The following is a 57,671-nucleotide window of genomic DNA, read 5'->3' on the forward strand; positions in this document are numbered from 1 at the left end:
GTTCGACTCCTCTCGGGCGCGCTTTTATTAACGGGAAGTGGCTCAGCTTGGTAGAGCACCTGGTTTGGGACCAGGGGGTCGCAGGTTCAAATCCTGTCTTCCCGATATTCCTAAAAAACATGGGGCCTTAGCTCAGCTGGGAGAGCGCCTGCCTTGCACGCAGGAGGTCAGCGGTTCGATCCCGCTAGGCTCCACTTATATTAATATCATTTATGGCGGTGTAGCTCAGCTGGCTAGAGCGTACGGTTCATACCCGTGAGGTCGGGGGTTCGATCCCCTCCGCCGCTACCATAAAGGACCTTTAGCTCAGCTGGTTAGAGCAGACGGCTCATAACCGTCCGGTCGTAGGTTCGAGTCCTACAAGGTCCACCATTAGACGTATATATCTCGGAGGTATACCCAAGTTCGGCTGAAGGGATCGGTCTTGAAAACCGACAGGCGGCGAGAGTCGCGCGGGGGTTCGAATCCCTCTACCTCCTCCATTTTTTCTAAAGTAAATATTTTATCATCGCGGGGTGGAGCAGCACGGTAGCTCGTCGGGCTCATAACCCGAAGGTCGCAGGTTCAAATCCTGTCCCCGCAACCAAATGGTCCCGTGGTGTAGTGGTTAACATGCCTGCCTGTCACGCAGGAGATCGCCGGTTCGACCCCGGTCGGGACCGCCATTTTTACATAAAGGCTCGGTAGCTCAGTCGGTAGAGCAGAGGACTGAAAATCCTCGTGTCGGCGGTTCGATTCCGTCCCGAGCCACCATTTTGAAGTCGCAAGCCGACTTAGCTCAATTGGTAGAGCAACTGACTTGTAATCAGTAGGTTGGGGGTTCAAGTCCTCTAGTCGGCACCACTTTCAAAATGAGCCATTAGCTCAGTTGGTAGAGCATCTGACTTTTAATCAGAGGGTCGAAGGTTCGAGTCCTTCATGGCTCACCATTTACAATTTAATGCGGGTGTAGTTTAGTGGTAAAACAAGAGCCTTCCAAGCTCTGGTCGAGAGTTCGATTCTCTTCACCCGCTTTTCAATTATGGGCCTATAGCTCAGCTGGTTAGAGCGCACGCCTGATAAGCGTGAGGTCGATGGTTCGAGTCCATTTAGGCCCACCATAATTGTTCCGCAGTAGCTCAGTGGTAGAGCTATCGGCTGTTAACCGATCGGTCGTAGGTTCGAGTCCTACCTGCGGAGCCATATTTATAGAGAAGTACCCAAGTGGCTCAAGGGGCTCCCCTGCTAAGGGAGTAGATCGCGAACGCGGTGCGAGGGTTCGAATCCCTTCTTCTCTGCCAGAACTGGCCCGTTGGTCAAGTGGTTAAGACACCGCCCTTTCACGGCGGTAACACGGGTTCGAATCCCGTACGGGTCATACTAAAAGAGATAGCATAATCTGCTATCTCTTTTTTGTTGTATAAAAATGGACTTTGGATAGTCTGCTTTTTTATGCAATAGAAGAAATATGAAGTATTCGCTGTTGCAGTTGGGTACATAGAGAGCCGTAAATACAATCATGTTAATTATTTGGACCTGTATGAATATGAAGGAATTAACTTCAACTTGAACTTTTACCCCAGCTGTATGGCTGTAGCCTCCTACACTTGGAGAAACCGATGAAAAATGCATCTGGGAGCTACTGTGGAAAATAAATAATATATAGAAGAAGTTGCTTTCTCTCAATAGCTGTGATCTACTGAAGACAGTTTTTTTATGTTGTCAGTATTGTCGAGTTTTGCCGGTAAGTCGATATATTGCAAAAATCGCTGATATAATTTGAGTTACGATCGATAAATTTTAATAATCGCTGATATATTTGGAGTTACGGTCGATATATTCTAAAAATCGCTGGTATAATTTCACTTATCGACAAAAACCACAAGAAAATCCCTTTCACAATCTAAAGAAAACGCCTCCATTGAAATGGATTCCACACCTATTCCAATAACTTTACACTCTATGTGAAAAAGTTCACAAATAGGTCATAATTTGTGAAGTAATTCACAATAATACGTGCTACAATATGAATGTAAAGAAGTTAAACAACATTAAATTAGTATTTTAATTAATTACTTAAACAATCATAAAAAAATATATGTGAACAATAGAGAGGGGAAATTACCATGAAAAAAGGTATCAATCGTGTAGTATTAGTAGGAACAGGAGCTGTAGGTTGTAGTTACGCTTACTCAATGATCAACCAAGGTGTAGCTGAAGAATTCGTATTAGTAGATGTTAATGAAGCAAAAGCAGAAGGGGAAGCAATGGACTTAAGCCATGCGGTACCATTCTCTCCATCACCAACAAAAGTTTGGAGCGGTAGCTATGCAGATTGTAAAGATGCAGATTTAGTTGTTATCACTGCTGGGTTACCACAAAAGCCAGGTGAAACTCGTTTAGACTTAGTTGAGAAAAATACAAAGATCTTTAAACAAATCGTTCGAGGCATTATGGATAGCGGATTCGATGGAATCTTCTTAATCGCAACTAACCCAGTTGATATTTTAACTTACGTAACTTGGAAAGAATCTGGTTTACCGAAAGAGCGCGTAATCGGTTCTGGTACTACTTTAGACTCTGCTCGTTTCCGTTACATGTTAGGTGACTACTTAGATGTAGATCCACGTAACGTTCATGCTTACATCGTTGGTGAACACGGTGACACTGAACTTCCAGTATGGAGCCACGCTACTATCGGTGTACAAAAATTAGAAACAATCTTAGCTAACAACGAACAGTACAAACAAGAAGACTTAGACAAAATCTTCGAAAACGTACGTGATGCAGCTTACCATATCATCGAGCGTAAAGGTGCAACTTACTACGGAATCGGTATGTCACTACTTCGTGTAACTAAAGCAATCTTAAACAACGAGAACAGCGTATTAACTGTATCTGCATACCTTGAAGGTCAATACGGCGAGAAAGATGCTTACGTAGGTGTTCCAGCTGTAATTAACCGCGAAGGTGTACGTGAAATCGTAGAACTTGAGCTAAATGAAGATGAAAAAGCGAAGTTCGCTCATTCTGTAAAAGTATTAAAAGAAACAATGGCACCAGTACTATAATAATTGCTAAATAGTTCAGAGGTGGGAAACTGCTTCTTACCTCTGAACTTATATAATTTAATATAAATTCCTTTTCCGGTTTCCCTTGTATATCCCCAATATACCCCTTTTGCTGGATAAGGGTCGTTTATAGAAAAAGAGCACTCTATTTTACGTAGAGTGCTCTTTATTATTCCGCTATTTGCCGGGCAGTAAAACCTCAATTGATTAAAGTTTCACTTTATTATTTTTTAGGCATTAATCCTAATTTCTTTAAAATATCTGCCAGTGTACCGCTTTTTGATTTTTCAGCAGCTGTTTGTGATTTAGATACATCCGAACCTTTTTTTCAAGAAGTTCTTTTCGACGAAACGAATATCTTTATCACCTGCAAGGTTTTCGTCATGTTTTGCATAATAATATTGACCAAGTAGCTTTCAGTATCTAATTTTGTTATTAGACAGCTTGAAATGAGTTACTCGGTGTTTCGGAATCACTGAAATAAGCAAATAAACCACCGAATGTAAGTGATAAGCTGAGCGTTGCCGTGCCAATTTCCATTTCTAATTTTTGTTTTACTGGCATAAGAACCTACTTTAATTTAATTTTTTATCACATTTTCATTTTGGATATAAATAGGGTAAACACATTATTTTAGTATGCTTTATTGAGAACAAAAATGTCTACTTATGAATTTCGCATTTCAATAAAATTGTTGTAAAAATGTTGAGAAACATTTTTTATGACAGATTATTTTTCTATGATTTCAAGTAGGAAATAACGTGAAAAAGAGGAAAAAGCTAATAAAATAGAGGTTGAGAAATAAATATGAAGATGAAAGATTAGTGGGAAATAAAGCGTTTTCAATGAATATTCGTCAAAATTCGATATTTTACACGGAAATGTGAAGGAAAACTAACATTTTTAAGAAAAAAACGAATGTTTTTTATAAATTAACAAGGATATTGCAGTTTTTCACAGAAATAGTTAAAGTATAAAAAATTCTGTCATCTAAGTGAGGTGAGCATATTGAGTGTAATAAATTGTGAAGAAGTGAAACGAGATGAGTTTCATACAGAAAAGTACTATGAAAGTTATAACATCTTTGGCGCACATGTTGTGACGGAAGATGAGATTCAAGGGGTACGATTTACAGTGTGGGCTCCTCATGCGAAAGCAATGAGTGTTGTTGGAGATTTTAATGAGTGGGATTATGAGCAACATAAAATGCTACAAGTGACAGAAGAAGGCATTTGGTCCTTGTTTATACCGCATATTGAAGAAGGAGAAATATATAAATATGCGATTGAAACGTTGGCTGGTGACGTCATTTTAAAGGCAGATCCGTATGCTGTATATGCAGAAGTAAGACCGAATACGGCATCTGTAGTTTTTGATATAAAGGGATATGAATGGAATGATAAAAACTGGACTCGTAAGAAAAAGAAAAAATCGATTTATAAAGAAGCGATGACAGTTTATGAATTGCATTTTGGTTCTTGGAAAAAGAAAGAAGATGGAACATTGTATTCTTACAGGGAAATGGTAGAAGAACTCATTCCATATGTGGTGGAACATCAATTTACACATATTGAAATTATGCCGCTTGTTGAGCATCCATATGATCGTTCTTGGGGATATCAAGGGACGGGATATTATGCCGCGACGAGTAGATTCGGCACGCCACATGATTTGATGCATTTTGTCGACGAATGTCATAAATATGGAATCGGTGTCATTTTAGATTGGGTGCCGGGGCACTTTTGTAAAGATGCTCACGGTTTATATTTGTTTGATGGGACACCGACTTATGAATATAAAGATAAAGATGTGCAAGAAAATCCAGTATGGGGAACTGTCAATTTTGATTTAGGAAAGAGAGAAGTACGTAATTTCTTAATTTCAAATGCGTTATTTTGGATGAGATATTTCCACATTGATGGTTTCAGGGTGGATGCCGTTGCAAACATGCTGTACTGGAATAAAGAAGGACAGGAGCAAAGTAATGAGCACGCTGTTTCATTTTTACGAGAGTTAAATGAAGCGGTGTTTGCAGAAGATGAAGATTTTCTTATGACAGCAGAAGATTCAACAGCTTGGCCACTTGTAACAGCCCCAACGTATGAAGGTGGACTTGGATTCAATTACAAATGGAACATGGGCTGGATGAATGACGTGCTGAAATATATGGAGTGTGCGCCTGAATATAGGAAACACATTCATGAGAAAATGACGTTTTCTTTGCTATATGCGTACTCTGAAAACTTCATATTACCGCTTTCTCATGATGAAGTCGTTCATGGGAAAAAGTCGTTATTAAATAAAATGCCAGGTGATTACTGGGATAAGTTTGCTCAGCTTCGTTTATTATATGGATATTTCTTTACTCACCCAGGAAAGAAATTACTTTTCATGGGAGGGGAATTCGGACAGTTTGATGAGTGGAAAGACCTTGAAGATTTAGATTGGAATTTACATGATTTTGAAATGCATCGTTATATGCATGATTACTTTAAAGAACTCATAGCATTGTATAAGCGCTCAAAACCACTTTGGCAGCTTGATCATTCGCCTGAAGGTTTTCAGTGGATTGATGCTAATAATAACGAGCAAAGTATTTTCTCGTTTATCCGCCAAGGGGATAAACAAGAGGATGCGTTAGTTATCGTATGTAATTTTACGAAAGCTACATATGAAAACTATAAAGTAGGTGTACCAGATTTCGAGTATTATAACGAGATTTTAAACAGTGATGCACAGCAATATGGCGGTTCGGGGCAAGTGAATAAGAAACGTCTTAAGACGATTCTAGAACCGTACCATAATCAAGCAGCACATGTAGAGATTACAATTCCACCATTTGGCGTATCCATATTACGACCAGTGAAGACGAGAAAGGGGAGCAAAAAACAAGATGGCTCAAAAACAAAAGTGCGTAGCAATGTTACTAGCAGGGGGAAAAGGTAGTCGATTAAGTGCATTAACAAAAAATTTAGCCAAGCCAGCTGTTCCATTTGGTGGTAAATATCGCATTATTGATTTTACGCTAAGTAACTGCGCAAATTCTGGTATTGAAACGGTTGGGATTTTAACGCAATATCAACCACTAGAACTTCATAATTATATCGGAATCGGCAATGCATGGGATTTAGACCGAGTAAGCGGTGGAGTCACAGTATTACCTCCTTATGCGGAGTCTTCAGGTGTGAAGTGGTACACAGGTACGGCAAGTGCCATTTATCAAAACTTAAACTATTTAAGTCAATATGAACCAGAGTATGTTCTTATTTTATCAGGCGACCATATTTATAAAATGGATTACAGTAAGATGCTAGATTACCATATTGAGAAAGAATCGGACGTATCCATTTCTGTTATTGAAGTACCTTGGGATGAAGCGAGTCGCTTTGGCATTATGAATACAAATGAAGAAATGGAGATTGTTGAGTTTGAAGAGAAACCACAATTTCCAAGAAGTAATCTTGCATCAATGGGAATCTATATTTTTAATTGGTCAATTTTGAAAGAGTATTTAGAGATGGATGCAAGAAACCCTGAATCTAGTAACGATTTCGGAAAAGACGTACTTCCGCTTTTATTGGATGAAGGGAAGAAGTTAATGGCGTATCCGTTTGAAGGATATTGGAAAGATGTTGGAACGGTGAAGAGCTTATGGGAAGCGAATATGGATTTGCTTCGCGATGAAACATCACTGAATTTAAACGATCGTAATTGGCGTATTTACTCTGTCAATCCAAACGAACCGCCTCAATATATTGCTGAAAAGGCGAAAGTAGAAGAATCGCTTATTAACGAAGGATGCGTCATTGAAGGGGACGTGAAGCATTCTGTGTTATTCCAAGGAGTGACGGTGGAAGAAGGAAGTATGGTGATTGATTCTGTCGTTATGCCAGGGGCTAAGATTGGTAAAAATGTTGTGATTGAAAGAGCGATTGTTGGATCAGAAATGGTTATCGAAGATGGAACAATCATTCGTCCAGAAAAGAATGTTGACGATGTAGTATTAATTGCTGAAGGGAAATAGAAAAGGGGGATGAAATGAATGGGAGAAAAAATGTTAGGAATTATTAATGCAACGGGAAGTTTTCCTTCCTTAAAGAAAGTAACAGGGCATCGTTCACTAGCGGCGTTACCGTTTGGGGGCCGTTATCGACTCATTGATTTCATGCTTTCAAATATGGTGAATTCTAGTATTCATAGTGTGGCAGTTTTTACAAGCCATAAAAATCGTTCGTTAATGGACCATGTTGGTTCAGGAAAACAGTGGGATTTAGATAGAAAACGAGACGGACTATTTTTATTCCCGCCAAACTGCCAATGTGACCAAGATGAATTTGGGTCTTTTGCACACTTTAGAAGACATATTGATTATTTTCTAAGAAGCAGAGAAGAGTACGTTGTTATTACGAATAGCCATCTCGTAACAGCATTAAATTTTCAAGCGGTGTTAGAGCGACATATACATACGGCAGCTGATATTACAGAAGTTTGCCATGAAGGGGTTTCGCTTCAAACATACGTGTTAAAGAAACAATTATTGTTAGACTTATTTGAGTCATATAAAGGTGTGGAACAATACAGTTTATTTGATGTAGTGAGAGAAAAGCGCGGGAAATCATTACACATTGCTACATATGAACATACTGGATATGTAGCAATTATTGACTCGATTGAAAGTTACTATAAACATAGCTTAGAAATTTTGCAACCTGCTATTTGGAAGCAATTATTTAAGAAAGAAGCACCGATCTTTACGAAAGTAAAAGATGAGCCACCAACTCGTTATTTAAAGGGTGCAGTCGTGAAAAATACAATGATTGCAAATGGCAGTATTATTGAAGGGGAAGTCGAAAATAGTGTTGTTTCCCGTTCGGTTAAAATTGGAAAAGGTTCAATTATTCGTAACAGTATTATTATGCAAAAGAGCCAAATTGGAGATAACTGTATAATAGACGGTGTTATTATTGATAAAGACGTGAAAATTGGCGACGGTGTCGTATTAAAAGGAAGCGCCGATGAGCCGTATGTTGTAGAAAAAGGAAGCGTACAAAACAGTACGATTAATAGTTATTCCTAAAGAATCAGTGGGGGCTTTTTCCTCCACTGATTAAAGTTTTAATTTAAATGAAAACTCGAAGGGAGGAAGCTGCAAGAGGAGTAATAAAAACTTTTCGCGCAGTGGGACAACAAGTGAATATTTTATTTGCAGTATCAGAATGTGTACCGTTTGTGAAATCGGGAGGATTAGCTGATGTAGCGGGTGCGCTCCCAAAAGAGCTAAAAAAATTAGGAGTGGACGTTCGTATTATACTTCCGAATTATAGTCTCATTCCGCAAAAGTTAAGAGATGGATGTACGTTACATAAAGTAATTAACGTCCCTCTTGGGTGGAGAAATCAATATTGTGGAATTTTAAAAGGTGAGCAAGACGGAATTACGTATTACTTAATAGATAATGAATATTATTTTAAGAGAGATTCTCTGTATGGTCATTACGATGACGGAGAGCGTTTTTCTTATTTCTCAAAAGCAGTGTTAGAGTGTATTCCGCACCTTGATTTTGAAGTGGATGTTCTTCATAGCCATGATTGGCATACGGCTATGGTTAATTTCTTACTTCGTGAAAAGTATCAAGATAACCCGTTATATAAGCGTATTAAAACGGTATATACGATTCATAACTTGCAGTTCCAAGGTGTATTTCCTCCTGAAGTGATGTACGACTTGTTAGAGCTTGGTGATGAATATTTTCATAGTGAGCAGCTAGAGTTTTATGGAAACGTAAACTTTATGAAAGGCGGTATTATTGCTTCGGATCAAATTACAGCGGTGAGCCCGACGTATAAAGAAGAAATTCAATATGAATTTTTCGGTGAGAAGTTAGATGGATTACTGCGAAAATATAATGATAAGCTTAGCGGCATTGTAAATGGTATTGATACGAGCGTATATAATCCAGAAACGGATTCGTATATTAAGGCCCAGTATGATGCAGAGTCATTATATGAAAAGAGTGAAAATAAACGCGCCTTGCAGCGTTATTTTGGTTTGCCAGAAAAAGAGGATACACCAATTATTTCAATGGTAACGAGATTAACGAAGCAAAAAGGTCTTGATTTAGTACGTACTGTATTCCGCGAAATAATGGAAGAAGATATACAATGTATTATTTTAGGTTCAGGTGATTCGGAATATGAGCAATTCTTTGAGTGGATGGCATATGAGTATCCGGAGAAGGTAAAAGTTTATATCGGATTTAATGAAGAATTAGCTCACCAAGTGTATGCGGGAAGCGATTTGTTTTTAATGCCATCGCTGTTTGAACCGTGTGGACTTGGACAACTTATCGCATTAGCATACGGTACGATTCCAATTGTAAGAGAAACAGGTGGGTTAAACGATACGGTACATTCTTATGATGAAGAAACTGGAGAAGGAAATGGTTTCAGTTTCACGAATTTTAATGCACATGACATGCTGCATACGATTCATCGTGCAATTGAATTCTATCATGATAAACCAGTGTGGGAGCAGCTTGTAAAACAAGCGATGACTGAAGATTATAGCTGGGAGCAATCGGCTCTTGCTTATAAGGAATTGTATAAAAGTCTCATGGAATAACATGTAGGTGGTGAAAAAATGTTTACTCATGTTGAAAGTTTTAAATTAACTTTTCTAGAAAAGTTAGAGACGATGTATGGTAAAAGTTTTAAAGATTCTACAACTCGTGATCAATATAATACGCTCGGCCATATGGTACGTGAGTATATGAATAGTCAATGGATTGCAACGAACGAGAGTTATCGATCCGGAGAGCAAAAGCAAATGTATTACTTGTCTATTGAGTTTTTGCTTGGACGTTTGCTTGGAAGTAACATCTTGAATTTAGGTATTCGAGATGTATGCGAGCAGGGGTTATCTGAACTAGGGATTTCGTTACAAGAGTTAGAAGAAGTGGAAGCAGATGCAGGCCTTGGTAATGGTGGGCTTGGACGCTTAGCAGCCTGTTTTCTCGATTCACTCGCATCTTTAAACTTACCAGGACACGGCTGTGGAATTCGTTATAAACATGGTTTGTTTGATCAGAAAATTGTTGATGGTTATCAAGTTGAATTTCCAGAACAGTGGCTTCTTCATGAAAACGTATGGGAAGTAAGAAGGTATGATCAAGCTGTAGAAGTAAGTTATTTCGGCAGTGTTGAACCGCTAGAAATTGACGGGCGTTTAGAGTTTAGGCATACAAATGCAGAAGTCATTATGGCCGTGCCATATGATGTGCCGGTAGTTGGCTATGAGACGAGTACTGTAAATACACTTAGACTTTGGAATGCTGAACCAGTTCCTTTCCCGCAAAACTGCAAAGATATTTTGAAATATAAGCGTGAAACAGAGGCTGTATCGGAGTTTTTATATCCAGATGATACGCATGATGAGGGAAAAATACTTCGTTTAAAACAACAGTATTTCCTCGTATCAGCAAGTTTGCAAAATATCGTTCGAATGCATAGAGAAAGATATGGTGACCTTCGTCAACTACATGAAAAAATTGCGATCCACATTAACGATACACATCCGGTTTTAGCAATTCCGGAACTGATGCGTATTTTACTAGACGAAGAAAAGTTAGCATGGGAAGAAGCTTGGCACATAACGACGCAGACGATTTCTTATACGAATCATACGACGTTATCAGAAGCGCTCGAAAAGTGGCCAATTCACATTTTTAAACCGTTATTACCGAGAATTTATATGATTATTGAAGAGATTAATGAACGTTTCTGTCATGAACTGTGGGAACAGTATCCGTATGAGTGGGATCGTATTGAAGCAATGGCGATTATTGCACATGACCTTGTGAAAATGGCTCATTTAGCGATTGTCGGTAGCCATAGCGTAAACGGTGTAGCAAAAATTCATACGGAAATATTAAAGCAGCGGGAAATGCGATTGTTTTATGAATTTTATCCAGATAAGTTTAATAATAAGACGAATGGAATTGCTCATAGGCGCTGGCTTATGAAAGCAAATCCACAGTTAACAAATCTCATTTCAGAGGCGATTGGAACGGAGTGGAAGAAAGAACCGATTAAGCTTCAAGAGCTACAATTAGTTCAATATGATGCAAGTTTCCAAGAGAAATTTGCAGAGGTAAAACAAGAGCGTAAAGAGATTTTAGCGGAACGTATTCATAATACAATGGGGATTACCATTGATCCAAATTCTATTTTTGATGTGCAAGTGAAAAGATTACATGCTTATAAACGACAATTATTAAATGTTCTTCATATTTTATATTTGTATAACCGTTTGAAAGAGGATGCTAGTTTTACATTTTATCCGCGTACTTTTATTTTTGGAGCGAAAGCATCACCTGGCTATTATTACGCGAAAAAAATTATTAAATTAATAAATGAACTCGCAAGAAAAGTAAATAATGACCCGTATGTCAGTCAATATATGAAAGTTATCTTTCTAGAAAACTATCGAGTTTCTTTAGCTGAAGATATATTCCCAGCAGCGGATGTAAGTGAACAAATTTCAACGGCGAGTAAAGAAGCATCGGGAACAGGTAATATGAAATTTATGATGAATGGTGCGATTACACTCGGAACGCTAGACGGTGCTAACGTTGAAATAAAAGACCGGGTCGGTGAGGATAACTGTTTTATTTTCGGTTTAACAGCCGAAGAGGTTCTTCATTACTATCAAAATGGTGGGTATCGTGCAAGTGATTATTATCACCACAATAGGCACATTAAAAAAGTAGTTGATCAATTAACAAATGGTTTCTTTGCACAATCGGGAGCTGAATTTGAAGCGATTTACGATTCTCTCGTTATTCAAAACGATGAATATTTCGTTCTGCGAGATTTTGGTCCGTATGCTGAAAGACAAGAAGCTGTTGGTAGAGCTTATGAGAACCGAACGAAGTGGCTAGAAATGTCTATTTTAAATATTGCACAGTCTGGTCATTTTGCGAGCGATCGAACGATTTTGCAGTACAGTAATGAAATTTGGGGTATCGGTAATGCAGTTAAACAGTTTTAAAGAGGTTGCTATATTGGGAGATATATTATCGATTTACCAACAAAAATGGATATTAATAAATAAAACGAGCTTAATAAAATTAAGCTCGTTTTATTTATTTTGCTTAAGAAAGAAATGGAACAGTGGTATATATGATACCTGCCCCATCATACTCTCCTGTTGCAAAGTATGAAAATGTAAAGAAACCTGTAACCGTAAAAATTACAATAAGAAAAAGTGCGAAGATAAATTTTAACATGTAAGGTCCCCTCATCCAAAAATAACTTCATACATTATTATAGTATACGAATATTTTATTTCCAATTGTTTACTGGTTAAAAATGAGAAGTCAGACATGTTTTGTATGTTGTAATGGAATGATTATTTGTAATGGATTTTGTGTTTTTTGTAAATGTCATGTTGTGATGGACGTGTGCATACTCCCAATCATGATCATTAAAATTTATGTTTCGGGGAGGGAGAAGTGGGACGACATCGAACAAGTTGACGAAACGAAAGCTACTAGCTACTTGTAGTTTATAATAATTTCGAAAAGCGATATCTCCTACTTTTGGAGAAGCGAATGTATAAAGTCCATACTGTGCGAAGGCAGTATTTATACGTGCATCTAATATGTGTAATGTGGCAAGCGCGCCACCTAGACTATGCCCAGTAGCTAGCAGTTTTTTATGTGCTGGCAATGATACGAGCATATCCATAATAGAATCACGACAAGACTCATAAATAGAGAGAAAACCGTTATGGACATTTCCGCCATTTAAAGCATAAGGATAAGGTTTTTGATTGACGAGAGAATCAATAATCCAATCTGGATCTGTTTGAGTGCCTCTGAAGGCAACAATAATTGTATCCTCAGATTCTAATATAAATCCGAACCATTCTGTTGTTTGAATGGCCTTTCCTTGAAACCCTTGTACATATTGAAAACCATCTGGTATTTCGAAAATGCCATTTTGTTTATATTGTTCATACGTTAACTCACAACAAGAAGCTAACAGTATGGCAGTGTCTTTATCAAAGGATAAAGGAGTACGCATTAAGGAAGCCCTCCTTAAGAAAAAGTATAGTTCAATATATGCAGTGAGGAACTTGATTCATTCTTTTGGAGGTGGGGAATAGCTTGTATCGCTTATCTAAATCAGTGGAGGAAATTATAACGTCAAAATAAAACAGTGCCTGATAAGGGCACTGTTTACTCTTTTTCATCTCAAGGAATCGACTTTTTTAGTTATTCTTAATGAACTGACGCATGCGTTAGTTGCATAAGTAAGAGGTTTGAAAAAATAGTCTGTATATATTTGAACGATGAATAACTTACCTATTTTCTTGTGTTTGTTTACACTATATACAGAAAAATTTGAAAAACAAAACGTATTATTTATCTGTTTGTTTTTGCTTCTTTTTCAAATACTCCGTACGCAATTTTTCAAGTTGTTGCTTTTTATCAAATTTGGCAGGTTTCTGTTTTTCATGGAACTTTGCCACAGCTACCTGACTTTTGGAATCCAATTGATATTTTCCCACTTTGTTCACCTACTTTTCTTGTCTCTAAAGAGAATCTATTCAACAAATATAATATACCTTATTTTCCTGAAGTAAACCTTATTACTTTATTTTAACTGCTTTTTCTCGTTTGTAGACGTAAATTAAAACACCCTTTCACTTTAATTACTGCAAGCAAGGGTGTTTTAATTTTATTATTTTATTAGTTGATGGCCATGCCTACATAAGGGCACAGTTTACTCTTTCCCATCTAATAAACGACCAAGTCCACCTAATACACTACCTTCGCCAGTACTTTGCGCTGCTGGGCTTGTAAGGCGTGCTGCTAAGCGGCTAAGTGTTAAGGACTGAATCCAAACTGTTCCAGGACCTTCTAATGTTGCGAAGAATAAACCCTCACCGCCAAATAGAGCTGTTTTTACTTTACCAACGAACTCGACATCATAGTTAATGTCTTTTGTCATAGCAACGAGACAACCTGTATCAATGCGAAGTTTCTCACCAGGTTTTAATTCACGTTTATATACAGTTCCACCTGCGTGCATGAAAGCAAGGCCGTCACCTTCAAGTTTCTGCATGATGAAACCTTCACCACCGAAGAAACCAGTTCCTATTTTTTTCGTAAATTCAATTCCGATGGAAACACCTTTTGCGGCACAAAGAAAGGCATCTTTTTGACAAACTACTTTTCCTTGATACTCTGTTAAATCTACAGGAATAATTTTACCAGGATAAGGAGCAGCAAATGAGACGTGGCGCTTGCCGTGACCTGTATTTGTAAATACAGTCATAAACATACTTTCGCCTGTAACGAGACGTTTACCAGCGCCCATTAATTTTCCGAATAAACCTCCAGATGGGCCAGAACCATCACCGAAGATTGTTTCCATTTCTATGTAATCTTCCATCATCATCATTGCGCCAGCTTCTGCGATCACGCTCTCTTCTGGATCTAACTCAATTTCAACAAACTGCATATCATCGCCATATAACTTATACTCGATTTCGTGTGCTCTCATTTTTTTCACCTCGTATGTAATAGATACTTATATTGTACAGAATTTAATAGGATTAGAATACTTTAGTTTTGTTAATTTTCAAATAAAGTGGAACCAGCCAAAACTGATTATCAGCTCCCGCCAATCAAGCTGTCCACAAATGGCGGGATAATATATTAATATAGAAATTCAACATTATATTAAAATTATAAAAAAATGGTGGAATGAAAGTGTTCTCATTTGACGTTTTGGATATAGCGTGATATAGTGAAATCACTATTGAGCTACATAATGTGGTACGGAAATAAAGCACGTTGAATTAAAGGCTGTAAGCTTGTTATACATTCATGTCCTTTATATCCACCTTTTCATGTGGATTCATAGTTTCATTTTTATTTAGGAGGTACATGACATGCAAACAGGTAAAGTTAAATGGTTCAACAGCGAAAAAGGTTTCGGTTTCATCGAAGTTGAAGGTGGAGACGATGTATTCGTTCACTTCTCAGCTATCCAAGGTGACGGATTCAAAACTTTAGAAGAAGGTCAAGAAGTTTCTTTCGAAATCGTTGAAGGTAACCGTGGACCACAAGCTGCTAACGTTACAAAAAACTAATTAGCTAGCGATAAAAAGCATTCCGATTTTCGGAATGCTTTTTTTTATTCTTTGGAGCTCGACTCATTTGAAGATAATTCACCTTTGAAGGTACGTTCTTCAAAATCATCAAGCATTTGTTCATATTCTTCATGCTCTTCTGTAGCGAAAACTTGTGGGTTTTTCCCGTACATATCCGTACCGATAAAGTTTTCAAAATCCTCCACGTAGCCTACGTTTTCTTCACTATTTACGTACATGCCATTATAGTTTTTTGAATCTTGTCTTTCTAAATCGGACGGCGTTTCAGACGTTCCGTAATTTGCGACATCTTGCCACGCATCTTCCGCATCGTATTCAACAGAATGATCCTCATCATGCTTGTGGAAAGAAGGAGACAATACTTCTTCTTCAACTGGTCGTGTATCCATATTTAACTTATTTGTCGCGTGCTGAACGCATGTTGTAGCAGTCGGCATTGCTTCCAATCTTTCAAATGGGATTTCTTCATCAGACACTTCGCAAATGCCGTACGTACCCGCTTCTATTTTTTGCAAGGCATGTTTCGTGTCCTCAAGCTGTTTATGCCAAAGTTCAATAAGCCCGAAGTCTTTTTCCCGTTCATATAGCTCTGTAGCCATATCAGCTGGATGGTTATCATAGCTAGACAGTTCTCCTACTGAGTCACGTTCAGAAGCACGATCTGTATTTTCATGAGTTTGTATCGTTTGCTCTAGTTCTTGTTTTTGTTTTTCTAAAATGGATTTAAATTGACCTACTTGTTGTGGAGTTAACATAGTCGTCCACCTTCCTACAATTCAGTTTCTTTACATAGTATGAGCGTTGAGAGTAGGAATTATGAGATGAATTTTAGATATGAAAAAGGAGCCGCATAAGCAGCTCCTTTTATAGAAAGTATCCAAGTAATAATCCGATTCCCATTAGGAAACCGAAGATTGTATTTGTTTTTGCTGTTGCAATCATCGCAGGTACCATTTCCATCGGAATGCTTTTGCCGATAAAGCCTTTCGTCGCTTTAAATGCTTTCGGCGCACTTAAAAATACGATAAGCATCCATGGTGATACGATGCCCACGATAATTAAAGCAATTGTCCAAATGTAGGAAACGATGAACATCGAAGCAAGTACACCAACCGCTCGCTCGCGTCCAACGAGAATTGCTAACGTTTTACGACCGTTTTCTTTATCGCCATCCAAGTCACGAATATTATTGGCTAGTAAAATGGCACCAATTAAAATGGAGCTTGGAATAGATAGTAAAATGACTTCTGATGTTACAGTTCCAGTTTGAATAAAGAATGAAATCCCGATAATAATGACACCCATAAATAATCCGGCTGTCAACTCTCCAAATGGTGTATATGCAATTGGAAGTGGGCCACCTGTATAAAGGTAAGCAACGGCCATACAAACAAGACCGATTGCAGCAAGCCACCAGCTAGAATTTATACAAATATAAACACCTAATAGTATTGCGATGCCGAAAAATCCAAATGCTAAGTTAAGCACTGTTTTTGGCTGAATGCCATCGCGAACGATAGCGCCGCCGATACCAACTGAACCTTCGTGATCGAGTCCTCTTTTATAATCAAAGTATTCATTAAACATGTTTGTTGCTGCTTGAATGAGAAGACAAGCAAGAAGCATCATAAGGAAAAGAGGAAGATGTATTTGATTTATACCTCCGACCTGCATCGAATATGCTGTTCCGATGAAAACAGGCACGAAGGCTGCTGTTAATGTATGGGGACGTAGTAAACTCCACCAGATGCGCCAGCCTGTTTGCTTACTTGGCTTTGGCGCCGTAGGAGAGGAATTCGTTTCGACGTTCATTTCCATGTTGAATCCTCCTTTGGTCACATATTGTACACAACTAAGTGTAGAAAAAGCATCATTTAGTGTCAACGTTTATTTTCTAGGAAGAGAAGGTGGATTTCTCAGAAATGCTAAACGTTGACAGGCCTTTCGTTTGAGGTGTATCTTAAAATCAAGCGTAATTATGACTATTTTTCGCCCATAGGGGGGAGACAATTGTGATTCAAACGAAACAAAAAGGCTTGCAAGAAGTTCTTATTGCAGCCATCAAGCGTGCAACTAACGAAAAAACATTAGTTAGTTTTGTAAAACAAATAGACTGGGTGGATCCGCTTCTGTTCTATGCAGCAGGAAAAAGGATTTCATTCGAAAATAGATGTTATTTTGCAGATCCGGCTCAGCGTGTAATATTTGCAGGAATTGGCTCTGTTTTCACTATAGCAAATTCTTCTCATAAGCGCTTTCAAACCGCTCGCGACGAGTGGGAGAAAGTAAGAGAGAATGCATTTGTCCAAAGAGATGAATATGAATTTGGAACGGGTCCGCTTTTATTTGGTGGTTTTTCCTTTGATCCAGAAAAAGAGAAAACGGACCTATGGAAAGAGTTTAAAGATACGACATTTTCACTACCAGCATTTTTATTAACTGTAAAAAATGAAAAAGCATGGTTAACGATGAATACATTTGTTTCAGCAGCAGATTGTGCAGAAACTCTTTATAACGAAATGATTTCTTTAGAAGAGAAAATTTTGGGAGAGAGTAAATGTGCGCTAAACGAATCGAAATTGACTGTTATTTCTAAAGTGGAAGTGGATCCGAAAGGCTGGATGAAAGCAATTGAAAAAGTACAAGATGAGATGAAGCAGGGGAACGTGCAGAAGGTTGTATTGGCGAGGGAACTAAAAGTAGAGGTGAATCATTCGATTGATTCTGCTCTTGTTTTAGAAGCACTTCGTATTGGTCAACCGGATTGTTACGTATTTTCTTTTGATTATAAAGGAGCATGCTTCTTAGGAGCGACGCCTGAGAGATTAATTCGCAAAGAAGATGAGAAATTTACATCGATGTGTCTCGCGGGTTCAATCGGTCATGGTCATTCTATAGAAGAAAGTAAGCGAAATAGTAATGCGCTTCTTCATGATGAAAAGAATTTAGCTGAACATGGGTATGTTGTTAACATGATCCGCTCGGTACTAAATGAACATTGCAAATACGTTAATATTCCGGAAAGCCCAGGTTTATTAACAACGAAAAACCTAATTCACTTATATACGCCTGTAGAAGCAAAAGGCGATGCGAGTCTTTTAACAATGGTAGAAGAATTACATCCAACACCAGCTCTTGGCGGGACCCCTCGTTTGGAAGCGATGAAACTGATTCGTGATGTTGAATTGTTAGACAGAGGGTTGTATGGTGCACCGATTGGCTGGATAGATGATGAAGGAAATGGTGAATTTGCGGTTGCGCTGCGCTGCGGATTATTAAACGGCGAGAAAGCATCCTTATTTGCCGGTTGTGGTATTGTAATTGATTCAGTCCCACAGCTTGAATATGAAGAAACCAGTTTGAAGTTTAGACCGATGCTTGGTGCTTTGGAGGAATTAATGAAATGAACAATCATATAGAAGCATTATCATATTATTTAGGCGCGTTCGTGGATGAACTGACGCGTCTAGATGTATGTGATGTTGTCATTAGTCCAGGCTCACGGTCAACGCCGATTGCTTTACTAATGGAACAACACGAAGGAATGAACACATATTTACATGTGGATGAAAGATCAGCAGGATTTTTCGCGCTCGGTATTGCGAAAGCAAAAAAACGCCCAGTAGCATTATTATGTACGTCAGGAACAGCAGCAGCGAACTATTATCCAGCTGTATGTGAAGCTTTTCATTCAAGGGTCCCACTTATCGTCTTAACAGCGGATAGACCGCATGAATTAAGAGATGTGGGTGCACCACAAGCAATGAATCAATTTAATTTATACGGTACTTTTGTGAAACAATTTACAGAGATGGCACTGCCAGAAGCAAGTGAAGCGATGTATCATTACGCTCGTATGACGACGCAGCGTATAGTAGCAAATGCTTGTTTAGCGCCGCAGGGTCCTGTTCATCTTAATTTTCCAGTTCGCGAGCCACTTATCCCTGATTTCTCACTAGAAAGCTTATGGGATAAAGGACGTAGTGAATATACAGGAGTAGTTCAGCAAGGAAACGCGGTGATGCCGAGTGAATATGTAGATTCTCTTGTAGGGCGCCTTTCACATATGGAAAAGGGGCTTATTATTTGTGGAGATGATAGTCATGCAGAAATCGCAATGTTTGCAACGCAACTAGCTGAAAAAACTGGCTATCCTATATTAGCAGACCCACTTTCTAATATTCGTAGCGGACACCACGATAAAACGATGGTAATTGACTGTTATGATACATTTTTACGAAATGAAAAGTTAAAAGAAACATGGAAACCGGACGTTTTAATTCGCTTTGGTGGTATGCCTGTTTCTAAATCATTAACGCAGTTCATAAAAAAACAAACAAAAGCAGTTCATATCGTCGTCGATGAATCAGGACAATGGAGAGATCCAGCTCTTGTTGCGACAGAAGTTGTGCAAGCAAGTGACATTGAATTCTGCAAGGCATTAATAGAAAAAATGCCAGTTATGAAAAAGAATGATTGGTCCCTAATGTGGCAACATATAAACGAAAAAACGAAGGAAACGCTTCGTGAAATGGAAACATATGAAACTGCATTTGAAGGAAAGGTTATTACAGATATTGTGCGCGTATTACCAGAAGACGCAACGCTATTTGCGAGCAATAGTATGCCAATTCGTGATACAGACTCATTCTTCTTCACATCGGATAAAAACATCCATGTGATGGCAAACCGTGGTGTAAATGGTATTGATGGAATCATTTCGACAGCTCTAGGAGCAAGCGTTATTTGCGATCCACTTGTATTAGTGATTGGTGATTTATCATTTTATCACGATTTAAACGGGCTGTTAGCAGCGAAATTACATGAATTAAACATAACAATTGTCGTTGTAAATAATGATGGTGGGGGTATTTTCTCATTCTTACCACAGTATGAGAAAAAGGAACATTTTGAATCATTATTTGGAACACCAATTGGACTTGATTATGAGCATGTTGTCAAAATGTACGGCGGTTCATTTAGCCGTGTAAATGGTTGGGAGCAATTCCGAGAAGAAGTTCGAAAAGGAACGACGACAGAAGGTTTACACGTTGTGGAAATTTGTACGAATCGTGATGAGAACTTAACATTGCACCGTACATTATGGGCAAAAACGATGGACGTAATTACTACATCTTTACAAGGTGAATCAAAATGAAAGTAACGCTGCAAGGTGTATCGTATGAATATGAAGTAGTCGGAAGCGGGGAACCACTTCTACTTCTTCATGGTTTTACGGGAAGCATGGAAACGTGGCGTTCTTTTATCTCTTCATGGAGTGAGCAGTTTCAAGTTATTGTAGTGGATCTTGTTGGACACGGAAAGACTGAGAGTCCTGAAAATGTTGTGCATTATGACATCCGAAATGTGGCATTGCAGATGAAAGAACTATTAGATTACCTTCATATTGAAAAAGCACATATACTTGGCTATTCAATGGGCGGTAGATTAGCGATTACGATGGCATGTCTATATCCAAATTATGTACATTCTCTTTTATTAGAAAATTGTACAGCTGGGCTCGAAAACGAAGCAGATAGAAAAGAACGTCGTGAAAAAGATGATCGACTTGCCGATAAAATTGAGCGAGAAGGCATAGAAAGTTTTGTATCCATGTGGGAAAATATTCCGCTTTTTGAAACGCAAAAACGTTTAGCACAAAACGTACAAGAAGAGGTGCGAAAAGAACGGCTTGCTAACAACCCAAAAGGGCTCGCAAATAGCTTGCGCGGCATGGGAACTGGGGCTCAGCCTTCATGGTGGGATGAGCTGAAAAACTTAAAAATACCTGTTCTTTTAATGAACGGAGAGCATGATGAAAAGTTCTTTCGCATATTAAAAAACATCGAAAAATGCGTGTCTGATGCGAAATTTGTCAAAATTCATGGTGCTGGCCATGCAATTCATGTGGAACAACCGGAAAAGTTTGATACAATAGTAAAGGGATTTCTAAAAACTATGCAGTGATACTTTTTTCAGCAAGAAGGAAGCCACGCTTATAGGTGAAATCAGAAATATACAAGGAGGTAGTTGTAATGGCTATTGAATGGGTAAAAGAAGGCAATTACGAAGATATTATTTATTCAACATACAATGGTATCGCAAAGATTTCGATTAACCGTCCTGAAGTACATAACGCATTCCGCCCAAAAACGGTAATGGAGTTAATCGACGCTTTTGCACAAGCTCGTGATGATGCAAATGTTGGCGTTATCATTTTAACAGGTGAAGGTGGACGTGCATTCTGTTCTGGCGGCGACCAAAAAGTTCGCGGTCATGGCGGATATGTAGGTGATGACCAAATCCCACGTCTAAACGTATTAGACTTACAACGTCTAATTCGCGCAATTCCTAAACCAGTTATCGCAATGGTAGCAGGTTATGCAATCGGTGGAGGACACGTACTTCATATCGTATGTGACTTAACAATCGCTGCAGACAACGCTGTATTCGGACAAACAGGTCCTAAAGTAGGAAGCTTTGACGGTGGATACGGAGCTGGTTACTTAGCTCGTATGGTAGGCCACAAGAAAGCTCGCGAAATTTGGTACCTATGCCGTCAATATAGTGCTGGGGAAGCACTTGATATGGGCTTAGTAAACACTGTAGTACCATTAGAAGAGCTTGAAGCAGAAACAGTACAATGGGCACAAGAAATTTTAGCAAACAGCCCAATGGCACTTCGTTTCCTAAAAGCTGCATTCAACGCAGACACAGACGGTCTAGCTGGTATTCAACAACTAGCTGGAGATGCAACGTTATTGTACTACACAACTGACGAAGCAAAAGAAGGTCGCGACGCATTCAAAGAAAAACGCAGTCCGGACTTCGGTCAATTCCCTCGTTTCCCGTGATGAAACCAAAAGCGGAAGCGGCTTGCTTAGAACAAGAGGGCATTGGAACTTCTGACGTAGAGGCGCTTTTTGCCTCGTAGGAAGAAGTGAAGCCACTGAACATTCTAGCCGCTGTAGCTGGATGTTTTAAAAGCGGAGCCGACTGTTTAGCCCCGTTGGCTAAGGTTCTTTCGCACAGAAAGTGTTTTTTACTTTCTCGTGCGGAAGGTTCTTAGACGGAAGGGGCTAGGAGGCACAGCTGGATAAGGTCAAACCGGAAACAAAACAACTAAGAGACTTGATATTATATCAAGTCTCTTTCTTTCATGAAAGGAGAATGAATGATGGAGACGATGCCAAATTGGTTAATGCACCGTGCATTTTTAACACCAGATCGCACTGCAATTGAAATAGAGGAAGAGAAAGTTACTTTTATGGAGCTGCATGAAAAAGTAGTATCTGTTTGTGAACACCTCACGCATGTTGGAGTGGAGCGAGGGCAAAAGGTGGCTGTTCTGATGAAAAATGGTATGGAGATGATTACAGTTATTCACGCCCTATCTTATGTAGGTGCAGTAGCTGTGCTTTTAAATACGCGTCTTTCAAGAGAAGAGCTACTTTGGCAAATGGATGATGCTGAAGTTGTTTGTTTAGTAACGGATCAAGATTTTGATGCTAAAGATGTTCCTGTTTATTCATTAGCCGAAGTGATGAATGGACCAAAAGAGGAAGCCTCTATACAAGAAGAGTTTTCTTTAGAAGAAGCGATGACAATTATTTATACGTCTGGGACGACAGGCAAACCGAAAGGCGTTATTTTAACGTACGGCAATCATTGGGCAAGCGCAGTCGGTTCGTCGCTTAATTTAGGACTTCGTGATGATGATTGTTGGTTAGCCTGCATGCCGATGTTCCATGTTGGCGGGCTATCTCTTTTAATGAAAAACATTATGTATGGCATGCGTATTTTACTTGTTCCGAAATATGATGCTGATTTTATTCATAAAGCACTTCAAACGAGAGGAGTAACAATTATTTCTGTCGTTTCTAAAATGTTAACTGATTTATTAGAGCGACTTGGGGCAGAGACATATCCATCTTCTTTACGATGCATGTTACTTGGCGGAGGACCAGCGCCAAAAACACTATTAGAAGCATGTGTAGAAAAAGGAATTCCTGTATATCAAACGTACGGTATGACAGAAACATCTTCGCAAATTTGTACGTTATCCGCAGATTACATGTTAACGAAAGTAGGATCAGCTGGAAAACCACTATTTCAGTGCCAACTTCGTATTGAAAAAGATGGCGTAGTAGTGCCACCATTTGCGGAAGGTGAGATTGTAGTAAAAGGACCGAACGTAACAGGCGGTTACTTTAACCGTGAAGATGCGACGCGAGAGACTATTCAAAACGGATGGCTTCATACTGGCGACCTCGGTTATTTAGACGAAGAAGGGTTTTTATACGTATTAGATCGCCGCAGTGATTTAATTATTTCTGGCGGAGAGAATATATACCCAGCTCAAATTGAAGAAGTGTTACTCTCCCATCCGGCAGTAGCGGAAGCTGGCGTTGTCGGTATGTCTGACGACAAATGGGGACAAGTACCAGCTGCTTTTGTTGTGAAAAGCGGGGCGGTAACAGAAGAAGAAATTCTTCATTTTTGCGAGGAGAAGTTAGCGAAATATAAAGTGCCGAAGAAAGCATGTTTCTTAAAGGAATTACCACGTAACGCTTCGAAAAAATTGTTAAGACGAGAGTTAAGACAATTAGTGGAGGAGATGTAGGTGGAAATAAAAAAAGCGACACTGTATATAACGGAAATGCCACTCGTAATCCCGTTTGCTGCAAGCTACGGGACTTACGAAAAGCGTGAGAGTATCGTTATTGAATTAGAGGATACGGACGGGTACATCGGATTTGGGGAAGTCGTTGCATTCTCTGAACCGTGGTATACGGAAGAAACGGTGAAGACAGCGCTGCATGTACTGCAAGACTTTTTAATACCTGATTTATTAAAGGCTGAAATTTCTCATCCGAATGAGGTGCCGGGTCTATTTCAACATATAAAAAGAAACCGAATGGCAAAAGCCGGAATAGAGGGGGCTGTTTGGGATTTATATGCGAAGCGTCAAAAGAAATCGCTAGCGACAGTACTTGGCGGAACTAGTCATGAAATTGAAGTCGGCGTTGTAATTGGCCTTAATACGATTCCAGTTATGTTAAAACAAATCGAGAAGTACACGGAAGAAGGATACGAGCGTTTTAAAGTGAAAATAAAGCCAGAGCATGATTACGAATTATTGAAAGAGATTCGTAAAGAGTTCCCAGGTATCCCGTTAATGGCTGATGCAAACTCAGCATATACATTAGGGGATACGGAGAGGCTGAAACGACTAGATGAATTCCAATTAATGATGATTGAACAACCGTTAGCGGATTACGATTTTCTTGATCACGCGGAATTGCAAAAGAAAATTGAAACGCCGATTTGTTTAGATGAAAGTATTCATAGTTTAGAAGATGCACGCGTTGCGATTACGCTTGGCAGCTGCCAAATTGTGAACATTAAACCAGGGCGAGTGGGCGGATTAACAGAATCAATCCAAATCCATAATTATTGTATGGAACATAACGTACCCGTTTGGTGCGGTGGTATGGTAGAGATGGGGATTTCACGAGCGCAAAATGTTGCTCTTGCGTCATTGCCTAACTTTACGATTCCAGGAGATATATCTGCTTCTAGTAGACATTGGGAGCAGGATATTATTTGGCCGGAAGTGATGCTTGAGGGCGGGAAAGTGATGGTGCCGCAAAGCGTTGATGCTGAGTATGAAGTAGATCGCGGAAGATTGGAAGAAATTACGAAGCAGCGGATTGTGTTTGAGCGGTAAATGGAAGTTTCATTAGGATGCCCGCAAATAGCGAGAGGATTTTGTCGTTCATTGTCGGTAAGTCGATATATTTCAATAATTGCTGATATAATTTGAGTTACGGTCGATATAATTGGAAAATCGCTGATATAATTTTATTTACCAAGGTTACTCTAACGAGTAGCCTTTTTGTATTGTACAAATTGGATAGACTAGTTTACAATCGAGCGTATAAAAATGGAATGAAAAAGGGGGAGTAAAATGAAGCGCATTTCAATTTTAATAGCGGATGACGAGGCAGAAATTGCTGATTTAATTGAGATACATTTAGAAAAAGAAGGGTACCATGTTGTGAAGGCAGCGGATGGGGAAGAGGCGGTTCATATTATTGAAACGCAGCGAATCGATTTAGTGGTTTTAGATATTATGATGCCAAAAATGGATGGGTATGAAGTGACGCGTCAAATTCGGGCGAAGCACCATATGCCAATCATTTTCTTAAGTGCGAAAACGTCTGATTTTGATAAGGTGACAGGTCTTGTGCTAGGCGCAGATGATTATATGACGAAACCTTTTACACCGATTGAATTAGTTGCACGTGTAAATGCACAATTACGCCGATTTCTTACGTTAAATCAGCCGAAAGTAGCGGAGAATAAATCTGCTTTAGAGGTAGGCGGAGTCGTGATTGATCCTGAGCGAAGAACGGTAAATGTGTACGGAGAACAAGTTGAATTAACACCGAAAGAGTTCGATATTTTATATTTATTAGCGAGTCACCCGAAGAAAGTGTACAATGTGGAAAATATTTTTCAGCAAGTATGGGCAGATGATTATTATGAAGGCGGAAATACAGTTATGGTACATATTCGTACGTTGCGGAAAAAACTTGGGGAAGATAAAAGAAAGGATAAATTAATAAAAACAGTGTGGGGAGTAGGTTATACTTTTAATGGCTAATATGATGAAAAGTTTTCGATTTAAAATGATTGCCTTATTTGCGTTAAGTATGGTGCTTGCAGCAACTGTAACTTATATAATTTATAAAGGATTGCAGCTGTATTATAAAACGATGGTTCGCTACGAAGAGCCTTTAGCACAATTTAGGTCAATGGTAAGGGAATTTGGAGACATTAACTTCTTTTTAATTTTCTTTATTCCGTTATCTATTATCTTTTTCTTCTTTTTGACAAAACCGTATTTAAAATACTTTGATGAAATTTCTAATGGGATTCATCATCTTGCGAACGGTAACTTTACGAATAAAGTTCAAGTTTCATCAAATGATGAGTTTGGAAATATCGCGCGTGAAATAAATGTTGCAAGTGAAAAGTTAAAAGAAGCTGTTGAAAGAGGAGATTTTGCTGAAAGTAGTAAAGATCAGCTCGTTGTGAATTTAGCTCATGATTTAAGAACACCATTAACATCCGTGTTAGGATATTTAGATTTAATTCTTAAAGATGAAAATTTAACAAAAGAACAAATTAAACATTTCTCCACAATTGCATATACAAAATCGCAAAGACTGGAAAGTTTAATTGATGAGCTATTTGAAATTACACGTATGAATTATGGCATGCTAAAACTAGATAAAAAGCCGATTGATATAAGTGAGTTGCTTATACAGTTAGAGGAGGAATTGTATCCGTTATTAGAAAAACATCATTTAGAAGCTAGATTGAATGTGGATCCTCATTTACCGATGCACGGTGATGGAAAATTGTTAGCTAGAGTATTTGAAAACTTGTTAACAAATGCCGTTCGTTACGGGTATGATGGACAATTTGTTGATATGAATGGGTATGTTGATAATGGAGAAGTTGTCGTACAAATTATGAATTACGGAGATAGCATCCCGGAAGAAGATTTACCGTATCTTTTTGATATGTTTTATACAGGTGATAAAGCAAGAACTGAGAACCGTGGCGGGACAGGCCTTGGACTATTCATTGCGAAAAATATTGTCGAGCAACATAACGGTACGATTTCTGCTGAGAGTAATGTAGTTAGAACAATGTTTGAAGTGCGATTGCCAAAAGACGAGAACGTAACAATTTAATAAAAATTTAAACTTTACCCCACTTTTTATTTTAATAGTTTTTTCTATTCTATACGTAAGTTACGTTAAGGAGGAACTAGAAATGAAAAAGTGGGTATTTATTTCTTTTTTTATAGCATGCACAGTATGTGTAGGCGTTTATATATCACCGTTATTTCAAAAGGAAATCGATGTTAAAATTGTCGGGAAAGATGAGCTAGTAAAGGCGGCAAACACTGAGAGGAAAGAGATTACGAAGGAACAAATTTATAAGGGTGATTTATTATTAGTTAACAGGGATTATCCAGTTAAAAAAGATAGCATTAGGTCTGATATTATAAATGTAAATCATAATAGTGAATTAGTGAGAGGCTATGTAATATTTGATAGGAATCTTCGTTTATCAAAGGATGTTGTGAAAAAGTTTTTGAACGTTGTCGATGCGGCTGGAAAAGAAAGTGTTAACCATTTTTTGATTAGTAGTGGTTATAGAGATTTCCAAGAGCAAAAACAGCTATATGAAAAAATGGGATCTGATTATGCACTTCCAGCAGGATACAGTGAACATAATTTAGGATTATCACTGGACATTGGGTCTACTCAAAAGAAAATGGAGAAAGCGCCTGAAGGAAAATGGATTGAAGAGAACGCATGGAAGCATGGCTTTGTATTACGTTATCCGAAAAATAAAAGTAACATTACAGGCATTCAATATGAGCCATGGCATATACGTTATGTAGGCTTACCTCATAGCGCAATTATGCAAAAAAAGAATTTCACACTAGAGGAATATTTAGAGTTTTTAAAAGAGGAAAAAGAGGTTTCAACTGAAGTAGAAGGTAAGAAATATACTGTTTCTTATTATAAAGTTTCTGAGAATACGAAAGTGAACGTTCCAGCAAACAAGCAGTATGAAATTTCCGGGAACAATATGGATGGGGTTATTGTGACGGTTCAGGAATAGAGAAAAAGGCTGTGCCATTTGGGACAGCCTTATCTTATATAAGAAAGGAAGTGACGTTTTTTGTCGGTAAATCGATATTCTTTGTCGAATCGTTAATATATTATAAGTTATGATAGATATAATTGAAAAATCGTTGATATATTGTAAGTTATGATAGATATATTCAAAAAATCGTTGATATAATTTCCTATACTATTAGCATTTTGGAGGAGCATCTTTTTATTCGCTTTTAAACATTATAACGTTATATTTACTTCTCCCTTTTTTTGTGTTACGCTAAACGTGTGAAAGAGATATAAAATGAAACTTTAATGTAAGCGTATTCTTACGGCTTCTTATAGAAAAGGGTGGAAGTACAATGACAGAACGATTCGTACTACGTAATGTGAAACGTGTGAACGGGGAAGAGATTGACATTGTAATTGAAAATAATAAAATTGCACAGGTGACGAAAGCTGGTGCTGGTGAGGGTGGAAAGGTTCTTGATTACTCTGGTACTTACGTATCGAGTGGCTGGATTGATTTACACGTTCATGCTTTTCCAGAGTTTGATCCGTATGGCGATGAAGTGGATGAAATTGGTGTTAAGCAAGGGGTAACGACAATTGTTGATGCGGGTAGCTGCGGAGCTGATCGCATTGCAGATTTAGTAAAAAGTAGAGAACAGGCAAAGACAAATTTATTTGCCTTTTTAAATATTTCTCGCATCGGTTTGAAACGAATTGATGAATTATCCAATATGGAATGGATAGATAAAGAGAAAGTGATAGAAGCAGTAGAAAAGTATAAAGATGTAATCATTGGGTTAAAGGCGAGAATGAGTAAAAGCGTCGTTTGTGATAGTGGAATTGAACCGCTGCATGTAGCGCGCTCTTTATCCCGTGAAACATCATTACCGATTATGGTACATATCGGTTCAGCGCCTCCTCGCATTGAGGAAGTTGTACCTCTTTTAGAAAAAGATGATGTTATTACACATTACTTAAACGGGAAAGAAAATAATTTATTTGATGAAGAAGGCAAACCACTACCTGTGTTACTAGATGCAGTGAATCGCGGCGTACATTTAGATGTTGGTCACGGTAATGCTAGTTTTTCTTTTAAAGTAGCAGAAGCAGCGAAGCGTCACGGTATTGCCTTTCATACAATTAGTACAGATATTTACCGAAAGAACCGTATACACGGTCCAGTGTATAGTATGGCTCACGTTCTTTCGAAATTCCTTTACTTAGGTTATCCGCTAGAAGAAGTGATTGATGCGGTTACGAAAAATGCGGCAGAGTGGCTTAAGAAACCAGAGCTTGGCCGTATTCAAGAAGGCGATATTGCAAACTTAACTTTATTTACGGTGAAAGATGAGAAGATTACGTTAATCGATTCAGAAGGGGACCAGCGCATTGCTGAAAGAAGAATTGATACAAAAGGGGTTGTAATTAATGGGTCATTCATTGAATGCTAAGTACGGATTAAAAAGAGTAATTAATGCGAGCGGTAGAATGAGTATTTTAGGTGTATCTGCTCCTACAGATACAGTAATGGATGCGATGAAACATGGTGGACAAAATTATGTGGAAATTGCTGATTTAGTAGATAAAGCAGGAGAACATATTGCGAGAATTCTAGATTCAGAGGCAGCGGTCGTTGTGAATTCAGCATCGAGCGGAATTGCGCTTTCTATCGCTGGTATCGTTACAGAAGGAAATCGCCGTAAAAGTGAAAGACTTCATCAAGAAGTAATCGCGAAAAACGAAGTGATTATGTTAAAAGGTCATAACGTTCAATACGGTGCTCCTGTTGAAACGATGATTTACTTAGGCGGCGGTAAACTTGTAGAAGTTGGCTATGCAAATGAAGGGAAAGCAGAGCATATTGAAGATGCAATTGGTGAAAATACAGCAGCGATTCTGTATGTGAAATCACATCATGCAGTGCAAAAAAATATGATTTCTGTTGAAGAAGCATGGGAAGTTGCGCAGCGAAATAAAGTACCGCTTATCGTGGATGCAGCAGCTGAAGAAGACATTCAAAAATATGTGAAGTATTCAGATCTTGCTATTTATAGCGGTTCAAAGGCGATTGAAGGACCTACTTCTGGTATTGTTGGTGGGAAACGAAAATATATTGAGTGGCTGAAAGTGCAATTACATTGCATTGGAAGAAGTATGAAGGTTGGGAAAGAAACAACTTTTGGTTTACTTCAAGCACTTGATGAGTACGGAGTAAAAGAAGATAAGAGCGAGCAAGAAAAAGAATTGCTACAAGTACTTATGCCGCTAAAAGAATTAAATGGTGTAAATGTAACGATCGTTCAAGATGAAGCTGGAAGAGCAATCTTTCGAGCTCGTATTCATATTAACGAGAAAGAATTAAATAAATCAGCAAAAGATGTTGTGACTGCATTACGCGAAGGGGAAATTGCCATTTATACACGTGATTACGGAGTAAGACAAGGATTCTTTGATATTGATCCACGTCCACTTCAAGGTGATGACATACATGTGATTGAAGAAAAATTGAGAGAAATTGTAGGGGGAAACTAAAATGACAAACATTCAAAAACGTTTTTATAAAGGCCGCGTAGCATTAAATGTATTGGCAAACAATATCCAAAATGCGAAAGATATTTTTGAAGCAGCAGAAGGATATGTAGTAGTAGGTGTTTTATCAAAAGATTATGCAACTGTAGAAGAAGCTGTTACAGCGATGAAAGCATACGGAAAAGAAATTGATGACGCTGTATCAATCGGACTAGGCGCAGGAGATAATCGCCAAGCGGCAGTTGTGGCTGAAATTGCGAAGCATTATCCTGGTAGCCATATTAACCAAGTGTTTCCTTCAGTTGGAGCGACACGTGCAAATCTTGGCGAAAAAGATAGCTGGATTAATAGTTTAGTATCGCCAACAGGAAAAGTAGGTTACGTAAATATTTCTACTGGCCCAATTAGTGCGGCTGGAGAAGAAAAAGCAATCGTTCCAATTAAAACAGCGATTGCACTTGTACGTGATATGGGCGGAAATTCATTGAAGTACTTCCCGATGAAAGGGCTAGCCTATGAAGAAGAATATCGTGCAGTTGCGAAAGCTTGTGCGGAAGAAGGATTCGCATTAGAGCCAACAGGCGGAATTGATAAAGAAAACTTCGAAACAATTGTACGTATTGCGCTTGAGGCAAATGTAGAGCAAGTTATCCCGCACGTGTACTCTTCTATTATTGATAAAGAAACTGGTAACACGAAAGTAGAAGATGTGCGTGAATTATTAGCAGTCGTGAAGAAGCTAGTTGATCAATATGCGTAAGAAAATTGCAGCGTTCGGCGAAGTAATGATGCGCCTGCAAGTACCTGGATATGAATTGTTGTCGCAAGCTAACACGTTAAATTACTCATTTTCAGGTACAGGTGTGAACGTTGCAGCGGCACTTTCTCACTTAGGGCATGAAGGGCTTCTTATTTCAACTTTACCGGAAAATTCGGTTGGAGATGCAGCTGTATCTTACATTCAAAAGTTAGGAATTCAAACTTCTCTTGTTTCAAGAGGTGGTAAATATGTAGGTATGTATTTTTTAGAAAATGGATTCGGTGCACGTGCAAGCCGCGTTACGTATTCGAATCGACTAGAAAGTAGCTTCAATACGGCGTCTGAAGAGATATACCAATTTGAAGAAATTGCTAAGGAAATTGATATCGTTCATTTTTGCGGTATTACACTTGCGATGAATGATACGGTGCGCCATCATATGAAGTCTTTAGCGAGAGCAGTTAAAGAAAACGGAGGAACCGTCGTTTTTGATTGTAATTATCGTCCATCACTTTGGGGAGAAGACGGATATGAACAGGCAAAACCGCATTATGAAGAAATGCTGGGACTTGCTGATATCGTTATGATGAACGAAAAAGATGCAATGTTTGTTTTAGGAATAAAAACCGAAGAAACGGAGCGAGAGGCGCAACTTGTTGATCTTATTCCAAAGGTAGCTGAAACGTATCATATCGCTACAATCGCTGGTACTCATCGCTCTATTAACAGTGATAATACACATTCGCTTCGCGGGTTTATATGTAAAGATGGAATGTTCACTTTTGCAAAAACACTTACGTTTTCTGTATATGATAGAATAGGTGCTGGAGATGCTTATACGAGCGGAATTATTCATGGCGAGATAAAGGAGTTCGCACCAGAGAAAGCTGTTTCATTTGCGTCAGCAGCTGGAATGCTAGCACATACAATCGTCGGTGATACGCCAATGTCATCAGAGAAGGATATACTTCGGGCAATGACGGCATCAGTAGGTGATGTAGAAAGGTAGTGGGTGTAACGGTGAACGTAACGAGAAAAAAAGGACCATTATATTTGCAAATAAAAAATATTATTCGTGATCGAATATTGCATGGTGTATATGCGATTCATACGAATATCCCTTCCGAACCGCAGTTAGAAGAAGAGTTCAAAGTGAGTAAAATTACAGTGCGAAATGCGATTAAAGAACTCGCTCAAGAAGGATATTTGGAAAAGAAAAGCGGTAAAGGAACGAAAGTCATCCGCAATACTTCTGCGACAAAACTGTCAAAGGGTAAGAAATTTACTGAAGTGTTAGTGGAAGAAGGATATAAAGTACAGAAGAAATTGCTAAAAGCAGAAATTGTGCAGAATGAAGAAGGAACAGTGCCATTTCGATTATTCGGTAAGGAGAGTTTTCGTATTGAACGTTTATATACGTTAAATGATGCACCGTACATTCATTATACGCACTATTTCTCAGCAGGAATGGCAAGTTCAGATTTATCGGATTTTGACTTGCAATCGCTTTATGATTTAGTTGAAGACCGAGGTATTCATTTAGAAAACTTCAGAGATGAATTTGCTGTTGGACTTGCGCCTAGTTTCGTTGCAGAAGCGCTAGGTGAAAAAGAGGGGACAGCGCTATTAAAACGCATGCGTTATTCTTACGATGAAGTTGGCGAAGTAATTGAATATAGCGAAGGCTACTACAATACAGAAATGCAGCATTATGTAGTGAATTATGACGTATAAAAAAGAGGGGATTTTCCCTCTTTTTTTATAAAGTAAGGAGAATGGGAGATGGATATATACTTATTAATCGTCACGTTACTTGCAATTGCGATTGTTATTTTAGGGGTATCATGGTGGAAATGGCATGCATTTATTAGTTTAACAGTTGCGAGTTTGTTTTTAGCTATCATGTCTGGACTGAACTTAACGAAAATAGTGACTGCCTATGAAACTGGTGTTGGTAGTGTACTAGGGCATTTAGTTGGTATTTTAGCTCTCGGAACAATTTTAGGGAAAATGATGTCCGATTCAGGGGCCGGCATGCAAGTGGCAGATTTCTTTATTCGATTTTTCGGTGTAAAGAAACTACCTTGGGCTATGTTATTTGCAGGATTTGTTATAGGGATTCCAGTGTTTTTTGAAGTGGGGATCGTCATTTTATTACCACTTGTTATTTCCATTCGAAAAACGACGAAGCAAAATATATTATTAATTGCGTTACCTGTCATTGCAGGATTATCTATTGTTCACGGGCTCGTGCCTCCGCATCCAGGGGCGATGACAGCAATCGGTATTTATAACGCGAACTTAGGAAAGGTACTTTTATATTCATTAATTATCGCGTTACCAACAGCCATTATCGCAGGACCGATATTTGCAAAGTGGGTACATAAAAGGGTGATACCTGAAAATGAACCAGAGCTTATTCGGGTTACGACTGTCTCAACTGATTTGCCAAGTCGTAAAGTTTCATTCTTTATTATTTTACTACCAGTTGTATTGATGATTTTATCAGTAGTTGCACCATATATTTCATTACCGAAAAAAATGACTGAATTTTTTGTTTTTATAGGAAGCCCAGTAATTGCTTTACTTATTTCATGTTTCGCAGCATTTTATTTACTTGGTATCAAACAAGGAATTAATAAAAAGATGATTAAAAAATTAACAGACGAAAGTTTATTACCGGTCGGTTCCATTATTTTAATTATCGGTGCAGGCGGTGGATTTAAACAAATATTAATTGAAAGTGGCGTTGGAACGGCGATCGCGTCAATGGCAGAACATATATCGTTATCACCAATCGTATTAGCTTTCATGGTAGCTGGATTAATTCGAATTGCAACAGGTTCAGCGACAGTAGCATTAACGACAGCAGCAGGGATTGTTTCACCAGTTATTCAGCACATGTCTGGTGTGAATTTAGAGTTGCTTGTTATTGCAACCGGAGCAGGTTCATTAATGTTTTCTCACGTAAATGATGCAGGGTTCTGGCTTGTAAAAGAGTATTTAGGTTTGACGGTGAAGGAAACTTTTAAAACGTGGACGGTGCTGGAAACATTGTTATCATTTATTGCATTCGGTTTTGCTCTTTTGTTGAATATGTTTCTTTAAAAGATACCTAAATAGGTATCTTTTTTTTGATTAAGCCCAATTCCTAAAACAAGCCCGTTTTTAGGTAAGCCAAGCTTCCTATTCGCCCTGAAAACATAATATAAATGGAATCCCCTCATTTAGAGCAAGGTGAACTTGTTATGAATGATACTAAAGGAGGAATAGGGTAATGAGCGAAAAGTGTGAACACAGACATGATGATTGTAACCGCAGACATGGTTGCGGAGGCGGTTTTGCGCTTCTAATCGTATTGTTTATTTTATTAATTATCATCGGTGCTAGCTGCTTCGGCGGAGGCGGCGGTTGTGGCTATGGCGGTTATGGCGGTTATGCTGGCGGCTACGGCGGATATTGCTGCTAATTATTAAAAACTATTGAAAATAGCCTTGTGCATATTGCACAAGGCTATTTTATTCATATTTTTATATGCTGTGATAATTTATTAATGTACAGAGAACGGATTAAGAAGAAGAAAATAATCTCGATAATCCCAAAGAAAGTGAGTACAATTAATAGCTCTTTTAGTAAAGAAAAAGCGAGCATGCTTTGTAAAAACTTAACCGCAAATAATGTGTGAACACCAGCAACAATGTAAGGGACGAAAAATAAAATTCCTAATTGAATCGTTGCGGAGCGAAACATTTCTGACTCAGTTAATCCGAGCTTTGTAATCGTAATATATTTTTGTTTTTCATTCGTTAAGTCGTTATACATACGGAAGTATAAAACACTAGCTGCACCGATAAAGAAAATAAAGCCGAGAAATGCCCAAATAAAGAATTGAGCAACTGCATTTCCTTTACTATGAACGAGTTCATCCGTAGCTGTATAAATATGAAATGGTTTAATGAAATCTTCTTCACCCTTATGTGCTTCATACAAAGTTTCTTCATCATGATTTAAGCTTTTTAATATATTTTTTGTTGGGACAATTGCATTTTCCCAATTCTCCACGAAGTAGTTATAAACTGTAATTGTTTCAATATGAGGAATCATATTTTCAATTACTTCATCTCGCATCACTATTAAGTGAGGTAATGCAAAGGGGGGCTCAATTCCTCTATTAATAAAACCTTTAATTTGAAATTCCTTTTTATTAGAGCCAAGTGTAATCGTGTTCTGCTTCGCAAATGGGTTAGATACGAGATTTAATAACGCTGGTGAATAGCGAGAAATATTATAAACTTGTGAAGATTCGAGAGTGATTTCTGGCCTGTTTAATTGCTTTGCTATTGCGTTATAATCACTCATTTTCATAATGGCAATTGATTCTTTTGAAGCTGTATCTTTTAAAACGGTAAATTTATATTTGTCATATTGAAAATTAGCATTTGTAAGTTCAGTTTCAATCGTAGTAATATGCTTTTGTTCAAATACATTAATACCTTCTGATGTATAGGTGAATGGTATAGGATATCGTTCTAGTATGGGTGCTTTCGTATGATTGTTTGCAGCAAATAACCCGATAATAATCGTAAATGCAAGTGCTGATAACATAGAAACGATAAAGAGCACATTAATATTACTACGAGTACGGCTAGTTAAATCTGAAATCCATAACATATTTATTTGCTTCATATAAAACTTTCTTCGTCTTTTTAAAATGAAGATAAAGAGAAGAAATGTTTGGGAAAAGAATAAATATGTTCCGACTACTACGAGTGGCAAAATAGATAATATGATAAAGAATACAGATCCATTTTGTGCATTTTTTTCCGTTATGTAGCCTTGCGGATAACCAGCAATATAATAGCATAGTCCTAAACAAGTTAAAGCAAATAGTGAAATCAGTATAGATGGTTTTTTTTCGCTCTTCTCTTTGTTAACGCCCTTAATAAGCTTCGTTGTTTTTCGAGTACGAATAAACATTGGTGTAAATGTAGAAACGATTAAAAATAAGATGATAAACGTTACGGTTGTAACGATAATCGCTTCTATTGGCCAATATAAATAGAGACCTTTCGCGTTTGTTAATTTCGAAGTGACTAATAAGAAAAAGTTAGAAAATACAAGTCCACCTTGAATGCCGATAAAGATAGACAATATCCCGATTATCATATTTTCAGTAAATAACAGTCTCTTTAATTGTCTCTGTGAGATACCGAGAATGGTGAGTATCCCGAATTGCTGCTTCCGTACATTTAAAAATGTTCCAATTGAATATAAGAGAAAGAAGAACGAGAACATAACAATCACAAGCTGTGCTGTACTAGCTAAGTTCATTAGAGGATCACGTTCTTGGAAACTTTGTACACTTTGTAACCGCGGGTGATACGCGTATACAGTAAATGAAAAGAAAACCATGATAGAAAACGCACTACTTACAAAGTAGGCGAAATATGCTTTCGAATTACGTGAGACATTTTTAAATGCGAATTGCCAAAATGTCATCCACGTCTTCCTCCTAATAATGCTAAAACATCTAATATTTCTTGATAAAATTTCTCACGGTACAATCCGCGGTGTAGTTCATTGTAAAGCTCTCCATCTTTAATGAAAATAACACGGTTACAATAACTTGCTGCAAACGGATCGTGCGTAACCATTAAAATCGTTGCATCTTCTTCTTTATTTAATTTCGTAAATAGCTCCATTACGTCAATTGCCGCTTTTGAATCTAAGTTTCCTGTCGGTTCATCGGCAAGTAGAAGTGAAGGATGATGAATAACAGCACGTGCTACTGCGGTACGCTGTGCTTGTCCCCCGGAAACTTCAAAAATACGCTTGTCCAAAATATGATCAATTCCAAGCTTTTTTGAAATGTTATCAAGCTTTTCATCCATTTCTTTTAATGGAACATTATCTAATGTTAAAGGTAGTACGATATTTTCACCGATTGTTAGTGTATCTAGTAAGTTAAAGTTTTGGAAAACAAATCCTAACTCTTGGCGACGGAAAATAGCTAACTTCTCTCTACGAAATGTGTGCGGTTTTTTTCCGTTAATCACGACATCACCTGAAGTCGGAGAATCGATTGTAGAGATAACGTTTAAAAATGTAGATTTTCCGCTACCAGATGGTCCCATAATGGCAACGAATTCCCCTTTATCCACGTGTAAATTTATATTTTTTAAAGCAGTATGAGGGACTTTTCCCTCATATACTTTTGAGACGTTTTTTATGTGTAATACTTCTTCCATAGTAATCACCTTTCTACTTTTTAAAACTTAATGTGTTGTGATAATTTTTGCATATAAAAGGAACGAATTAAAAGGAAAAATAAAATTTCAACTGTTCCAAAAATCAACAGTACGACTGTAATTTCAGCGAAGAACGAGAGATGTAATATTTCTTGTAGCATCTTTGTCGCAAACATCGTATGGATTGATGCCATAATGTAAGGTACGAAGAAAAGAATCGCAAGCTGAATTGTCGCTGAACGTTTCATTTCAGTCTCAGTTAAGCCGATTTTCGTAATCGTTATATATTTTTCTTGCTCATTTGTTAAATCTGTATACATTCGGAAGTAAAGAACACTACCAGCACCGATAAAGAAAATAACACCTAAGAAAGTACCAATTAAGAAGAATGAGGCAACATTTAGTTTTTTCTTATATAGAGAATCGCTCGCTTCACTTGCATGGAAAGGTGGGTGCTCTGCTTGAATTGCTGCATTATCGTTATCAATTTTTGTTATAAACGATGAACCGATATTATGTGCTTTTTCCCAATCTGTAACTTTGAAGTTATATACACTCATTTGTTTGGAAACGGTGGATAAGGCTTCTACATTTTCATCAGATAGTATGAGTAATTGGTATATTAAGCTGTTTGGGAATGGGCTATAACTTTTATATTCTTTCACTTGTAGTTGTAAATTGTTTTGAGTAAGTGTAAGAGTATTTTTCTTTTCTTCATTGTGAAGTGTTCCAATAACTTGATCATCTAAGTCTTTCATAAGAATATAAGATTCATTCTTATTTACCGTGAGTTTTTCCAAATTTAATGCTTTAGCAAGTACATTATAGTCACTTTGTTTAATTGCGTAATAGAGCTGCGTGTTATCTTCAGCTGAAGATACCTCATATATATCCGTTTTAAATTTTGTATAAGTAAAGTGCCCTTCATTAAATTTCTGCTCTAACCAGTTTAAATGTTCATCAGCTAATGTATTTTCAGTATGCGATAAATACGTAAACGGGAAAGGGTTTTGTCTAATTGCATCAAACTTTGTAAATTTCCCAAAACCGTATAAGAATGTAATCATTGTAAAAGCGAGTGTTGATAGCATCGCTACAATAAAGAGCATGTTAATGTTTGTCCGAATGCGCGCTGCTAAATCCGAAATCCAAAGCATATTAATTCGTTTCATATAAAACGTTCTTCGCGTTTTTAAAATACGAATAAGTAAAAAACTAATTTGTGAAAAGAAAAAGTATGTTCCAGCTGCAATAAGCGATGGGATGACAAATATACTAGAGACGGCGTATAAAAGCCCAATGATGTCACCTAGCGACATAAAATACAACGGATTTGCGGCTAACGCATATCCACATATTAAACACGTCGCACCAAATAGAGAGATGAGCACGGATGCTTTTCTTTCTTTTTGTTGTGTTCCTTCTTTTAAAAGACGTACGGCTTTTCTCGTACGAATGAGCATCGGTGTAAAAGATGATACGAGAATGAAGAGCCCAAGAAAGATGATGATAGTTAAAACGATAGCACTTGTAGGCGGATATAAATATAAACCAGGTACGTGTGTAATTTTGGCGGTAACTAATAAAAAGAACTGTGAAAAGACAACTCCAAGTTGAATGCCAAAAAATATAGAAAGAGCACCAATTAACATATTTTCTATAAATATGAGTCGCTTTAATTGTTTTTGAGATATGCCAAGTACTGTTAAAATCCCGAACTGTTTTTTTCGTACTTTTAAAAAGGTCCCGATTGAATACAGTAAAAAGAAAAATGAAAAGAACACAATGACAACTTCTGAAATTGTCATTAATATGTTCAGAGAATAATTCACGTCTGTCATATGCAATTTAGGATGAAATAAATAAACTGCAAATGAGAAAAAGATTGCGATGGAGAACGCACTGCTTACAAAATAGGCGAAATAAGCTCTGGCGTTCCGCGTCACGTTTTTAAATGCAAACTGCCAAAATGTCATTCACCTGAACCTCCTGATAGGGTGAAGATGAGAAGAGCATAAGAAATACTCTTTTCATCAAGTTTGTTTTAAATATTTTGTCCACTCGTGTATTGTGATAATTTTTGCATATAAAGTGAACGAATGAATATGAAAAATACGATTTCAACGAATCCAAAAATAATAAGAACGGCTGAAACCTCTTTGAACAGAGATAAACCAATTACATCTTGTAGCATTTTTGTTGCAAACATTGTATGAATGGATGCCATAATGTACGGAATGAAAAATAAAATACTAAGTTGAATGGTTGCAGATCGTTTCATCTCTGTATCTGTTACACCGATTTTAGAAATCGTTATATATTTCTCTTGTTCGTTCGTCAAATCCGTATACATTCTAAAGTAAAGAACGCTACCAGCTCCAATGAAGAAAATAACTCCTAAAAATGTCCCAATTAGGAAAAATGCAGCACTGCCTGATGTTATTTTGTATAACGATCCTGCTGATTCAAAGGAACGAATAAGAGGTCCTTCATACTGGGATTTATTTCGATCTTTTTGCACTTTTTCTATAAAATTATCAGCAATTTCATATGTCTGTTCCCAGTTTTGAATTTTGTAATTGTATGCTGATATATGCTTTATGGTGCTAGGTAAGTTATTTACGATAACATCAGGCAAAACTATCGTTTGATATGAAAATCCAGATGGAATTGCATTCACATGCTCATAGCCTTTCACTCGTAATTTCGTATTTGTACTAGAGAGTGTAATGTAATCTCTTTTGTAGCTTTGCTCAAATTCGTTGAATATGGTGTTATAAGATGTCCCTGTTAGCACATATGCTTCGTTATCATCCATAAATAGTTGTTTCATTCGTAAAGAATCTGCAAGTTTGTTATAGTCACTTTGCTTAATTGCGTATACGTCATTATAAATAGCTATATCTTTATCTTCTTTTAGTGGTGTTTCATATATATCAGCTTTTATTTTTTGATAGGGGAAATGCTCTTTTTGTAATTGTTGCTCAAGCCAATTTAAATGCTCTGTAACAAAAGGGTTCGCATCATAAGAAAAATAAGAAATTGGAAAAGGAGAAGCTCTATTCACCTCTAGCTTAATAAATTTCCCGAATCCATATAGAAACGTAATCATTGTGAAAGCAATTGTAGATAGCATCGCTACAATAAACAGCATATTAATATTCGTTCGAATACGGCTCGCTAAATCCGAAATCCAAAGCATATTAATCCGTTTCATATAAAACTTCCTTCTTTTCTTTAAAATATAAATAAGTAAGAAACTAATTTGTGAAAAGAAGAAATATGTTCCAATTGTAACAAGCGTTGGGATAACGAAAATACTTGAAACCATATATATAACACCGATTTGCGGGCTTACTGATACGAAATATTTAGGATTTCCAGCTAACGCATAACCACCAAATAAACAAATCGCACCAAATAATGAAACAAGTATGGATGGTTTTCTTTCTTTTTGTTTTCCACCATTTGTTTTTAAAAGGTGTACTGCTTTTTTTGTACGAATAAGCATTGGTGTGAATGCAGATACAATGATAAAAAGACTAAGGAAAACAATGGTTGTTAAAATAAACGCGTTAGTAGGCCCGTATAAATATATTCCTGGAACATGGGTAAGTTTGGCTGTTACTAATAAGAAAAATTGAGAAAAAACAACTCCAAACTGCATGCCGAAAAAGATAGATAAAATCCCGATTAACATATTCTCCATAAAAATAAGACGATGTAATTGTTTTCTCGATATTCCTAAAATGGTCAAAATACCAAATTGTTTTTTTCTAACTTTTAAAAAAGTACCAATGGAATATAGTAAAAAGAAGAAAGAGAAAAATACAATTACTACTTCTGAAAATATCATTAATCCTGAAATTTCAGAGGTCATGTCAAAGTTTTGTAATTTCGGATGGAATAAGTAAACAGCAAACGAAAAGAACACAGCAATGGAAAAGGAGCTACTTACAAAGTAAGCAAAATAAGCTCTTGAGTTGCGCGTGACGTTTTTAAATGCAAATTGCCAAAATGTCATAGATTATACCTCCGGCTAGAAGATATAGAAGTAGTTGTATTGCAAAAAATGTATGAGAGTGAGTTCTCATACATTTTGCTTGCATATGTTACGATCATGCTTCGGTCACCTTCTCCGTATGTTCTGCTTGATTATTTGCAGCGTTGTGGAAGATGATTTTAATCGTCGTTCCTTTACCAACTTCAGAATCTAGTTTGACAGAGTGACCTAAATAATCACAAATTTTACTTACAATATAAAGTCCCATACCAGTAGATTCTCCGAACGCGCGACCGTTTTTCCCAGTGTAAAATGGTTCAAATACTCTTCGAATATCTTCTTGCGGAATACCAACACCTTCATCGCGAACTTCTAAAATAATATCTTTTCCGTTTCGGTAAGCAGATAAGAATACTTTCTTTCCGCGTTCCCCAGAGTAACGAACAGCATTTGTCATTAACTGATAGATGATAAATTTTAGCCATTTCGCATCAGAAGCAACTTTTAAATCAGAATGGACTTCTAAAACAGGGAAGACACCATTACGAATGAATAGTTCTTTTAATCCGTTAATATTTTTTGTTACCGTATCTTTTAATGAAATCGTCTCGACATGGAAATCTTCATGGAAGTTATTTAACCTAGCCATGTATAAAGCCATATCAAGCCCTTGGTTTAGACGCTCTAATTCTTTTTTAAACTTTGGAATTAAATGCTCGTCTTCCATTTCTAGCACCATAAGCTGCATAACAGAAACAGGTGTCTTCATTTGATGTACCCAATGGTTAATGAATAATTGATGTTCTTGTTGTTTTACTTCATACGATTGTAGTTCTTTTTGGAATAAACGGTACTGCGTACGTACGAGTTCATTGACACCGTGAGGCATCGGAGCAGTTGCTCTTTCAATAAACGCATCTTCCATTTTTTCTGGTTGCTCACTTAATCTATGGTACATTCTACGATTGCGAACGTAACGATAAGCGAGGAAACAAATAAATAAGTATAGGCTTAAAACGACGAAGTAAAATTTATTATTTTGAAATCCGTCTACTGCATCATAAAGAACGAAAATGATACCGAAGTTTAATACGTACAGTAGAAAAAATGCAAAATGATCACGTAAAAATAGCTTCATGCTTATTCACTCCAAGTTGCGTTAAAGCGATATCCAAGTCCACGTACTGTTTCAATAGAGTTCTCAATGCCAAGCTCATTAAACTTTTTACGAAGACGTGTAATGTTTACGTTTAATGTATTTTCCTCAACGAAACTTTCGTCATCCCAAAGCGCAGCTAATAAATCTTCACGGCTCGCTGTACGAGGGAATTTAGATAATAACATTTCTGCTAAAATTGCCTCTTTCTTCGTTAAAAGAACTTGTTCAGATCCAAAATGAATTTCTGGACGTTCAGGGAATAGTTTTAAACCTTCTACTTCAACGATACGTTCAGAAATATTTGGTGCATAATCACCGTAAATACGGCGTAATTGTCCTTTAATTTTTGCCATTACAACGTCGTAGTGGAATGGTTTTGTAATGTAATCATCCGCACCGCTTTCAATTGCCATAATTTGTTCCATCTCACCAGCACGCGCTGAAATGAAAATAATTGGACAAGTAGATTCATGACGAATTTGACGGCACCAGTAGAAACCATCGAATTTCGGTAAGTTTACATCAAGTAAAACAAGATGTGGTTTCACAGCGTTAAACGATTCCATAATATCATCGAAATTCTCCGCTACCACAGCCTCATAACCGTACTTCTGAATGTGAGATTGCAGTAATGATGAAATATTTGGATCGTCTTCAACGATTAAAATTTTATACATATGTATATTCCTCCTCAAAAAAACAATTGTAGCTATAGTGTATCATGTGTTTCAAGTCTTTTCATTATGTTGAAAGATAAGCTAGTAAACAGTATAGGTTAAAAGTGAGAAAAGTAAAAAGGGCGCTGGATGAAATTGACAAATAACGTTAATTGGTTTAATATTTAGATAAATATCTAAATAAATATCTAAATGTCTAATTATCGAAAGGAAGAAAGACATTGAATCAAGCATTCAAAGCATTAGCAGATCCAACAAGGCGAAAAATTTTAGACTTATTAAAAGAAGGCGATCTAACCGCTGGTGAGATTGCTGAACATTTCAATATGACAAAACCAAGTATTTCACACCACTTAAATGCACTTAAAAATGCTGAACTTATTCAAGATGAAAAGAAAGGGCAATTCGTTATGTACTCTTTAAACACAACGGTCTTTCAAGATTTATTGACTTGGGTGTTTACATTTACGAATAAGGGGGAAGAGGGGAAATGAAAAAGCATCTTTTTGCAATCTTATTAATTGTTATAACTTGTTTAGCTTGGGCGTTTGCTTGGCCACATTTACCGGATACAATTGCAACGCATTGGAGCGGCGGTAAAGTAGATGGATATTCTTCTAAATTGTATGGAATGCTTTCTATGGTTGGAATTATGATTGTTTTATATATTTTTCTAAACGTGTTACCAAAGATTGATCCAAAGAAAGCGAACTACGAGAAGTTTTCTAAAGCTTTTATGATGATGAATAACGGGATACTACTGCTACTATTTGTAGGGAATATAGATATTATTACAAGTGGATTAGGATACAATTTATTCATTAATCGCGTGCCGGAATTATTAGTGGGTATTTTATTTATAGTCATCGGAAACTATTTACCACAATGTAAACCAAACTACTTTGTAGGTATAAAAACACCGTGGACATTAAGTAACGAAGAAGTGTGGAGAAAAACGCACCGTTTTAGCGGAAAGGTGTTTGTTGCATTGGGGATCATTATGATTTTAAGTGTTTTTGCACCAGTGGCGTGGAAATCTTTCGTAATGGTTGGAATTATTATTGGTGCAGTAGGATTAACGATGGGATATTCATATATTGCTTATAAAAAAGAAATAGGGGCCTAATAAAAAATTATGGGGGAGAGAGGATGAAAAGACACGTAGTACCATGGAGTTTAATTATTGGCATTGCAATTGGATGGTATATTGTATGGCCATATTTACCAGAACAAATTCCACGCCATTATAATGCAGCAGGAGTAGTAGATGGATATTTTTCTAAAATAGAAGCAAGTTCATTCTCGATAGGTAGTATGGTAGTGCTCTATATGATATGGCTAGTTTTTGGATTCATAAAAGATAAGTCTACACAGCAATCCAAAGTTCTTTCAGCGATTAATTATGCCATTCTCTTTATCGGATTTGGATGTAACATATTTGCACTATTAGCAGCGTCTAATTATATTGCATCGGGCTCAATTGCATTTAATTTTGGACTTGGAACATTGTTTCTTGTACTAGGTAATTACATGCAACAAACGAAGCCGAACGGGTTAGTAGGCATTCGAATGGACTGGACATTAGAAAATCCTGTAGTTTGGAGAAAAACACATAGATTTGCTTCGAGGGTATTTGTAATAGGTTCACTTTGTATATATGCCGGGGCTTTGCTTCCAGATCCATTTAATATTTTTATGGGGATTGGAATCATATTAATATGTATTATCGTATCAACAATAAAGTCATATAGTATTTATAAAGAAGAGTTGAAAATGTAAATAAAGCTGCTTTTCCTTTTAGGGAAGAGCAGCTTTGTTTTTTTTATCACTTCTTCAAAACCGGTATCCAAATTTCACTTTTAAAGTTTGGAGAAGATATATCTTTCTGTTCATTCCACAATATTTCCGGTCCTTCCGCTAGTTCATAGTTCGAAGAAGGGAACCATTCAGAATAAATACGCCCCCACACATTTTGTAATGCATCAGGAAATAGACCGACAGCTTCAAATATAGCCCATGTTGAAGCTGCGACTTCAAGTTGCGCGAATTGCTCTGGACAATCCTTCGTTGTGGCTACTCCAATATAGTAATCAAGTTCTCCTTTTTCCTCCATTCTTCCTTCAGAAAAATTAGTAGAAGCACTAATAATTCCAGTAGGTTCAATGTTCGAAAGGGACTTTAATGTTTGAATAGACTCTGGGTTTAAACTTTTCCACATAGAAGCAATTTCTTCATTTACACCATTAAAAACGATTGGTACTCGTTTTGTAATACCTATAATTCGAAATGCCTCTTTTTCTTCAATTCGATAATTCATTTCATTTCCTCCTTGAATGGATAATTGGAAGGTCATTGGTGAATAAGCCTTCAAAGAATGGCTACTATTTCGGGCTTCTGAAGGTGTTATACCGTGCAAGTTTTGAAATGCACGAGCGAATGAATCTGGTGAGTTGTATCCATATTTTATAGCGATATCAATGACTTTTACATTGCTGTTTTTTAGTTCAAAGGCAGCGAGAGTAAGACGTCTACAGCGAATATAATCAGATAGTGATATACCTGCTAAAAACGAAAACATTCTTTTAAAGTGATACTCAGAACAAAGAGCTAGCCTCGCAACTTCTTTAAAATCAATTTCATTCGTAAGGTTATCTTCAATATAGCGCATTGCAGCATTCATATTTTTAAGTGAATCCATATTATGACCTCCTCTGTACATAGAATAGCAGGAACGAAATAGCTCCATCCGACATTTCGTGCACAACTTTGTAGGTGCATTTTTTACCTTACAAAATTGTAATGTTCCTGTAAGGAGAATGAATGGATGGTATGATATCCCAATGTTATAGTAACAAAGTACTTTAATTCATTACGTTAACTTTTTGATTTCTTTACTTATGTGCCTTACATAACTGTCATGTTTGTGTAAGAAACATCGATAGTGGCAAGAGTAGAGAGTGTATATAGTTGAAAATAGAGAATAGAAGAAATGAGGGATGTCGAGATGAAAACAGTATTAGAAGCAAAAAATATTGAAAAAGTATATGACACGGGTGGTAATAAATTTGCAGCGTTAAAAGGTATTAACTTACAAGTAAAAGAAGGTGAGTTCGTTGGAATTATGGGACCTTCTGGTTCTGGTAAGACGACTTTACTAAATGTTCTTTCTACAATTGATAATGCGACGAACGGTGAAATTTTAATTGATGGAAAAGATATTGTGAAAATGAATGATGATAAGTTAGCATTATTCCGCCGCGATCATTTAGGCTTCATTTTCCAAGATTATAACTTATTAGATACATTAACAGTGAAAGAGAATATTGCTTTACCACTTGCGTTATCAAAGGTGAAAGCGAGTGAGATTGATCGCCGCGTTCTTGAAATCTCAAAGAAATTTGGCATTGATCATATTTTAAGTCAGTTCCCATATCAAGTATCTGGTGGACAGAAGCAGCGCTGCGCAGCATCACGTGCAATCGTTACGAATCCAAGTATGATTTTCGGGGATGAGCCAACTGGAGCGCTTGATTCTAAATCTGCAACAGATTTACTTGAAAGTATGAAGTCATTAAATGAATATGATAACTCAACAATTTTAATGGTAACGCATGATGCATTTGCAGCAAGTTATTGTAAACGAGTTATTTTCATTAAAGATGGTGAACTATATAAAGAATTGCACCGCGGTGAATCGACGCGTAAACAGTTCTTCCAAAAAATTGTTGACGTAATGTCTTCTATTTCTGGAGGTATGGCTGATGACCTTATCTAGCATTGCCCTCCGCAACATACAGCGGAACTTTAAAGACTACTTTGTATATTTCGCATCTATGATTTTTAGTATCGTTATTTATTTTACATTTAAAGCACTGCAATATAATTCACAAATGGAAAAAGCAGCAGAAGCTTCTAAAAAGATTAGCGGAGCGTTCCAAGTTTCCAGTGTGATGCTTATCATTTTCGTAGCGGTGTTCATTATATATTCGAACGGATTCTTTACACGTAAACGTAAAAAAGAAGTTGGCTTATATTCGTTATTAGGTATCCGTAAAAGACAAATTGGTAAAATGCTCTTTTATGAAAATATGTTAATGGGATTAATGTCATTAGTAATCGGGATTGCGATTGGTAGTGTCCTTTCGAAATTATTCCTTGAGTTATTAGTAAATATGATGGGATTAAATTTAAATGTTCATTTTGAAGTACCGATGGCTGCTATTATTGATACAGCAATTATTTTCTTTGTGATTATTTTATATACATCACTTCAAGGATATCGTTTAATTTATCGCTTTAAGTTAATTGAACTTTTCCGTGCAGAACGTGAAGGAGAAGCAATGCCAAAAGGATCTGTCATCATGGCATTAATTTCAGTTTTCTTAATCGGTTCAGGTTATTTTTTAGCGCTAATGTACATGAAAGCAGTTATGTATGCAGACTTTATGGTCGTTGCATTATATATTTTATTAGCGACAGTAGCAGGGACTTATTTACTGTTCATGTTCTTCACAGTATTTGTATTGAAACGTGCAAGAAATAATAAGTCAGCATTTTATAATGGTATGAATATGGTAACGACATCGCAGTTACTATATCGTATTAAAGGAAATGCGAAATCATTGGCGACAATCGCTATTTTAAGTGCAGTTACATTAACAGCGGTTGGTACGTCAGTTACGATGTATTACAACACATTTACGCAATCAAAAGTTGCTGCGCCGTATAGTTATTCCTATGAGAAAAAAGATGCAGCATTAGATAAAAAAGTAAATGAAATACTTGCTGGAGAGAAGAATAATCACCCAGTCACATATGAATCAGAAGTTGAAATGATTCCTGTGAAAGGAACATTTAAAGGTGAAAGAGCTGATCAAGTTCTGAACACACACTATAATGTTACGAATCAGTACCAGCTTATTTCTCAATCAAGCTTTAATAAACATGTGAAACACTTAGATGTAGAACCTGTAAATTTGAGTGCGAATGAAGCTTTCGTATATGATAGCTTATATATTGAGAAAATTGATTTTGGTCCTCTTTATACAGGAAATACAGCTGTATTCCCTGTTGGAAATGAGTCAAAAGAATTAAAAATTAAAGGTGTAAATAATAGAAGCCTTACAAATTTAAATGAACTATTTGTAATCGTTCCTGATAAAACATATGAGCAAGTGAAACAAGTAAACGAAACGCGTACTGTAAAAAATATTGATGTAAAAGGTGAGCGAAATAGTAAAGAGTTAACAGCAAAATTAGCAAGCATTATGCCAGCTGGAGAATCAGAAGTTTTAAAACCATTTAACGATTTCTATACAGGATTCCAAATGGGGCTTGAAACGACAGGCTTAATGATGTTTATTGGGTTATTCTTAGGATTAGTATTCCTATTAGCAACAGGCTCAATCATTTACTTTAAACAATTAACAGAAGCAAGTGCTGACCGTGATCGTTACATTGTCCTTCATAAAGTTGGTGTAACGAAGCAAGAAATGAAGAAAGCTATCGCAAAACAAGTAAGCTTTATCTTCGCTATTCCGTTAGTAATCGGTATTTTACACAGTTTATTTGCACTAAAAGGTTTATCAAATATATTACCATTTGAAATTATGATTCCTCTTCTCATTAGTATTGGAGTATACGGTGTCATCTATATTGGATATTACTTCTTAACGGTTCGTTCTTATTATAAGATTGTGAGTGCGAAGTAATAAGGGGCAGCTATCGCTACACGCGATAGCTGTTTTTTTTATTCTTCATAAAATCTTAAGAAACTTCCTCAATTTTTATTAAGAAACGATAGTTATACTTAGACACAAGTTAAAAACTATCGAACGAATGAGGAGAGGTTTACATGCAGCTCATTACATTTTTACATGAATTTATAAAGCATCCAAAACATACTGGTGCAATTGCGCCAAGTTCAAAAATATTAGCAAAGAAAATGGTCGATGTAATTGATTTTAATAAAGCGAAATGTATTGTAGAGTTAGGGCCTGGCACAGGGGTTTTTACGAAAGAGATTATGAAGAGAAAAAAGAAGGAAACGATATTTCTTCTTATTGAAATTAATGAAGTATTTTTCAAAGAATTAAAAAGAAAGTTTAAAGATGAGCAGAATGTCATTGTTGTACACGGTTCAGCTGAAAATATAAAGAAGTATATGGAGGAGCTCAATATAGAATGCATTGATTACGTTTTATCAGGGTTGCCTTTCACTTCTTTACCAGAAGAAGTTTCAAAGCGCATTTTAAATAATGCGATGGAAGCGATACATGAGAATGGTGAGTTCATTACATTTCAATATTCACTTGTGAAAAAAGGGTTTATACAGCATTTCTTCCCTGAAATTACACTAGAAAAAGTATGGCTCAATTTCCCGCCAGCCTACGTCTTTAGTTGCAAAAAAGAACTAAGGAGAGCATATGCATAATGGAATTACATGAATTATTATCTTATATTGAACAATACGGTTATTGGGCTTTATTTTTCTGTTTATGGTTAGGGATTATCGGTATGCCAATTCCAGATGAAATGATTGTTATGAGTGGTGGTTTCGTATCTTCAGTAGGTATATTAAGTGTTGTTCCTTCATTCGTATTAACATATTTAGGTGTTGTATCAGGGCTTTCTTTAGGATATATATTAGGGAAGGTTTTTGGAACGAAGGTACTCCATAAATTAGTGAAAAAGAAAAAAGCGAAGTATTTGATGAAATCACAAGAAATGGTTGATAAATACGGACAGTACGCGTTAGTTACAAGCTATTTCATACCAGTTGTAAGACATATCGTACCGTATTTAGTTGGAATGAATAACATGTCATTTAAGACGTATGCATTGTATTCTTATACGACAGGATTTGTTTGGACACTCGTTTATTTTGTGCTCGGTTCTTTATTTGGACAACATATTGAAAGGATTGTAGCAGCTGCGATAGAGTATGGTTTGTATTTTGGCGGGAGTATTGCATTGATTGTGAGTGTGTTTTATTTTTACAGACAAAAAAGAAATACAGTGATGAGTAAATAAAGGAGGCGGCAGCCTCCTTTTATTATTAATATGGCTTTATTTATCGAAGTGCTGATGCAAAGCCCTGTGACATTAAGAAAAAGTTAAGAAACCGCACGAGTTTTTATTAAGAAATGCTCTCTATACTTAGAAAGGTCTTATAGAAAAACATAATGAAAGGCGGAATATAGATGAAAAGATTTATTTTAGGATCATTACTTGTCATCATAGCAGGAGCGGCATATTTGTTAAATGGGAGTGCTACAGTAGATTCCATGAATCCGTTTCTTAAATTAGAATATCGTTATGCGGTAATTGATAACGATGGAAAAGATTTAGGTGGAAATAAAGGCCGTGCATACACAGTGAACACATATGATAAGGATGGAAACGAAAAAGAGATAACAATTGATGGAGTGGATACATTGCAAAAAGGTTCCTACTGGCATGTAATTACGAGAGGAAAGTCTGTGCACGATAAGGTACAAATAGAAGAAGAAATAATTCCTGATGGCGCGAAGGTGAAGTTAGGATTGTAAGTATAAACCCGGTTCTAGATGAGAGAATCGGGTTTGTTGTTTTATGGTAAAATGATAAAGGGGGAGGGCGAGAGGTATGCTACTCATTGTTAGCCTTATATTAATTGGGATTATGTGCAGTATGAGAATAGTATCCTTACATATGATAGAGCGACAAATGATAGAAGAGCGATATGTATATTGCCCAAAATGTGATGCGAAAATTAGAAAAGGGAATTCGGCTCCTTTTTGTTCGAAATGTAATTTAATATTTTAGAGAAGGTAAAAAGGAAACAACGAACATATTTCATTTCGTTGTTTCCTTTTTTTATGAAGAATAATAGCAACTTTCTATGTTCCACTGATAATTTCTATAGTTACCTCGGCAAGAATAGTGGATTTTTTTAAATAAAATCATTTTTAATAATTTTATTTTGGAGCTACAGACGTTGAAACATAAAATTGTTACTTATTAGTATCTATAACACTTTAAAGTGCGTACTTTTTATTGTGTTGTAGATAAGACATAATTACATACGTGAGAGGGAAATGAGTAGTGTAGAACTAAAAAGCATATACGTTATTTTTCATAACTATCGTGCTTTGATCGGTCATCCCTTTTCACATTATTTACATCCATTAATCATTTTTATATAAATTTTAGGAGGAGATTTTAAATGAAAGATTTATTAAAAGGTACACTTGGTTTTGGTACGGCGCCACTAGGTAATATGTACCGTAATATTCCGGAAGAAGAAGCAATTGCAACAGTGGGTGCTGCTTGGGATAAGGGTGTTCGTTACTTTGATACAGCTCCACTTTATGGATCTGGTTTAGCAGAGATTCGTCTTGGTGAAGCACTATCGAAAAGAAATCGTGACGAGTACTTCTTAAGTACAAAAGTAGGTCGAATTATTTCAGATGAATTGGAAGATCCATCTACACGTGATTTAGGTGAAAAAGGCGGACTGTTCGAATTTGGTCGTAAAAATAAAATTATCAATGACTACAGTGCGGACGCAACTCTTCGTTCTATTGAAGACAGTTTAAAACGTTTAAAAACAGATCGTCTAGATTTTGTTTATATTCATGACGTAGCACAAGATTTTTATGGAGATGAGTGGATTTCACAATTTGAAATTGCTCGAACAGGAGCATTCCGTGCACTTACGCAATTACGTGATGAAGGTGTAATTAAAGGCTGGGGCCTTGGAGTGAACAAAGTAGAAGCAATTGAACTTATGCTGGACTTAGAAGAAGCAAAACCAAATGTATCTTTACTAGCTGGTCGCTATTCATTATTAGACCATGAGCGTGCATTAGAACGTGTAATGCCTGCAGCTGTAAAAAATAATATGGACATTGTTGTTGGTGGACCATATAGCTCAGGTGTTCTTGCTGGAGGAGCTCACTTCGAATACCAAAAAGCGTCACCAGAAATCATTGCAAAAGTTAATAAAATGAAAAACCTTGCAGATCGTCATGGAATCAGTATTAAAGCTGCTGCTTTACAATTTGCATTGGCTAATCCAGCAGTTGCTGCTGTTATTCCTGGTGCAAGTAAACCGGAACGAATTGCAGAAGACCAAGCTGCATTGAAAACAGTGATTCCGGCAGCGTTCTGGGAAGAAATGCGCGAACAAAAATTGGTTGCAGCTAATGCACCACTACCAATCAACGTTAAATAAAAAGGAGAGTAATTAACATGGCAAACACTATTACATCTATTGAAATTCCAGCTTCACCTGAACAAGTATGGAAATTAATTGGAGGTTTTGATGCACTTCCAGATTGGTTACCGTATATTCCTAGCAGTAAAGTAACTGAAGGCGGACGTGTACGTCATTTAGCTAATCCTGATGGCGATGCGATTGTAGAACGTTTAGAAGCATTTAATGAGAAAGAGCGCTACTACACATATTCAATTATGCAAGCACCATTCCCTGTAACTAATTATTTATCTACAATCCGTGTTAAAGAAGGTAAAGATGCTAACACATCATTAGTTGAATGGTCTGGTAGCTTCACTCCTGTAGAGGTTACTGATGAAGAGGCAATTAATCTATTCCATGGAATTTATAAAGATGGTTTAGAGGCATTACAACAAGCATATTTAGCTTAACCAATTTATTAAACATTTGAAAGTCTGCAGTGTAATAACTGCAGGCTTTTTATGATTTTGGATTTTTCTTTTTAAGAAAATATTAAGAAACCCCGTCACTATTTGTTAAGAAAATGTATCTATACTGAATTCTGTTGCTTAAAGAGAACATCACGAATTATAACAGGAGGTACAAATAGATGAAAACAATGTTAGAAGCGAAAGGGATTTCGAAAATATATGATACAGGCGGGAATACGTTTGAAGCGTTGAAAGATATTCAACTGCAAGTGAAAGAAGGAGAGTTTGTCGGTATTATGGGACCGTCTGGTTCTGGTAAGACGACACTTTTGAATGTACTTTCTACCATTGATACAGCTTCGAAGGGTGAGATTTTAATTGATGGAAAAGATATTGTGAAGATGAATGATGATGAATTGGCGTTATTCCGACGTAATCATTTAGGATTTATTTTTCAAGATTATAACTTATTAGATACGTTAACAGTGCGAGAAAATATTGCATTGCCACTTGCTTTATCAAAGGTGAAGGCGAGAGAAGTAGAATCTCGCGTTGAGGAGATTGCAAAGAAGTTTGGGATAGATCATATTTTAAATCAGTATCCGTATGAAGCTTCAGGCGGACAAAAACAACGCTGCGCGGCATCAAGAGCGATTGTAACAAATCCAAGTATGATTTTTGGAGATGAGCCAACTGGTGCGCTTGATTCAAAGTCAGCGACGGATTTATTAGAAAGTATGAAGACATTAAATGAAAAAGATCTTGTAACGATTTTAATGGTAACGCATGATGCGTTTGCGGCAAGTTATTGTAAACGAGTTGTATTTATTAAAGATGGAAAGTTATATAAAGAATTACATCGCAAAGAGATGACAAGAAAACAGTTCTTCCAACAAATTATTGATATGATGTCTTCAATCTCTGGGGGTGCGGCAAATGAGCTTATCTAGCATCGCCCTTCGTAATATAAAACGAAATTTTAAAGATTATTTTATATACTTTGCTTCCATGATTTTTAGCATCGTCATTTATTTTACGTTTAAGGCGTTGCAATACAATTCACAAATAAGTGAAGCTGGAGATAACATTGGACGAGGATTCCAGCTTGCGAGCGTAATGCTCATTATTTTCGTTGCAATATTTATTATATATTCGAATGGTTTCTTTACACGAAAGCGTAAGAAAGAAATAGGTCTTTATTCTTTACTCGGTATTCGAAAAAAAGAAATAGGTAAAATGCTGTTTTATGAAAATATGTTAATGGGTTTATTATCATTAGTAATCGGAATTGTAATTGGTAGTTTACTTTCAAAAGGATTCCTAAAGCTACTTTTAAATATGTTAGAGCTACATGTAAATGTTCATTTTGAAGTACCAGTTGGAGCGGTTATAGATACAACAGTTATTTTTTGTCTCATCATTTTATACACATCGTTTAAAGGATACCGCGTTATTTATCAATTTAAGTTAATCGAGCTATTCCGTGCAGATAACGAAGGCGAAGTCATGCCAAAAGGTTCGAAAATAATGGCTTTCATTTCTTTATTATTAATTGGATCAGGTTATTTCTTGTCAGTAACGGCTATAAAAAATGTGAGCGGTGATAACTTTATGCCCCTTGCACTTTACATTTTATTAGCGACAGTACTTGGAACGTATTTATTATTTATGTTCTTTACCGTTTTTGTATTAAAAAGAGTGCGAAATAAAAAATCCGCATTTTATAACGGAATGAAAATGGTTACGACGTCTCAGTTACTATACCGCATTAAAGGAAATGCAAAATCGTTAGCAACAATTGCCGTATTAAGCGCAGTAACGTTAACGGCGGTTGGAACTTCTGTAACGATGTATTACAACACATATATGCAGGCGAAGAAATATCATCCAGTTAGTTATTCTTATGAAAAGAAAGATATGGAATTAGATCGTAAAGTAAATGAGATTTTAAAAGAAGGACAGAATGAAGTCATTCATCAATATGAATTAGAGACGGTAAAAGTAGTAGGAGAATACGGTGATGGCACTTCATTACAATCAAGAACAACAGAACTTATCGCACAATCATCATTTAATACAATCGCAAAATATTTAAATGAAGAAACTTTAGATTTAAAGAAGAACGAATTGTATGCATTTGATGGCATGTACAGTGAAGGTAAGAGAGATAGTGGCGTATATAAAAATCGAAAAGCTACATTCCCAATTGAAGAAGTAGCACCAGTACAAGTGAAAGATGTACAAGCAAAAAACATTACAAACTTATATGAACTTCTAGTTGTCGTTCCGGATGAAGTGTATGAGCAAGCAAAGAAGACAATTGGCTCTCATACTGTGAAAAATATTGATGTGAAAGACGAAAGAAATAGTAAAGTGTTAACGGAGAAATTAAAGAAAGTAATATCGGAAGAAGATGCAGAAGGAAGAGAGCAATTCAGTGACTTCTATACAATATTCCGCAGCGGTATTGAAACGTCAGGGTTAATGATGTTTAGTGGTATATTCTTAGGACTTGTATTTTTACTTGCAACAGGCTCTATTATTTATTTCAAACAATTAACAGAAGCACATGCAGATCGTGAACGTTACATCGTTCTTCGAAAACTCGGTGTCACGAAAACAGAAATGAAAAAAGCCATTGCGAAGCAAATGAGATTTATCTTCTTTATTCCTTTAGTAGTTGGTATATTACACACTTTATTTGCGCTCAAAGGATTAGCGACAGTTATTCCGTATGAAATTGCAGTTCCGTTACTAATTAGCATCGGGGTGTATAGTGTTATTTATATTGGTTATTATTGCTTAACAGTTCGTTCTTATTTCAGGATTGTTAGTAAATGAAAATAAGATATACAGTTTTTGAAAAAGCGAAAGAGAGCATAGTGAAAATTATGTTCTCTTTCGCTTTTTTTAGTTAAAATGAGGTGTGCATGAAAATGGTATTTAAATGAAGTGTTACATTTGGAAATTCTTATCATAGCAGGATGTTTATTAATTGGTATCACTTTAATCAGCTTCAGTATTTATCGATTTGTAAAAGAATTAAAAGAAAAAAATTCAAAGAGAGAGAAATGGAAAGTAGTAGCTGGAAATTTGATAGAGTTATTTAGTGATCCATTGCACGGAGCGCCATTCTATTTTTTAACTGGGGGTCTCTTTTTGGTAATCGGACTGTTATTTCTTTCTATGGGAATGGGCTGGCTTGAAATTGATTAAGGCGTATTAACAAAGATATTTCATAGTTGTATTGCGAAGAGGAGAGAGCAAATGCCGGTTATAAGAGATATACAATTGAGTTTTCTAAAAGTAAAAGAGCATACCAGAAACATAGAGGCATTACAGTTAACATCTACAAGCAACTACGATGAAGACATCTCTTTTGGTAAAGAGACGAGCAGTATTACTTCTTTATATTGTCGACATATGCCAAAGTTAAGAATGGATTATGAGAAAGGGATTTTGATTCATTGTGTGGATGATATTTCATTACTCGATGAGTGGGAGAAGAAATATAGAATTTTCCCTGAATATATGAATGTTTTTGTGGAGTATGAGAGTGTGAAGGGTTTTCCATATTTATCAGATAGAGAGAAAAAAGAATTAGCCCTTCAAATCGTTCATGTTGAAATGAAGCGTTTAGCTGTGAAATATGATTGGGATATAGAAGAGTTAGAAAAAGTGAAGAATAAGATACTAGAATTGAATTATAGAAACGAGTTCGTATATATAAAAAAGAGTAGTCCGAATAAAAAATACGTATGTAGTATAACATGTCAGCATGAAGTGGCTTATGCTGACGTGTACTTAGAAATAAGAGAGTATAGAACGAGGCGGTTAATCAAAAAGGAAAAGCTTATTAGAGAAGAAGATATGTATAAGATGTTTCATCATGTTAGTGAAGTGGCTTGGAAGTTAAATCATAAAGTGCTACTGATGAATGATAAAGGAAAAACTGTATGGATGTTAACCTTTTTAGAGAAAGATATCCCAGCTAATTTAGTTTGGAAGATTGAAAGAATAGATTGAAAATAGATGAGAATTGGAGTGCATATGATGGAGACACAAATCGTTATTGGAGTACCTGGTTTATGGAAAGATAGAACAGAATTAATACAAGAAGTTGTGAGTAAAAGTAACTATATATTAGCGGGAAATGTTATGCACCATAAGGAGAAAGAGATTGGCTTTGAAATTGATATATATGAACAAGACCCTTCTTTGAGAGAGGCTTTCTTCTATGCAGGTGGTGAGCGTTTTGATGAAGAATTGCTTCAGGAGTTGGAGAAGCATACTTATATAGTGTATGTTATTGCCAAAGTTGACGATAAAGAGAGATTACAAGAAGTAATTGATGTAGGAATGGAACTTTTAAATGCAGGGTGACTTGCTTTAAAAGTTGAAACAGCAGGTGTGGCTTATTCGAAAGAAGAATGGCAAGAGCTTGCAGAGAATAAGGAAATATTCCCGATGTATTCGCACCTTGTAACTTTAGTTGGAGATGAAGAGGACGGTTACTATTCATGTGGAATGCAAGCATTTAATCGACCAGACGTTGTTTTAGACGGAGGGATAGATCCGGAAGTAGCTGTAGATTTATTAAATGATTTTAACCTACATAATATATTGGAAAAACCTAATTTGAAAGATGGAGATACAATTAGTTTCACAGAAGATGCTCCAGTGTATCTTTTA

The 57,671-nt window shown here is 36.7% G+C and carries 51 protein-coding genes, 15 tRNA genes and 3 pseudogenes (1 of these 69 running past the window's edge); 54 read left to right on the top strand and 15 right to left on the bottom strand.

The window, feature by feature from the left end; genetic code table 11:
- Nucleotides 1–31 precede the first annotated feature (31 nt).
- From MR136_RS22710 to MR136_RS22785, 16 genes are all read left to right on the top strand, one after another.
- Nucleotides 32–105 (top strand) — tRNA-Pro (locus MR136_RS22710).
- A gap of 16 nt (nucleotides 106–121) precedes the next feature.
- Nucleotides 122–194 (top strand) — tRNA-Ala (locus MR136_RS22715).
- 20 nt (nucleotides 195–214) lie between these two features.
- Nucleotides 215–291: transfer RNA gene (locus MR136_RS22720), tRNA-Met, on the top strand.
- Nucleotides 292–295: 4 nt separating this feature from the next.
- Nucleotides 296–372, top strand: a tRNA-Ile gene (locus MR136_RS22725).
- 17 nt (nucleotides 373–389) lie between these two features.
- Nucleotides 390–482 (top strand) — tRNA-Ser (locus tag MR136_RS22730).
- Between the two features lie 27 nt (nucleotides 483–509).
- Nucleotides 510–586: transfer RNA gene (locus MR136_RS22735), tRNA-Met, on the top strand.
- A 3-nt stretch (nucleotides 587–589) separates the two neighbouring features.
- Nucleotides 590–665 (top strand) — tRNA-Asp (locus MR136_RS22740).
- 12 nt (nucleotides 666–677) lie between these two features.
- Nucleotides 678–753: transfer RNA gene (locus tag MR136_RS22745), tRNA-Phe, on the top strand.
- A 14-nt stretch (nucleotides 754–767) separates the two neighbouring features.
- Nucleotides 768–843, top strand: a tRNA-Thr gene (locus tag MR136_RS22750).
- Nucleotides 844–853: 10 nt separating this feature from the next.
- Nucleotides 854–929: transfer RNA gene (locus MR136_RS22755), tRNA-Lys, on the top strand.
- A 13-nt stretch (nucleotides 930–942) separates the two neighbouring features.
- Nucleotides 943–1,013: transfer RNA gene (locus MR136_RS22760), tRNA-Gly, on the top strand.
- Nucleotides 1,014–1,023: 10 nt separating this feature from the next.
- A tRNA-Ile gene (locus MR136_RS22765) sits at nucleotides 1,024–1,100 on the top strand.
- Nucleotides 1,101–1,107: 7 nt separating this feature from the next.
- Nucleotides 1,108–1,182, top strand: a tRNA-Asn gene (locus MR136_RS22770).
- Nucleotides 1,183–1,189: 7 nt separating this feature from the next.
- Nucleotides 1,190–1,280: transfer RNA gene (locus MR136_RS22775), tRNA-Ser, on the top strand.
- A gap of 5 nt (nucleotides 1,281–1,285) precedes the next feature.
- Nucleotides 1,286–1,357: transfer RNA gene (locus MR136_RS22780), tRNA-Glu, on the top strand.
- 748 nt (nucleotides 1,358–2,105) lie between these two features.
- A complete protein-coding gene (locus MR136_RS22785; RefSeq protein ID WP_000715338.1) occupies nucleotides 2,106–3,050 on the top strand; it encodes an L-lactate dehydrogenase in 945 nt (314 codons plus the stop codon).
- A gap of 223 nt (nucleotides 3,051–3,273) precedes the next feature.
- On the opposite strand, the pseudogene MR136_RS22790 reads toward MR136_RS22785, so the two are convergent.
- Together MR136_RS22790 and MR136_RS22795 are read right to left on the bottom strand one after the other, a co-directional pair.
- A pseudogene (locus MR136_RS22790) lies at nucleotides 3,274–3,466 on the bottom strand (dockerin type I domain-containing protein); the annotation flags it as partial.
- 25 nt (nucleotides 3,467–3,491) lie between these two features.
- Nucleotides 3,492–3,614, bottom strand: a pseudogene (locus tag MR136_RS22795) (TasA family protein); the annotation flags it as partial.
- A gap of 444 nt (nucleotides 3,615–4,058) precedes the next feature.
- On the opposite strand from MR136_RS22795, the gene glgB reads away from it, so the two are divergent.
- The 5 genes from glgB to glgP all read left to right on the top strand — a co-directional run bounded on the left by glgB (nucleotide 4,059) and on the right by glgP (nucleotide 12,098).
- Nucleotides 4,059–5,996: a 1,4-alpha-glucan branching protein GlgB gene (glgB, locus tag MR136_RS22800; RefSeq protein WP_017674570.1), complete on the top strand. Its 1,938-nt coding sequence runs from the start codon at nucleotides 4,059–4,061 to the stop codon at nucleotides 5,994–5,996.
- Entirely contained in the window at nucleotides 5,944–7,074 is a 1,131-nt protein-coding gene (gene glgC, locus MR136_RS22805) for a glucose-1-phosphate adenylyltransferase (RefSeq protein WP_000057619.1), read from the top strand. Before glgB ends, glgC begins: the two co-directional genes overlap by 53 nt.
- Before the next feature lie 18 nt (nucleotides 7,075–7,092).
- Nucleotides 7,093–8,127 carry a glucose-1-phosphate adenylyltransferase subunit GlgD gene (gene glgD, locus MR136_RS22810; RefSeq protein ID WP_000504168.1) on the top strand — a complete coding sequence of 345 codons (1,035 nt, stop codon included), beginning with the start codon at nucleotides 7,093–7,095 and terminating at the stop codon, nucleotides 8,125–8,127.
- A 113-nt stretch (nucleotides 8,128–8,240) separates the two neighbouring features.
- Complete coding sequence (gene glgA, locus MR136_RS22815) at nucleotides 8,241–9,671, top strand: glycogen synthase GlgA (protein WP_061457833.1); 1,431 nt, start codon at nucleotides 8,241–8,243, stop codon at nucleotides 9,669–9,671.
- 18 nt (nucleotides 9,672–9,689) lie between these two features.
- Entirely contained in the window at nucleotides 9,690–12,098 is a 2,409-nt protein-coding gene (gene glgP, locus MR136_RS22820) for a glycogen phosphorylase (protein WP_242259626.1), read from the top strand.
- A gap of 103 nt (nucleotides 12,099–12,201) precedes the next feature.
- Here glgP and MR136_RS28470 read toward each other — a convergent pair whose 3' ends face one another.
- The 4 genes from MR136_RS28470 to MR136_RS22835 form a co-directional block, all read right to left on the bottom strand.
- Nucleotides 12,202–12,336 (bottom strand): hypothetical protein, encoded by a 135-nt coding sequence (locus MR136_RS28470; RefSeq protein ID WP_000911075.1) that lies wholly within the window; start codon nucleotides 12,334–12,336, stop codon nucleotides 12,202–12,204.
- Between the two features lie 76 nt (nucleotides 12,337–12,412).
- Nucleotides 12,413–13,135, bottom strand: a complete 723-nt coding sequence (locus tag MR136_RS22825; protein WP_001260111.1) for a lipase family protein — start codon at nucleotides 13,133–13,135, stop codon at nucleotides 12,413–12,415.
- Between the two features lie 337 nt (nucleotides 13,136–13,472).
- The gene (locus tag MR136_RS22830) at nucleotides 13,473–13,622 is read right to left on the bottom strand and encodes a hypothetical protein (protein ID WP_000521639.1); all 150 of its coding nucleotides are present in this window, start codon (nucleotides 13,620–13,622) and stop codon (nucleotides 13,473–13,475) included.
- 215 nt (nucleotides 13,623–13,837) lie between these two features.
- Nucleotides 13,838–14,620 (bottom strand): TIGR00266 family protein, encoded by a 783-nt coding sequence (locus MR136_RS22835; protein ID WP_001201257.1) that lies wholly within the window; start codon nucleotides 14,618–14,620, stop codon nucleotides 13,838–13,840.
- A 391-nt stretch (nucleotides 14,621–15,011) separates the two neighbouring features.
- Between MR136_RS22835 and cspD the strand changes: the two genes are divergently transcribed.
- Nucleotides 15,012–15,212, top strand: a complete 201-nt coding sequence (cspD, locus tag MR136_RS22840; RefSeq protein WP_001193054.1) for a cold-shock protein CspD — start codon at nucleotides 15,012–15,014, stop codon at nucleotides 15,210–15,212.
- A gap of 44 nt (nucleotides 15,213–15,256) precedes the next feature.
- Here cspD and MR136_RS22845 read toward each other — a convergent pair whose 3' ends face one another.
- Entirely contained in the window at nucleotides 15,257–15,988 is a 732-nt protein-coding gene (locus tag MR136_RS22845; protein WP_017674566.1) for a yteA family sporulation protein, read from the bottom strand.
- 109 nt (nucleotides 15,989–16,097) lie between these two features.
- The gene (locus MR136_RS22850; RefSeq protein WP_000425762.1) at nucleotides 16,098–17,051 is read right to left on the bottom strand and encodes a 1,4-dihydroxy-2-naphthoate polyprenyltransferase; all 954 of its coding nucleotides are present in this window, start codon (nucleotides 17,049–17,051) and stop codon (nucleotides 16,098–16,100) included.
- A 194-nt stretch (nucleotides 17,052–17,245) separates the two neighbouring features.
- Here MR136_RS22850 and MR136_RS22855 point away from each other — a divergent pair, with 194 nt between their 5' ends.
- From MR136_RS22855 to MR136_RS22930, 16 genes are all read left to right on the top strand, one after another.
- A complete protein-coding gene (locus MR136_RS22855; protein WP_017674564.1) occupies nucleotides 17,246–18,640 on the top strand; it encodes an isochorismate synthase in 1,395 nt (464 codons plus the stop codon).
- The gene (gene menD / locus MR136_RS22860) at nucleotides 18,637–20,391 is read left to right on the top strand and encodes a 2-succinyl-5-enolpyruvyl-6-hydroxy-3-cyclohexene-1-carboxylic-acid synthase (RefSeq protein WP_033696567.1); all 1,755 of its coding nucleotides are present in this window, start codon (nucleotides 18,637–18,639) and stop codon (nucleotides 20,389–20,391) included. The genes MR136_RS22855 and menD overlap by 4 nt, the downstream gene beginning before the upstream one ends.
- Complete coding sequence (gene menH, locus MR136_RS22865; protein ID WP_061457831.1) at nucleotides 20,388–21,200, top strand: 2-succinyl-6-hydroxy-2,4-cyclohexadiene-1-carboxylate synthase; 813 nt, start codon at nucleotides 20,388–20,390, stop codon at nucleotides 21,198–21,200. Before menD ends, menH begins: the two co-directional genes overlap by 4 nt.
- Before the next feature lie 68 nt (nucleotides 21,201–21,268).
- Nucleotides 21,269–22,087, top strand: a complete 819-nt coding sequence (gene menB, locus MR136_RS22870) for a 1,4-dihydroxy-2-naphthoyl-CoA synthase (RefSeq protein ID WP_000963882.1) — start codon at nucleotides 21,269–21,271, stop codon at nucleotides 22,085–22,087.
- Between the two features lie 323 nt (nucleotides 22,088–22,410).
- A complete protein-coding gene (locus tag MR136_RS22875; RefSeq protein ID WP_017674563.1) occupies nucleotides 22,411–23,856 on the top strand; it encodes an o-succinylbenzoate--CoA ligase in 1,446 nt (481 codons plus the stop codon).
- Complete coding sequence (gene menC / locus MR136_RS22880; RefSeq protein ID WP_078421418.1) at nucleotides 23,857–24,963, top strand: o-succinylbenzoate synthase; 1,107 nt, start codon at nucleotides 23,857–23,859, stop codon at nucleotides 24,961–24,963.
- 240 nt (nucleotides 24,964–25,203) lie between these two features.
- Complete coding sequence (locus MR136_RS22885) at nucleotides 25,204–25,902, top strand: response regulator transcription factor (RefSeq protein WP_017674562.1); 699 nt, start codon at nucleotides 25,204–25,206, stop codon at nucleotides 25,900–25,902.
- Nucleotides 25,895–27,001: a sensor histidine kinase gene (locus MR136_RS22890; RefSeq protein ID WP_017674561.1), complete on the top strand. Its 1,107-nt coding sequence runs from the start codon at nucleotides 25,895–25,897 to the stop codon at nucleotides 26,999–27,001. The genes MR136_RS22885 and MR136_RS22890 overlap by 8 nt, the downstream gene beginning before the upstream one ends.
- Nucleotides 27,002–27,083: 82 nt before the next feature.
- Nucleotides 27,084–27,944 carry a M15 family metallopeptidase gene (locus MR136_RS22895; RefSeq protein WP_017674560.1) on the top strand — a complete coding sequence of 287 codons (861 nt, stop codon included), beginning with the start codon at nucleotides 27,084–27,086 and terminating at the stop codon, nucleotides 27,942–27,944.
- Nucleotides 27,945–28,302: 358 nt separating this feature from the next.
- Nucleotides 28,303–29,403 (top strand): amidohydrolase/deacetylase family metallohydrolase, encoded by a 1,101-nt coding sequence (locus tag MR136_RS22900; protein WP_017674559.1) that lies wholly within the window; start codon nucleotides 28,303–28,305, stop codon nucleotides 29,401–29,403.
- Complete coding sequence (locus tag MR136_RS22905; RefSeq protein WP_017674558.1) at nucleotides 29,381–30,484, top strand: DgaE family pyridoxal phosphate-dependent ammonia lyase; 1,104 nt, start codon at nucleotides 29,381–29,383, stop codon at nucleotides 30,482–30,484. The genes MR136_RS22900 and MR136_RS22905 overlap by 23 nt, the downstream gene beginning before the upstream one ends.
- A 1-nt stretch (nucleotide 30,485) precedes the next feature.
- Nucleotides 30,486–31,241 carry a 2-dehydro-3-deoxy-phosphogluconate aldolase gene (gene dagF, locus MR136_RS22910; RefSeq protein ID WP_017674557.1) on the top strand — a complete coding sequence of 252 codons (756 nt, stop codon included), beginning with the start codon at nucleotides 30,486–30,488 and terminating at the stop codon, nucleotides 31,239–31,241.
- Nucleotides 31,234–32,250, top strand: coding sequence for a sugar kinase (locus MR136_RS22915; protein WP_017674556.1), 1,017 nt, complete (start codon nucleotides 31,234–31,236; stop codon nucleotides 32,248–32,250). Before dagF ends, MR136_RS22915 begins: the two co-directional genes overlap by 8 nt.
- Entirely contained in the window at nucleotides 32,250–32,975 is a 726-nt protein-coding gene (locus MR136_RS22920) for a GntR family transcriptional regulator (RefSeq protein WP_000539278.1), read from the top strand. The genes MR136_RS22915 and MR136_RS22920 overlap by 1 nt, the downstream gene beginning before the upstream one ends.
- 48 nt (nucleotides 32,976–33,023) lie before the next feature.
- Nucleotides 33,024–34,349: a gluconate permease GntP gene (gene gntP, locus MR136_RS22925; protein WP_061457822.1), complete on the top strand. Its 1,326-nt coding sequence runs from the start codon at nucleotides 33,024–33,026 to the stop codon at nucleotides 34,347–34,349.
- Nucleotides 34,350–34,518: 169 nt separating this feature from the next.
- Nucleotides 34,519–34,710: a YjcZ family sporulation protein gene (locus tag MR136_RS22930; RefSeq protein ID WP_001290392.1), complete on the top strand. Its 192-nt coding sequence runs from the start codon at nucleotides 34,519–34,521 to the stop codon at nucleotides 34,708–34,710.
- Nucleotides 34,711–34,763: 53 nt separating this feature from the next.
- Here the strand turns inward: MR136_RS22930 and MR136_RS22935 are convergent, their stop codons facing one another.
- From MR136_RS22935 to MR136_RS22960, 6 genes are all read right to left on the bottom strand, one after another.
- Nucleotides 34,764–36,740 (bottom strand): FtsX-like permease family protein, encoded by a 1,977-nt coding sequence (locus tag MR136_RS22935; RefSeq protein WP_061457821.1) that lies wholly within the window; start codon nucleotides 36,738–36,740, stop codon nucleotides 34,764–34,766.
- Nucleotides 36,737–37,489 (bottom strand): ABC transporter ATP-binding protein, encoded by a 753-nt coding sequence (locus tag MR136_RS22940; RefSeq protein ID WP_000393250.1) that lies wholly within the window; start codon nucleotides 37,487–37,489, stop codon nucleotides 36,737–36,739. Before MR136_RS22940 ends, MR136_RS22935 begins: the two co-directional genes overlap by 4 nt.
- 20 nt (nucleotides 37,490–37,509) lie before the next feature.
- A complete protein-coding gene (locus MR136_RS22945) occupies nucleotides 37,510–39,465 on the bottom strand; it encodes an ABC transporter permease (RefSeq protein ID WP_061457820.1) in 1,956 nt (651 codons plus the stop codon).
- 68 nt (nucleotides 39,466–39,533) lie between these two features.
- Complete coding sequence (locus MR136_RS22950) at nucleotides 39,534–41,513, bottom strand: FtsX-like permease family protein (RefSeq protein ID WP_242259627.1); 1,980 nt, start codon at nucleotides 41,511–41,513, stop codon at nucleotides 39,534–39,536.
- 94 nt (nucleotides 41,514–41,607) lie between these two features.
- Nucleotides 41,608–42,630: a sensor histidine kinase gene (locus MR136_RS22955; RefSeq protein ID WP_000765341.1), complete on the bottom strand. Its 1,023-nt coding sequence runs from the start codon at nucleotides 42,628–42,630 to the stop codon at nucleotides 41,608–41,610.
- Nucleotides 42,631–42,632: 2 nt separating this feature from the next.
- On the bottom strand, nucleotides 42,633–43,328 hold the full coding sequence (locus MR136_RS22960) for a response regulator transcription factor (protein ID WP_000276738.1): 696 nt from the start codon (nucleotides 43,326–43,328) through the stop codon (nucleotides 42,633–42,635).
- A 221-nt stretch (nucleotides 43,329–43,549) separates the two neighbouring features.
- On the opposite strand from MR136_RS22960, the gene MR136_RS22965 reads away from it, so the two are divergent.
- From MR136_RS22965 to MR136_RS22975, 3 genes are read left to right on the top strand one after another with little or no spacing between them, the layout of a single operon-like run.
- Complete coding sequence (locus MR136_RS22965; protein ID WP_001070523.1) at nucleotides 43,550–43,822, top strand: autorepressor SdpR family transcription factor; 273 nt, start codon at nucleotides 43,550–43,552, stop codon at nucleotides 43,820–43,822.
- Nucleotides 43,819–44,454 (top strand): SdpI family protein, encoded by a 636-nt coding sequence (locus MR136_RS22970; protein ID WP_000716355.1) that lies wholly within the window; start codon nucleotides 43,819–43,821, stop codon nucleotides 44,452–44,454. Before MR136_RS22965 ends, MR136_RS22970 begins: the two co-directional genes overlap by 4 nt.
- A 23-nt stretch (nucleotides 44,455–44,477) precedes the next feature.
- Complete coding sequence (locus MR136_RS22975) at nucleotides 44,478–45,107, top strand: SdpI family protein (protein WP_000820683.1); 630 nt, start codon at nucleotides 44,478–44,480, stop codon at nucleotides 45,105–45,107.
- 46 nt (nucleotides 45,108–45,153) lie between these two features.
- Here MR136_RS22975 and MR136_RS22980 read toward each other — a convergent pair whose 3' ends face one another.
- Nucleotides 45,154–46,026: an AraC family transcriptional regulator gene (locus tag MR136_RS22980; RefSeq protein ID WP_000377713.1), complete on the bottom strand. Its 873-nt coding sequence runs from the start codon at nucleotides 46,024–46,026 to the stop codon at nucleotides 45,154–45,156.
- Nucleotides 46,027–46,332: 306 nt separating this feature from the next.
- Here MR136_RS22980 and MR136_RS22985 point away from each other — a divergent pair, with 306 nt between their 5' ends.
- The 13 genes and pseudogenes from MR136_RS22985 to MR136_RS23045 form a co-directional block, all read left to right on the top strand.
- A complete protein-coding gene (locus MR136_RS22985) occupies nucleotides 46,333–47,103 on the top strand; it encodes an ABC transporter ATP-binding protein (protein WP_000859655.1) in 771 nt (256 codons plus the stop codon).
- The gene (locus MR136_RS22990) at nucleotides 47,090–49,039 is read left to right on the top strand and encodes an ABC transporter permease (RefSeq protein WP_017674407.1); all 1,950 of its coding nucleotides are present in this window, start codon (nucleotides 47,090–47,092) and stop codon (nucleotides 49,037–49,039) included. The genes MR136_RS22985 and MR136_RS22990 overlap by 14 nt, the downstream gene beginning before the upstream one ends.
- A 143-nt stretch (nucleotides 49,040–49,182) precedes the next feature.
- Complete coding sequence (locus tag MR136_RS22995) at nucleotides 49,183–49,761, top strand: class I SAM-dependent methyltransferase (RefSeq protein ID WP_001176064.1); 579 nt, start codon at nucleotides 49,183–49,185, stop codon at nucleotides 49,759–49,761.
- On the top strand, nucleotides 49,761–50,360 hold the full coding sequence (locus MR136_RS23000) for a DedA family protein (RefSeq protein ID WP_000418945.1): 600 nt from the start codon (nucleotides 49,761–49,763) through the stop codon (nucleotides 50,358–50,360). The genes MR136_RS22995 and MR136_RS23000 overlap by 1 nt, the downstream gene beginning before the upstream one ends.
- Before the next feature lie 170 nt (nucleotides 50,361–50,530).
- Complete coding sequence (locus MR136_RS23005; RefSeq protein ID WP_000819387.1) at nucleotides 50,531–50,878, top strand: YxeA family protein; 348 nt, start codon at nucleotides 50,531–50,533, stop codon at nucleotides 50,876–50,878.
- Nucleotides 50,879–50,954: 76 nt separating this feature from the next.
- Nucleotides 50,955–51,134, top strand: a complete 180-nt coding sequence (locus MR136_RS23010; protein WP_000924676.1) for a hypothetical protein — start codon at nucleotides 50,955–50,957, stop codon at nucleotides 51,132–51,134.
- A 400-nt stretch (nucleotides 51,135–51,534) separates the two neighbouring features.
- On the top strand, nucleotides 51,535–52,545 hold the full coding sequence (locus MR136_RS23015; RefSeq protein ID WP_098770698.1) for an aldo/keto reductase: 1,011 nt from the start codon (nucleotides 51,535–51,537) through the stop codon (nucleotides 52,543–52,545).
- A 17-nt stretch (nucleotides 52,546–52,562) separates the two neighbouring features.
- Nucleotides 52,563–52,979 carry an SRPBCC family protein gene (locus MR136_RS23020; protein WP_016079934.1) on the top strand — a complete coding sequence of 139 codons (417 nt, stop codon included), beginning with the start codon at nucleotides 52,563–52,565 and terminating at the stop codon, nucleotides 52,977–52,979.
- 179 nt (nucleotides 52,980–53,158) lie between these two features.
- Nucleotides 53,159–53,929 (top strand): ABC transporter ATP-binding protein, encoded by a 771-nt coding sequence (locus MR136_RS23025; protein ID WP_000855633.1) that lies wholly within the window; start codon nucleotides 53,159–53,161, stop codon nucleotides 53,927–53,929.
- Nucleotides 53,916–55,820 carry an ABC transporter permease gene (locus tag MR136_RS23030; protein WP_088338505.1) on the top strand — a complete coding sequence of 635 codons (1,905 nt, stop codon included), beginning with the start codon at nucleotides 53,916–53,918 and terminating at the stop codon, nucleotides 55,818–55,820. The genes MR136_RS23025 and MR136_RS23030 overlap by 14 nt, the downstream gene beginning before the upstream one ends.
- A 120-nt stretch (nucleotides 55,821–55,940) precedes the next feature.
- Entirely contained in the window at nucleotides 55,941–56,195 is a 255-nt protein-coding gene (locus tag MR136_RS23035; RefSeq protein ID WP_000404317.1) for a hypothetical protein, read from the top strand.
- Nucleotides 56,196–56,246: 51 nt separating this feature from the next.
- The gene (locus tag MR136_RS23040; RefSeq protein ID WP_016125892.1) at nucleotides 56,247–57,005 is read left to right on the top strand and encodes a hypothetical protein; all 759 of its coding nucleotides are present in this window, start codon (nucleotides 56,247–56,249) and stop codon (nucleotides 57,003–57,005) included.
- A 27-nt stretch (nucleotides 57,006–57,032) separates the two neighbouring features.
- Nucleotides 57,033–57,671, top strand: a pseudogene (locus tag MR136_RS23045) (DUF4261 domain-containing protein); it runs 141 nt beyond the window's last position.

This window comes from Bacillus cereus group sp. BfR-BA-01311, assembly GCF_022664295.1.
Classification (GTDB): Bacteria; Bacillota; Bacilli; order Bacillales; family Bacillaceae_G; genus Bacillus_A; species Bacillus_A cereus.

What these genes read in the sequence shown, in the direction of transcription:
- MR136_RS22785 (WP_000715338.1), top strand. Translation starts at nt 2,106, where the DNA reads ATGAAAAAAGGTATCAATCGTGTAGTATTAGTAGGAACAGGAGCTGTA.
- glgC (WP_000057619.1), top strand. Translation starts at nt 5,944, where the DNA reads ATGGCTCAAAAACAAAAGTGCGTAGCAATGTTACTAGCAGGGGGAAAA.
- glgD (WP_000504168.1), top strand. Translation starts at nt 7,093, where the DNA reads ATGGGAGAAAAAATGTTAGGAATTATTAATGCAACGGGAAGTTTTCCT.
- glgP (WP_242259626.1), top strand. Translation starts at nt 9,690, where the DNA reads ATGTTTACTCATGTTGAAAGTTTTAAATTAACTTTTCTAGAAAAGTTA.
- MR136_RS28470 (WP_000911075.1), bottom strand. Translation starts at nt 12,336, where the DNA reads ATGTTAAAATTTATCTTCGCACTTTTTCTTATTGTAATTTTTACGGTT.
- MR136_RS22825 (WP_001260111.1), bottom strand. Translation starts at nt 13,135, where the DNA reads ATGCGTACTCCTTTATCCTTTGATAAAGACACTGCCATACTGTTAGCT.
- MR136_RS22835 (WP_001201257.1), bottom strand. Translation starts at nt 14,620, where the DNA reads ATGAGAGCACACGAAATCGAGTATAAGTTATATGGCGATGATATGCAG.
- cspD (WP_001193054.1), top strand. Translation starts at nt 15,012, where the DNA reads ATGCAAACAGGTAAAGTTAAATGGTTCAACAGCGAAAAAGGTTTCGGT.
- MR136_RS22845 (WP_017674566.1), bottom strand. Translation starts at nt 15,988, where the DNA reads ATGTTAACTCCACAACAAGTAGGTCAATTTAAATCCATTTTAGAAAAA.
- MR136_RS22850 (WP_000425762.1), bottom strand. Translation starts at nt 17,051, where the DNA reads ATGGAAATGAACGTCGAAACGAATTCCTCTCCTACGGCGCCAAAGCCA.
- menD (WP_033696567.1), top strand. Translation starts at nt 18,637, where the DNA reads ATGAACAATCATATAGAAGCATTATCATATTATTTAGGCGCGTTCGTG.
- menH (WP_061457831.1), top strand. Translation starts at nt 20,388, where the DNA reads ATGAAAGTAACGCTGCAAGGTGTATCGTATGAATATGAAGTAGTCGGA.
- menB (WP_000963882.1), top strand. Translation starts at nt 21,269, where the DNA reads ATGGCTATTGAATGGGTAAAAGAAGGCAATTACGAAGATATTATTTAT.
- MR136_RS22875 (WP_017674563.1), top strand. Translation starts at nt 22,411, where the DNA reads ATGGAGACGATGCCAAATTGGTTAATGCACCGTGCATTTTTAACACCA.
- MR136_RS22885 (WP_017674562.1), top strand. Translation starts at nt 25,204, where the DNA reads ATGAAGCGCATTTCAATTTTAATAGCGGATGACGAGGCAGAAATTGCT.
- MR136_RS22890 (WP_017674561.1), top strand. Translation starts at nt 25,895, where the DNA reads ATGGCTAATATGATGAAAAGTTTTCGATTTAAAATGATTGCCTTATTT.
- MR136_RS22895 (WP_017674560.1), top strand. Translation starts at nt 27,084, where the DNA reads ATGAAAAAGTGGGTATTTATTTCTTTTTTTATAGCATGCACAGTATGT.
- MR136_RS22900 (WP_017674559.1), top strand. Translation starts at nt 28,303, where the DNA reads ATGACAGAACGATTCGTACTACGTAATGTGAAACGTGTGAACGGGGAA.
- MR136_RS22905 (WP_017674558.1), top strand. Translation starts at nt 29,381, where the DNA reads ATGGGTCATTCATTGAATGCTAAGTACGGATTAAAAAGAGTAATTAAT.
- dagF (WP_017674557.1), top strand. Translation starts at nt 30,486, where the DNA reads ATGACAAACATTCAAAAACGTTTTTATAAAGGCCGCGTAGCATTAAAT.
- MR136_RS22915 (WP_017674556.1), top strand. Translation starts at nt 31,234, where the DNA reads ATGCGTAAGAAAATTGCAGCGTTCGGCGAAGTAATGATGCGCCTGCAA.
- gntP (WP_061457822.1), top strand. Translation starts at nt 33,024, where the DNA reads ATGGATATATACTTATTAATCGTCACGTTACTTGCAATTGCGATTGTT.
- MR136_RS22930 (WP_001290392.1), top strand. Translation starts at nt 34,519, where the DNA reads ATGAGCGAAAAGTGTGAACACAGACATGATGATTGTAACCGCAGACAT.
- MR136_RS22935 (WP_061457821.1), bottom strand. Translation starts at nt 36,740, where the DNA reads ATGACATTTTGGCAATTCGCATTTAAAAATGTCTCACGTAATTCGAAA.
- MR136_RS22940 (WP_000393250.1), bottom strand. Translation starts at nt 37,489, where the DNA reads ATGGAAGAAGTATTACACATAAAAAACGTCTCAAAAGTATATGAGGGA.
- MR136_RS22945 (WP_061457820.1), bottom strand. Translation starts at nt 39,465, where the DNA reads ATGACATTTTGGCAGTTTGCATTTAAAAACGTGACGCGGAACGCCAGA.
- MR136_RS22950 (WP_242259627.1), bottom strand. Translation starts at nt 41,513, where the DNA reads ATGACATTTTGGCAATTTGCATTTAAAAACGTCACGCGCAACTCAAGA.
- MR136_RS22955 (WP_000765341.1), bottom strand. Translation starts at nt 42,630, where the DNA reads ATGAAGCTATTTTTACGTGATCATTTTGCATTTTTTCTACTGTACGTA.
- MR136_RS22960 (WP_000276738.1), bottom strand. Translation starts at nt 43,328, where the DNA reads ATGTATAAAATTTTAATCGTTGAAGACGATCCAAATATTTCATCATTA.
- MR136_RS22970 (WP_000716355.1), top strand. Translation starts at nt 43,819, where the DNA reads ATGAAAAAGCATCTTTTTGCAATCTTATTAATTGTTATAACTTGTTTA.
- MR136_RS22975 (WP_000820683.1), top strand. Translation starts at nt 44,478, where the DNA reads ATGAAAAGACACGTAGTACCATGGAGTTTAATTATTGGCATTGCAATT.
- MR136_RS22980 (WP_000377713.1), bottom strand. Translation starts at nt 46,026, where the DNA reads ATGGATTCACTTAAAAATATGAATGCTGCAATGCGCTATATTGAAGAT.
- MR136_RS22985 (WP_000859655.1), top strand. Translation starts at nt 46,333, where the DNA reads ATGAAAACAGTATTAGAAGCAAAAAATATTGAAAAAGTATATGACACG.
- MR136_RS22990 (WP_017674407.1), top strand. Translation starts at nt 47,090, where the DNA reads ATGACCTTATCTAGCATTGCCCTCCGCAACATACAGCGGAACTTTAAA.
- MR136_RS22995 (WP_001176064.1), top strand. Translation starts at nt 49,183, where the DNA reads ATGCAGCTCATTACATTTTTACATGAATTTATAAAGCATCCAAAACAT.
- MR136_RS23000 (WP_000418945.1), top strand. Translation starts at nt 49,761, where the DNA reads ATGGAATTACATGAATTATTATCTTATATTGAACAATACGGTTATTGG.
- MR136_RS23005 (WP_000819387.1), top strand. Translation starts at nt 50,531, where the DNA reads ATGAAAAGATTTATTTTAGGATCATTACTTGTCATCATAGCAGGAGCG.
- MR136_RS23010 (WP_000924676.1), top strand. Translation starts at nt 50,955, where the DNA reads ATGCTACTCATTGTTAGCCTTATATTAATTGGGATTATGTGCAGTATG.
- MR136_RS23015 (WP_098770698.1), top strand. Translation starts at nt 51,535, where the DNA reads ATGAAAGATTTATTAAAAGGTACACTTGGTTTTGGTACGGCGCCACTA.
- MR136_RS23020 (WP_016079934.1), top strand. Translation starts at nt 52,563, where the DNA reads ATGGCAAACACTATTACATCTATTGAAATTCCAGCTTCACCTGAACAA.
- MR136_RS23025 (WP_000855633.1), top strand. Translation starts at nt 53,159, where the DNA reads ATGAAAACAATGTTAGAAGCGAAAGGGATTTCGAAAATATATGATACA.
- MR136_RS23030 (WP_088338505.1), top strand. Translation starts at nt 53,916, where the DNA reads ATGAGCTTATCTAGCATCGCCCTTCGTAATATAAAACGAAATTTTAAA.
- MR136_RS23040 (WP_016125892.1), top strand. Translation starts at nt 56,247, where the DNA reads ATGCCGGTTATAAGAGATATACAATTGAGTTTTCTAAAAGTAAAAGAG.